At 37.1% G+C, this 57,671-nt stretch carries 63 protein-coding genes and 2 tRNA genes (2 of these 65 only partly in view); 57 read left to right on the top strand and 8 right to left on the bottom strand.

What is annotated here, in order from left to right:
- A protein-coding gene (locus tag OXPF_RS11575; protein ID WP_054875364.1) for a helix-turn-helix transcriptional regulator crosses the window boundary here: on the top strand, positions 1–79 show its final stretch. The gene continues 1,211 nt to the left of window position 1, outside the view; only the last 79 of its 1,290 coding nucleotides appear in the window; its start codon lies beyond the left edge, outside the window; it ends in the stop codon at positions 77–79.
- A gap of 71 nt (positions 80–150) precedes the next feature.
- Here the strand turns inward: OXPF_RS11575 and OXPF_RS11570 are convergent, their stop codons facing one another.
- Complete coding sequence (locus OXPF_RS11570) at positions 151–795, bottom strand: DUF7986 domain-containing protein (RefSeq protein ID WP_054875363.1); 645 nt, start codon at positions 793–795, stop codon at positions 151–153.
- A gap of 328 nt (positions 796–1,123) precedes the next feature.
- Here OXPF_RS11570 and OXPF_RS11565 point away from each other — a divergent pair, with 328 nt between their 5' ends.
- The 15 genes from OXPF_RS11565 to OXPF_RS11495 all read left to right on the top strand — a co-directional run bounded on the left by OXPF_RS11565 (position 1,124) and on the right by OXPF_RS11495 (position 13,861).
- Positions 1,124–1,825 (top strand): M23 family metallopeptidase, encoded by a 702-nt coding sequence (locus OXPF_RS11565; RefSeq protein WP_054875362.1) that lies wholly within the window; start codon positions 1,124–1,126, stop codon positions 1,823–1,825.
- Positions 1,826–2,713 carry a M50 family metallopeptidase gene (locus tag OXPF_RS11560; RefSeq protein ID WP_054875361.1) on the top strand — a complete coding sequence of 296 codons (888 nt, stop codon included), beginning with the start codon at positions 1,826–1,828 and terminating at the stop codon, positions 2,711–2,713. It begins immediately after the preceding gene.
- A 145-nt stretch (positions 2,714–2,858) separates the two neighbouring features.
- On the top strand, positions 2,859–4,715 hold the full coding sequence (locus OXPF_RS11555) for a TIGR03960 family B12-binding radical SAM protein (protein WP_054875360.1): 1,857 nt from the start codon (positions 2,859–2,861) through the stop codon (positions 4,713–4,715).
- Entirely contained in the window at positions 4,696–5,400 is a 705-nt protein-coding gene (locus OXPF_RS11550) for a TIGR03936 family radical SAM-associated protein (RefSeq protein WP_054875359.1), read from the top strand. The genes OXPF_RS11555 and OXPF_RS11550 overlap by 20 nt, the downstream gene beginning before the upstream one ends.
- Complete coding sequence (locus tag OXPF_RS11545) at positions 5,400–7,046, top strand: Rne/Rng family ribonuclease (RefSeq protein WP_083479873.1); 1,647 nt, start codon at positions 5,400–5,402, stop codon at positions 7,044–7,046. The genes OXPF_RS11550 and OXPF_RS11545 overlap by 1 nt, the downstream gene beginning before the upstream one ends.
- Before the next feature lie 116 nt (positions 7,047–7,162).
- Positions 7,163–7,474, top strand: a complete 312-nt coding sequence (gene rplU, locus OXPF_RS11540; RefSeq protein WP_054875358.1) for a 50S ribosomal protein L21 — start codon at positions 7,163–7,165, stop codon at positions 7,472–7,474.
- Between the two features lie 52 nt (positions 7,475–7,526).
- On the top strand, positions 7,527–7,796 hold the full coding sequence (gene rpmA, locus OXPF_RS11535) for a 50S ribosomal protein L27 (RefSeq protein WP_054875357.1): 270 nt from the start codon (positions 7,527–7,529) through the stop codon (positions 7,794–7,796).
- Between the two features lie 114 nt (positions 7,797–7,910).
- Entirely contained in the window at positions 7,911–8,513 is a 603-nt protein-coding gene (locus tag OXPF_RS11530) for a Spo0B domain-containing protein (RefSeq protein WP_054875356.1), read from the top strand.
- A gap of 147 nt (positions 8,514–8,660) precedes the next feature.
- A complete protein-coding gene (gene obgE, locus OXPF_RS11525; protein WP_054875355.1) occupies positions 8,661–9,938 on the top strand; it encodes a GTPase ObgE in 1,278 nt (425 codons plus the stop codon).
- A gap of 12 nt (positions 9,939–9,950) precedes the next feature.
- Positions 9,951–10,238 carry a ribosome assembly RNA-binding protein YhbY gene (gene yhbY / locus OXPF_RS11520; protein ID WP_054875354.1) on the top strand — a complete coding sequence of 96 codons (288 nt, stop codon included), beginning with the start codon at positions 9,951–9,953 and terminating at the stop codon, positions 10,236–10,238.
- A gap of 297 nt (positions 10,239–10,535) precedes the next feature.
- Complete coding sequence (gene nadD / locus OXPF_RS11515) at positions 10,536–11,201, top strand: nicotinate-nucleotide adenylyltransferase (RefSeq protein WP_054875353.1); 666 nt, start codon at positions 10,536–10,538, stop codon at positions 11,199–11,201.
- Entirely contained in the window at positions 11,191–11,757 is a 567-nt protein-coding gene (yqeK, locus tag OXPF_RS11510; RefSeq protein ID WP_054875352.1) for a bis(5'-nucleosyl)-tetraphosphatase (symmetrical) YqeK, read from the top strand. Before nadD ends, yqeK begins: the two co-directional genes overlap by 11 nt.
- 112 nt (positions 11,758–11,869) lie before the next feature.
- Positions 11,870–13,096, top strand: coding sequence for an LCP family protein (locus OXPF_RS11505; protein WP_054875351.1), 1,227 nt, complete (start codon positions 11,870–11,872; stop codon positions 13,094–13,096).
- A gap of 22 nt (positions 13,097–13,118) precedes the next feature.
- On the top strand, positions 13,119–13,463 hold the full coding sequence (rsfS, locus tag OXPF_RS11500) for a ribosome silencing factor (protein ID WP_054875350.1): 345 nt from the start codon (positions 13,119–13,121) through the stop codon (positions 13,461–13,463).
- Positions 13,464–13,480: 17 nt separating this feature from the next.
- Complete coding sequence (locus tag OXPF_RS11495; protein WP_054875349.1) at positions 13,481–13,861, top strand: RidA family protein; 381 nt, start codon at positions 13,481–13,483, stop codon at positions 13,859–13,861.
- 115 nt (positions 13,862–13,976) lie between these two features.
- Here OXPF_RS11495 and OXPF_RS22490 read toward each other — a convergent pair whose 3' ends face one another.
- Together OXPF_RS22490 and OXPF_RS11490 are read right to left on the bottom strand one after the other, a co-directional pair.
- Positions 13,977–14,126, bottom strand: a complete 150-nt coding sequence (locus OXPF_RS22490; protein WP_160317206.1) for a hypothetical protein — start codon at positions 14,124–14,126, stop codon at positions 13,977–13,979.
- A 190-nt stretch (positions 14,127–14,316) separates the two neighbouring features.
- Positions 14,317–15,213 carry a hypothetical protein gene (locus tag OXPF_RS11490; RefSeq protein ID WP_201779715.1) on the bottom strand — a complete coding sequence of 299 codons (897 nt, stop codon included), beginning with the start codon at positions 15,211–15,213 and terminating at the stop codon, positions 14,317–14,319.
- A gap of 366 nt (positions 15,214–15,579) precedes the next feature.
- Between OXPF_RS11490 and OXPF_RS11485 the strand changes: the two genes are divergently transcribed.
- The 4 genes from OXPF_RS11485 (at position 15,580) to OXPF_RS11470 (ending at position 18,378) form a co-directional block, all read left to right on the top strand.
- Entirely contained in the window at positions 15,580–16,125 is a 546-nt protein-coding gene (locus OXPF_RS11485) for a CDP-alcohol phosphatidyltransferase family protein (protein WP_341442363.1), read from the top strand.
- A 41-nt stretch (positions 16,126–16,166) separates the two neighbouring features.
- The gene (locus OXPF_RS11480) at positions 16,167–17,258 is read left to right on the top strand and encodes a PstS family phosphate ABC transporter substrate-binding protein (RefSeq protein WP_152967744.1); all 1,092 of its coding nucleotides are present in this window, start codon (positions 16,167–16,169) and stop codon (positions 17,256–17,258) included.
- A 23-nt stretch (positions 17,259–17,281) separates the two neighbouring features.
- Positions 17,282–17,524: a PF20097 family protein gene (locus OXPF_RS11475; RefSeq protein WP_054875347.1), complete on the top strand. Its 243-nt coding sequence runs from the start codon at positions 17,282–17,284 to the stop codon at positions 17,522–17,524.
- A 143-nt stretch (positions 17,525–17,667) separates the two neighbouring features.
- Positions 17,668–18,378, top strand: coding sequence for a BclA C-terminal domain-containing protein (locus tag OXPF_RS11470; protein ID WP_054875346.1), 711 nt, complete (start codon positions 17,668–17,670; stop codon positions 18,376–18,378).
- A gap of 50 nt (positions 18,379–18,428) precedes the next feature.
- On the opposite strand, the gene OXPF_RS11465 is transcribed toward OXPF_RS11470, so the two are convergent.
- Both OXPF_RS11465 and OXPF_RS11460 read right to left on the bottom strand, forming a co-directional pair.
- Positions 18,429–18,998, bottom strand: a complete 570-nt coding sequence (locus OXPF_RS11465; RefSeq protein ID WP_054875345.1) for a methyltransferase family protein — start codon at positions 18,996–18,998, stop codon at positions 18,429–18,431.
- 22 nt (positions 18,999–19,020) lie between these two features.
- On the bottom strand, positions 19,021–20,235 hold the full coding sequence (locus OXPF_RS11460) for a D-alanyl-D-alanine carboxypeptidase family protein (protein WP_054875344.1): 1,215 nt from the start codon (positions 20,233–20,235) through the stop codon (positions 19,021–19,023).
- Between the two features lie 141 nt (positions 20,236–20,376).
- On the opposite strand from OXPF_RS11460, the gene OXPF_RS11455 reads away from it, so the two are divergent.
- The 9 genes from OXPF_RS11455 (at position 20,377) to OXPF_RS22485 (ending at position 28,206) form a co-directional block, all read left to right on the top strand.
- Complete coding sequence (locus OXPF_RS11455) at positions 20,377–20,979, top strand: helix-hairpin-helix domain-containing protein (protein ID WP_054875343.1); 603 nt, start codon at positions 20,377–20,379, stop codon at positions 20,977–20,979.
- Between the two features lie 115 nt (positions 20,980–21,094).
- Positions 21,095–22,129 (top strand): selenide, water dikinase SelD, encoded by a 1,035-nt coding sequence (selD, locus tag OXPF_RS11450; RefSeq protein WP_083479869.1) that lies wholly within the window; start codon positions 21,095–21,097, stop codon positions 22,127–22,129.
- Positions 22,130–22,153: 24 nt separating this feature from the next.
- On the top strand, positions 22,154–23,557 hold the full coding sequence (gene selA, locus OXPF_RS11445) for an L-seryl-tRNA(Sec) selenium transferase (protein ID WP_054875341.1): 1,404 nt from the start codon (positions 22,154–22,156) through the stop codon (positions 23,555–23,557).
- Between the two features lie 10 nt (positions 23,558–23,567).
- Positions 23,568–25,478 (top strand): selenocysteine-specific translation elongation factor, encoded by a 1,911-nt coding sequence (selB, locus tag OXPF_RS11440; RefSeq protein WP_054875340.1) that lies wholly within the window; start codon positions 23,568–23,570, stop codon positions 25,476–25,478.
- 175 nt (positions 25,479–25,653) lie between these two features.
- Positions 25,654–25,750 (top strand) — tRNA-Sec (locus tag OXPF_RS11435).
- A 128-nt stretch (positions 25,751–25,878) separates the two neighbouring features.
- A complete protein-coding gene (locus tag OXPF_RS11430) occupies positions 25,879–26,250 on the top strand; it encodes a phage integrase SAM-like domain-containing protein (RefSeq protein WP_054875339.1) in 372 nt (123 codons plus the stop codon).
- Between the two features lie 561 nt (positions 26,251–26,811).
- Entirely contained in the window at positions 26,812–27,513 is a 702-nt protein-coding gene (locus tag OXPF_RS11425) for a uracil-DNA glycosylase family protein (protein WP_054875338.1), read from the top strand.
- A gap of 192 nt (positions 27,514–27,705) precedes the next feature.
- Positions 27,706–27,936: a hypothetical protein gene (locus OXPF_RS11420; protein WP_054875337.1), complete on the top strand. Its 231-nt coding sequence runs from the start codon at positions 27,706–27,708 to the stop codon at positions 27,934–27,936.
- A gap of 102 nt (positions 27,937–28,038) precedes the next feature.
- The gene (locus OXPF_RS22485) at positions 28,039–28,206 is read left to right on the top strand and encodes a hypothetical protein (RefSeq protein ID WP_160317205.1); all 168 of its coding nucleotides are present in this window, start codon (positions 28,039–28,041) and stop codon (positions 28,204–28,206) included.
- A 144-nt stretch (positions 28,207–28,350) separates the two neighbouring features.
- On the opposite strand, the gene OXPF_RS21820 is transcribed toward OXPF_RS22485, so the two are convergent.
- Complete coding sequence (locus OXPF_RS21820) at positions 28,351–28,485, bottom strand: DUF3006 domain-containing protein (RefSeq protein ID WP_083479868.1); 135 nt, start codon at positions 28,483–28,485, stop codon at positions 28,351–28,353.
- Between the two features lie 134 nt (positions 28,486–28,619).
- On the opposite strand from OXPF_RS21820, the gene OXPF_RS22135 reads away from it, so the two are divergent.
- A tRNA-OTHER gene (locus tag OXPF_RS22135) sits at positions 28,620–28,708 on the top strand.
- Positions 28,709–28,766: 58 nt separating this feature from the next.
- Here OXPF_RS22135 and OXPF_RS11415 read toward each other — a convergent pair.
- Complete coding sequence (locus OXPF_RS11415; protein ID WP_054875336.1) at positions 28,767–29,021, bottom strand: hypothetical protein; 255 nt, start codon at positions 29,019–29,021, stop codon at positions 28,767–28,769.
- A gap of 212 nt (positions 29,022–29,233) precedes the next feature.
- Here OXPF_RS11415 and OXPF_RS11410 point away from each other — a divergent pair, with 212 nt between their 5' ends.
- The 6 genes from OXPF_RS11410 to holA all read left to right on the top strand — a co-directional run bounded on the left by OXPF_RS11410 (position 29,234) and on the right by holA (position 35,835).
- Positions 29,234–29,623 carry a cell division protein SepF gene (locus OXPF_RS11410; protein WP_054875335.1) on the top strand — a complete coding sequence of 130 codons (390 nt, stop codon included), beginning with the start codon at positions 29,234–29,236 and terminating at the stop codon, positions 29,621–29,623.
- A 46-nt stretch (positions 29,624–29,669) separates the two neighbouring features.
- Positions 29,670–31,256: a cell wall-binding repeat-containing protein gene (locus tag OXPF_RS11405; protein ID WP_054875334.1), complete on the top strand. Its 1,587-nt coding sequence runs from the start codon at positions 29,670–29,672 to the stop codon at positions 31,254–31,256.
- Positions 31,257–31,424: 168 nt separating this feature from the next.
- Positions 31,425–31,805, top strand: coding sequence for a hypothetical protein (locus tag OXPF_RS11400; RefSeq protein WP_054875333.1), 381 nt, complete (start codon positions 31,425–31,427; stop codon positions 31,803–31,805).
- 297 nt (positions 31,806–32,102) lie between these two features.
- On the top strand, positions 32,103–32,396 hold the full coding sequence (locus tag OXPF_RS11395) for a hypothetical protein (protein WP_054875332.1): 294 nt from the start codon (positions 32,103–32,105) through the stop codon (positions 32,394–32,396).
- A 2-nt stretch (positions 32,397–32,398) separates the two neighbouring features.
- Positions 32,399–34,726 carry a DNA internalization-related competence protein ComEC/Rec2 gene (locus OXPF_RS11390; protein ID WP_054875331.1) on the top strand — a complete coding sequence of 776 codons (2,328 nt, stop codon included), beginning with the start codon at positions 32,399–32,401 and terminating at the stop codon, positions 34,724–34,726.
- 71 nt (positions 34,727–34,797) lie between these two features.
- Positions 34,798–35,835, top strand: coding sequence for a DNA polymerase III subunit delta (gene holA, locus OXPF_RS11385; protein WP_054875330.1), 1,038 nt, complete (start codon positions 34,798–34,800; stop codon positions 35,833–35,835).
- A 60-nt stretch (positions 35,836–35,895) separates the two neighbouring features.
- Here the strand turns inward: holA and rpsT are convergent, their stop codons facing one another.
- Entirely contained in the window at positions 35,896–36,165 is a 270-nt protein-coding gene (rpsT, locus tag OXPF_RS11380; RefSeq protein WP_054875329.1) for a 30S ribosomal protein S20, read from the bottom strand.
- Between the two features lie 254 nt (positions 36,166–36,419).
- Here rpsT and gpr point away from each other — a divergent pair, with 254 nt between their 5' ends.
- The 21 genes from gpr to OXPF_RS11275 all read left to right on the top strand — a co-directional run.
- A complete protein-coding gene (gpr, locus tag OXPF_RS11375) occupies positions 36,420–37,394 on the top strand; it encodes a GPR endopeptidase (protein WP_054875328.1) in 975 nt (324 codons plus the stop codon).
- Between the two features lie 88 nt (positions 37,395–37,482).
- Complete coding sequence (gene spoIIP / locus OXPF_RS11370) at positions 37,483–38,586, top strand: stage II sporulation protein P (protein ID WP_054875327.1); 1,104 nt, start codon at positions 37,483–37,485, stop codon at positions 38,584–38,586.
- A 195-nt stretch (positions 38,587–38,781) separates the two neighbouring features.
- Positions 38,782–40,587, top strand: coding sequence for a translation elongation factor 4 (gene lepA, locus OXPF_RS11365; protein ID WP_054875326.1), 1,806 nt, complete (start codon positions 38,782–38,784; stop codon positions 40,585–40,587).
- Between the two features lie 12 nt (positions 40,588–40,599).
- Entirely contained in the window at positions 40,600–41,727 is a 1,128-nt protein-coding gene (gene hemW / locus OXPF_RS11360; RefSeq protein WP_083479864.1) for a radical SAM family heme chaperone HemW, read from the top strand.
- 91 nt (positions 41,728–41,818) lie between these two features.
- Positions 41,819–42,856 (top strand): heat-inducible transcriptional repressor HrcA, encoded by a 1,038-nt coding sequence (gene hrcA / locus OXPF_RS11355; protein ID WP_054875324.1) that lies wholly within the window; start codon positions 41,819–41,821, stop codon positions 42,854–42,856.
- A gap of 29 nt (positions 42,857–42,885) precedes the next feature.
- Positions 42,886–43,452 carry a nucleotide exchange factor GrpE gene (grpE, locus tag OXPF_RS11350; RefSeq protein ID WP_054875323.1) on the top strand — a complete coding sequence of 189 codons (567 nt, stop codon included), beginning with the start codon at positions 42,886–42,888 and terminating at the stop codon, positions 43,450–43,452.
- 62 nt (positions 43,453–43,514) lie between these two features.
- On the top strand, positions 43,515–45,356 hold the full coding sequence (gene dnaK / locus OXPF_RS11345; RefSeq protein ID WP_054875322.1) for a molecular chaperone DnaK: 1,842 nt from the start codon (positions 43,515–43,517) through the stop codon (positions 45,354–45,356).
- Positions 45,357–45,426: 70 nt separating this feature from the next.
- The gene (gene dnaJ / locus OXPF_RS11340; RefSeq protein WP_054875321.1) at positions 45,427–46,554 is read left to right on the top strand and encodes a molecular chaperone DnaJ; all 1,128 of its coding nucleotides are present in this window, start codon (positions 45,427–45,429) and stop codon (positions 46,552–46,554) included.
- Positions 46,555–46,645: 91 nt separating this feature from the next.
- Positions 46,646–47,599, top strand: a complete 954-nt coding sequence (gene prmA / locus OXPF_RS11335) for a 50S ribosomal protein L11 methyltransferase (protein WP_054875320.1) — start codon at positions 46,646–46,648, stop codon at positions 47,597–47,599.
- 1 nt (position 47,600) lies between these two features.
- Positions 47,601–48,347: a 16S rRNA (uracil(1498)-N(3))-methyltransferase gene (locus tag OXPF_RS11330; RefSeq protein ID WP_054875319.1), complete on the top strand. Its 747-nt coding sequence runs from the start codon at positions 47,601–47,603 to the stop codon at positions 48,345–48,347.
- Positions 48,347–49,651, top strand: coding sequence for a tRNA (N(6)-L-threonylcarbamoyladenosine(37)-C(2))-methylthiotransferase MtaB (mtaB, locus tag OXPF_RS11325; protein ID WP_054875318.1), 1,305 nt, complete (start codon positions 48,347–48,349; stop codon positions 49,649–49,651). The genes OXPF_RS11330 and mtaB overlap by 1 nt, the downstream gene beginning before the upstream one ends.
- A gap of 74 nt (positions 49,652–49,725) precedes the next feature.
- Positions 49,726–50,070, top strand: coding sequence for a histidine triad nucleotide-binding protein (locus OXPF_RS11320; RefSeq protein ID WP_054875317.1), 345 nt, complete (start codon positions 49,726–49,728; stop codon positions 50,068–50,070).
- 128 nt (positions 50,071–50,198) lie between these two features.
- A complete protein-coding gene (rpsU, locus tag OXPF_RS11315; protein ID WP_054875316.1) occupies positions 50,199–50,375 on the top strand; it encodes a 30S ribosomal protein S21 in 177 nt (58 codons plus the stop codon).
- A 17-nt stretch (positions 50,376–50,392) separates the two neighbouring features.
- Positions 50,393–50,836, top strand: a complete 444-nt coding sequence (locus tag OXPF_RS11310) for a GatB/YqeY domain-containing protein (RefSeq protein WP_054875315.1) — start codon at positions 50,393–50,395, stop codon at positions 50,834–50,836.
- A gap of 136 nt (positions 50,837–50,972) precedes the next feature.
- Positions 50,973–52,280: an NfeD family protein gene (locus OXPF_RS11305; RefSeq protein WP_054875314.1), complete on the top strand. Its 1,308-nt coding sequence runs from the start codon at positions 50,973–50,975 to the stop codon at positions 52,278–52,280.
- Positions 52,281–52,340: 60 nt separating this feature from the next.
- Positions 52,341–53,345 carry a flotillin-like protein FloA gene (gene floA, locus OXPF_RS11300; RefSeq protein ID WP_054875313.1) on the top strand — a complete coding sequence of 335 codons (1,005 nt, stop codon included), beginning with the start codon at positions 52,341–52,343 and terminating at the stop codon, positions 53,343–53,345.
- Positions 53,346–53,366: 21 nt separating this feature from the next.
- Positions 53,367–53,927, top strand: coding sequence for a hypothetical protein (locus OXPF_RS11295; protein ID WP_054875312.1), 561 nt, complete (start codon positions 53,367–53,369; stop codon positions 53,925–53,927).
- 250 nt (positions 53,928–54,177) lie between these two features.
- The gene (gene yqfC / locus OXPF_RS11290; RefSeq protein WP_054875311.1) at positions 54,178–54,456 is read left to right on the top strand and encodes a sporulation protein YqfC; all 279 of its coding nucleotides are present in this window, start codon (positions 54,178–54,180) and stop codon (positions 54,454–54,456) included.
- Positions 54,457–54,467: 11 nt separating this feature from the next.
- Positions 54,468–55,643 (top strand): sporulation protein YqfD, encoded by a 1,176-nt coding sequence (yqfD, locus tag OXPF_RS11285; protein WP_054875310.1) that lies wholly within the window; start codon positions 54,468–54,470, stop codon positions 55,641–55,643.
- A 70-nt stretch (positions 55,644–55,713) separates the two neighbouring features.
- A complete protein-coding gene (locus OXPF_RS11280; protein WP_054875571.1) occupies positions 55,714–56,643 on the top strand; it encodes a PhoH family protein in 930 nt (309 codons plus the stop codon).
- An 11-nt stretch (positions 56,644–56,654) separates the two neighbouring features.
- On the top strand, positions 56,655–57,671 hold the 5' end (the start) of the coding sequence (locus OXPF_RS11275; RefSeq protein WP_054875309.1) for an HD family phosphohydrolase. It continues 1,119 nt past the right edge of the window; the window shows 1,017 of its 2,136 coding nt (coding positions 1–1,017); its start codon is at positions 56,655–56,657; the stop codon falls past the right edge of the window.

Genomic DNA, 57,671 nt, shown 5'->3' with positions numbered 1-57,671 from the left:
CTCAGAAGCTCTGCACTATTTTAAAATGTGTGCAAAGCTGTATAATAAAGATAATGGACTTATCAGCAATATTTCCTGAAGAAAAACACAATAAAAAAGAGCGTATCTGAATTTCTATTTAAGAGTACATGATACGCTCTCTTTTAGCATTTATATGTGAAAATTAAGAAAGTATCGGTGTATAACAAGGCTGTTGCTGTCAATAAACTTCTGAATGGGTACGTTTTTATGGAACTTATTATACATTCGATATCTTTCTTTAATATATTTTTCCGTTTCTTTAAGGAGGTTATTAGACATTATAGAGTAGCCGGGCAATAAAATGCTTTTATTGTTCATGGTGACAATTCTTGTGAATATGCCTGAATATCTTTTTACATATCGATTTAGTCTGTTATCCCGTATACATATCTTTTCTTCGGAGAATACATCCTTTACAAGAAGTCCGTTTTCCTCGGTGCCATGTACCTGATACAAGCCTTCATATGTATTTCTAAGATTCATCAAGGTATCTTTTTCAAAATTATTCAAGGCCATATTATTGTTTATACATTCTAATAAAGAATTTCCGTTGTGAAGCTTGTAGGAAAAAATAAGCCATTGTATGAAGGGTTTATAATTCAAATTCACTTTTGACCTGTTTACACTGTCAAAATATTTTCCAAAATATATGCGCTGCGCCATTTCTATTTCCCAAGTAAGGTCCATATCTTTTATATAGTTCACTATTTCATTGCCAATCCTGTCGTAGGACCTCAAAAGGCGTTCCTCATCAAAATTAATAATATCACCCAAAATTTCACTTCCTTTTCAAGTTTATGTACATAAAGGGTATTTTAAATTTCATTTTGCTTCGTATATAGTATTTCATTGCCTTTTATTTTTATTTAACTTTTTATATTAATTTATTTATATTTTATGAATGGTTGAGGCTTCAAAATACTACACATATATGCTGTAATAAAAACTTTCACCAATAAATATAAATGTATTGAATAAGTACTTCATAAAAGCCTTTAACAGAACTTTGAATTAAAAATATTAAGGACGGTGTAAAAAAATGGAGAGGAACTTTGGATTTAACAAAAATAACAGCTATGTAAACAGGGTAAGGAGTTCGAAAATGAGAACCATTAAAAAACCTGACATAAAAACCTTGGAAAATATGGCAAACCAGCTTATTGTGAGCGCTGTAATAATCCTTTTAGTAATAGTTTTATCTTCCATACAAAATCCCATGATTGCAAGAGTCATAACTGGTGTCAAATGGGTGGTAGGGACAGATTACGATTTTAAGACTGCGGCACTAAGCTTCAGGAATAATTTGTTCGCCGGTGCCGACAAAGAATCCCAGGCTGCCGGAAATATGGGAGAATTATCGGGGAGGACCGAGGCAATAGATGCACAGGCGGCATATATATCATCCCTTATGATAATTCCTGTTGAAGGGAAAATAACTTCCCCCTTTGGTTTAAGGATAAACCCCATAAATAAAAAGCAGGAGCAGCATACAGGGATAGATATTGCAGCAGAAAATGGCGCCCCCATTAAAGCTGCACTTGACGGAGTGGTAATAAAGACAGAAAACAACGACCAGATTGGCAAGGCAGTGACCATTAAACATGAAGGAGGTGTAGAAACCCTTTATGGGCATTGCTCGGAGATTTTGGTAAGCGTTAATGATGTTGTCAAAAAAGGAGATCATATTGCCAATGTAGGCGATACAGGCCAGGCTACGTCTTATCATCTTCATTTCGAAATAAGAAAGGACGGAAACGCCATAGATCCGATAAATGTTATTCCGGATATGAAGGAGCTTGAATAGGTGGGGTATTTTAAAAAGCTGATTTCAAAGATAAAACTTAATAAATATTTCGGTGCCTTAATTATTTTATGTGCTTTTACAGGATTTCTTAAAGAAATGGCACTGCTTTTTTTCTTTGTGACCTTTCATGAGCTGCTTCATTGCATTACCGCCATAGCTTTCGGATTAAGGGTAGAATCAATAGAGTTGTTCCCCTTCGGTGGAGTAGCAAAGATAGATAATCTTGAAGGGGCAAGGGCATATAAGGAGATAATAACGGCCTGTGCCGGTCCCGCAGGAAATGCTGCAATTGCAATGATATTTTTGATACTCGATAAATACGGCGTGAAAATACCGGACTACAACTATATCATGGACATAAATATTTCCCTTGCTCTCTTTAATTTGCTTCCCGGCCTGCCTTTAGACGGAGGGAGAATGTTAAGAGCGTCCATGAAATATTTTATAGGTTTTAGGAAAGCTACAAGGACAGCGGTAATGGCAGGCAAGATTATTGCCGTATTGCTGTTTTTAACAGGGTTCATATCCTATTTTTTCACTGATTTGAATTTAAGCCTGATTTTGGTTCCTTTCTTCGTTTACTTTTCAGCAGAAAATGAGGAGAAAAGCATAATGTACACCATAATGAAGGATGTGGTTTCAAAAAACCTTCATATAACGGACAGCGGCATCATGGAAGCTTATGTATTGTGTGTCTATGAGGACACCAGGGTAAGGGAAATATTAAAACATTTCGACCTTCATAAATATCACATCATATTTTTAATAAACAGGGATTATGAGATACAGGCCCTTTTAACAGAGGCTCAGATAATGGAAGGGTTACAGAGCCATGAAGGGGATATCACAATAAAACAGTTGTATATAGAAGGTGCATTTAAGGATTAGCTTGAATGTACCTTCTGTATATGCAAAATTATTTAATATGTGAAAATATATGTCTGTGGAAGGAAATGATAAAATATAGTATGATAATGTAAGAAAATTATAAAAATAATATGTAATGAGCTAAATGTCAGTCAGGAGGATAAAAATGGTGGTAAACTTGCCCGATGAAGTTTTATATAAAGTGGAAAAACCGGCAAGGTATATAGGAAATGAAATGAACAGCGTTCATAAAGAGCCTCAAAGTGTCAAAATAAGGTTTGCGTTTTGTTTTCCGGATGTTTATGAAGTAGGAATGTCCCATCTTGGTATGAAAATACTTTATCACATGTTAAATGAAAGAGAGGACACTTACTGTGAAAGGGTATTTGCTCCATGGACGGATATGGAGGAGCAGATGAGAAAAAGGGATATACCCTTGTTTGCGCTGGAGTCAAAAGAAGCAGTTACGTACTTTGATTTTGTGGGATTTACCCTTCAATATGAAATGAGCTTTACAAATATAATAAATATGCTGGACCTTGCAAAAATACCTATAAAAGCAACTGAACGAAAAGAGGAAAATCCTTTTGTAATATTAGGAGGCCCCTGTGCTTACAATTCCGAGCCATTATGGGAGATAGCGGATATTGTGGTTTTAGGTGAGAGTGAAGAAGCCCTAAATGAATTGATGGATTTGTATATAAAATGGAAAGAAAACAATAAACCCAGAAAGGAATTTTTAAAGGCGGCTTCTTCATTGAAAGGCGTATATATACCTGCCTTTTATGATGTTGAATATAACGATGACGGTACCATAAAGAAGCTTTTTCCAATAGATGAGGCTCCTCAAACAGTTTCAAAAAGATTTATAAAAAGATTGGATGATTCATATTTTCCAAAGGATATAATAGTACCCTATACCGAAATAGTCCATGACAGGATAATGCTGGAGGTGTTCAGAGGCTGCACCAGAGGCTGCAGATTCTGTCAGGCCGGTTTTATATACCGCCCCGTAAGGGAAAAAAGCAGAAAAAAATTGATGTCTGATGCAGCTTCTTTGATTGAAAATACAGGTTATGAAGAGCTGTCCTTGACATCTTTGAGCATTTGCGATTATTCCGATATAAAAGGCCTTGTGAATGACCTTATAGAAAATTATGAAGAAAGCAAGGTCGGTATATCACTGCCATCCCTTCGAATCGATTCTTTTTCCGTTGATTTAATCAATGAAATACAAAAGGTGAGAAAAACTGGCTTAACCTTTGCACCGGAAGCCGGAAGCCAGAGGATGAGAGATGTAATAAACAAGGGTGTAACGGAGGAAGACCTTATGAAATCCACTTCCGATGCATTCAAATTGGGGTGGAGCAATATAAAACTCTATTTTATGATAGGCCTGCCTGGCGAAACCTTTGAAGATATTGAGGGTATTGCTGCCTTAGCATACAAGGTGATGGATGAATATTATAAAGTTCCAAAAGAACAGAGGAAAAAGGGGTTGAACATCACCGTAAGCACCTCCTCATTTGTACCCAAAGCCTTTACTCCTTTTCAATGGGAGCCTCAAAATACAATGGAGGAGCTTAAAGAAAAACAGTATTTCCTGAAGAATAAAATAAAATCCAAGCAGATAACATATAACTGGCATGCATCGCCGGTTAGTTTCCTTGAGGGAATATTTGCAAGAGGGGACAGGAAACTTTCAAAGGTATTAATTAATGCCTGGGAAAAGGGCTGTAAATTCGACGGCTGGGATGAGCATTTCAAATTCGATTTATGGATGGAAGCCTTTGAAGAATGCGGTATTGATCCTGCATTTTATGCCAATCGCAGAAGGGAATATGATGAAATCCTGCCCTGGGACCATTTAAATATAGGTATACCAAAAGAATATCTTATAAATGAGCATAAAAAATCCATGGAAGAAAACTTAACGACCGATTGCAGGGAAGGCTGCCACAGCTGCGGCATTCTTGAGTTTGAAAAAAGCGGGGTGTGTTTTGATGGCGCGTTATCTTCTTAAGTTCTCTAAAGGATACGGTATAAAATTCATATCCCACTTGGACTTAATGAAATCTTTGCAGAGGGCAATAAGAAGATCGAAAATTCCAATATCATATTCCAGAGGTTTTAATCCCCATGCTGATTTTTCACTGGCCACTCCTTTGGCTGTCGGAACCTGGAGTAAAGGGGAATACATGGACTTAAAGCTTGACTTATCCTTGGATGCTGATGTATTGGAGGAGGAATTAAGAAAGGCACTTCCTTCTGAAATAAAGATAATCAAAATAAAGAACATTGATGATAAGATGCCTTCTTTGATGTCTCTGGTTAAAGCAGCATCCTATGAGGTTACCTTGGTAAATGTTAATGAAAATATTGATAAGGGATTTGTAAAAGAATTTCTGAATATTGATGAGATTAAGGTCTTAAAGCAAAGCAAAAAAGGGGAAAGGATCATTGATATAAAACCCATGATTCGCGAATTATCATTAATAGACATTGAAGGCGGCATTGGACGAATTTTTGCAATGGTGGATTGCGGGAGCACAAGCAATCTAAACCCCGAATTAATAGTAGATGCACTGAGACTAAATATAAAAGGGCTTGAAAACATTGAAATACGAGACATAAAAAAGCTTGAGACCTATTTTAATATAAATAATAAAATAATGACTCCCTTAGATTTTCCGGAGAGTGATGTTTAATGAATGAAATATATATAGATGCAGGCAGAAGTGAATTTCGCGCCGTGGTTTTAGATGACGGTGAATTAGCGGAAATACATATAGACAGGCAGAATAAGGAAGCAGTTTCCGGCAATATATATAAAGGCAGGGTGGAAAACGTCTTGCCCGGCATGCAAGCGGCATTTATCGATATAGGCCTTCAAAGAAACGCTTTTTTATATGTCAAGGATGCCTTGCCATATAATTTATACGGAAGTCATGGCAAAGATGAAATATCTATAAAAAGCATATTAAACATAGGTGATGAAATAATCGTCCAGGTTTCAAAGGAACCATCAGGCGGGAAGGGGGCACGGGTTACCACCCATATAGCCATTCCCGGAAGATTTATGGTATTAATGCCTGGAATAGATTATATCGGCATTTCCAGAAGAATAGAGGATGAAGAAGAACGTCACAGGCTAAAGGATTTAGCCAATAAATTAAAGCCGCAAAATGCAGGGATAATAGTTAGGACTGAAGCAGAAGGAAAGACTGAAGAGGATTTTACGGAGGATATTAACTTTTTATTGATTCTCAGCAATAAGATTTACAGTGAATTCAATGTAGTAAAAGCTCCCCGGCTTTTACATAAAGATATGGATTTGGTGTATAAAAGCTTAAGGGATCTATTTACCCGGAACACAAAAAAACTGGTAATCAATGATTTAAACTCCTATAAAAGAGCACAGGAATTGATAGGTTTTTTCTCCCCAAGCCAAAAAAAGGATATAGAATATTATGAAGGAAGCGCTAATATCTTTGATGCCTACGGCATAGAGGGGAAAATTGAAAAAGCCCTTTCAAGAAAGGTATGGTTAAAGTCCGGAGGGTATATTGTAATAGATCACACTGAAGCCCTTACATCCATAGATGTAAACACTGGAAAATTCACGGGAAGCATAAGTCTTAAGGATACGGTATTATCAACCAACAAGGAGGCTGCAAAAGAAATAGCAAGGCAGCTACGAATAAGGGATATAGGCGGGATTGTCATAATTGATTTTATAGATATGGAAAACCCGGAACACAGGCAAATGGTCGTTGACATATTAAGAAAAGAGCTTAAAAAAGACAGGACTAAAAGCAGTGTTTTAGGTATCACCCAATTGGGCTTGGTGGAGATGACCAGAAAAAAAGCAGGGAAAAGGCTTAATTCAATACTTCAAAAAAACTGCCCTCTGTGCCAGGGAAGCGGCAGAATTTTAGATGAAGAATGTATGGTACAAAGACTTGAAAATAAGCTGGAGCAGATTGTAAAGGAATCCGATGCTCCCGGCATATTAATTGAGGTTAATGATGCAGTAGAACATTATTTGAAAAATTCCTATATAGATTATGCTAAAAGTCTGGAAGACACATACAAAAGAAGAATAATTCTTAAGGGCTTTAGTAATATCGATTATTCAGTAGTCAATATAAAGCTTTTAGATCAAAATGAAATCAATACCGAACATAAAAACCCTGTAAATGAGGGAGATAAAATAGAAATAAGAGCACTTAAATCTAAATATATCAATGCATCTAAAAGGCAGAAGATTATGGATGGAATTGTAAGTGAAGTTTTGTATAATCAAAATGGTGAAGTAGATAAAATAATGGTAGATATAAGTAATAAAGGTTAATTTATTGACACAAAATATCAATTATGATACAATACTTTGGTAAGCCGCACGTGCAGGGTTTTAAAGCGCGCAAGCGTACCCGATAACGGCGAGTCTCTTGTAGAGGAGGTGTTTTGATGTACGCTATTATTGCAACTGGTGGAAAACAATACAGGGTGTCAGAAGGCGACATTATTTACGTTGAAAAGCTTGCAGCAGAAGCAGATTCAACTGTTGAATTTAATGAAGTTGTAGCAGTTTCAGCTGAGGGTAAGCTTTCAGTAGGAAAGCCTAACGTTGAAGGTGCAAGTGTTGTTGGTAAGGTATTAGCCCAGGGAAAAGAAAAGAAAATTATCGTTTTCAAATACAAGGCTAAAAAGGATTACCGTAGAAAGCAGGGTCACCGTCAGCCTTATACAAAGGTCCAGATAGAAAAAATCAATGCATAGAAATTAATCTTAAAGTATTAATATAATACTATTTATCGGGAGGTGAGCAATAATGGCTCATAAGAAAGGGGTCGGAAGTTCCAGAAACGGAAGGGACAGTGAGTCTAAACGCCTTGGGGTTAAAAGAGCCGACGGCCAGTTTGTACTTGCAGGTAACATATTAGTAAGACAAAGAGGAACTAAAATCCATCCGGGGCAAAATGTGGGTATAGGAAGCGATGACACATTATTTGCCAAAATTGATGGAGTAGTAAAGTTCGAGAGAAAAGGCAAAGACAAAAAACAGGTAAGCATTTATCAGACCCAGGAAGCTGCACAATAAGAAAGTACCTGATTATTTAAGGACTTCAGGGCATTATCATTAAGATGATATGCCGAAGTCCTTTTTTAAACCATTATGAAGGAATAATTATCCTTAAAATTGAGGGGTGATTGGATGAAAGCATGTGATGAAATACAATTAAATACCGACACAGAGATAGTCAAATATTTAAGAGAGCAAAGACATGATTTTATGAATCATATTCAGGTTATCTGGGGATACCTGCAATTGAATAAGGCAGAAGCTGCGGCAAAATATATTGCCGAACTCAATAAAAAGTTTGCCGTTTCAGGGATGCTCTTTAAAACCAATAACCCGGTATTGTCTTTATTTTTATATAATTATATAAGAAAGATACAAAAATTCGGCATGGATGTTGATTTAGATATAGATGTGGAGAGCATCGGAGATGTTTTTTTCTTTGATATTATAAAATTGACACAGTTTTTGGAAAAGATTTTTGATGAGGTTATAGAACATACACATAAGCTTAAGGAAAAAATAATTTACATAGATATTTATGAAGAAGACAGGCTTTATTTAACGGTTTCAAATTATAATAATGCTGATGATAATTTTGAATTGCAGGAAGGTCAGAACAATGAAGAATTGATGGATTATTTAAACTATTTGAAAGAAATTGATGCAAAGGTTCAATACAAAACTATGGGAGACTTTATTTTAATAAGCATAGGTTTTTTGAACAGGGAGGCATAGACCTCCTTAAATCATGCTATTCATACAGAGGCTTGATTTAGGAAAAGTGGTGTAATACTTTTTATAAATGCTAATAATACTTGTATATAAATACTTGGTTTATATTTGAACGAAAATTATCATATTCCATAGTTTGAGGGTGAAAAAATGTTTATTGATACAGCTAAAATATATATAAAATCCGGCGATGGAGGAAACGGCTCCGTATCCTTCAGAAGAGAAAAATACATTCCCAGAGGAGGCCCTGACGGCGGTGATGCCGGAAGAGGCGGGGACATAATATTCCAGGTGAATACCGGTCTTAGAACCCTATTAGATTTTCGATATAAAAAGAAGCATATTGCAGAAAACGGTGAAAACGGAAGCGCTGCCAACTGTCACGGAAAAGATGGCAAGGACCTTATAATTAATGTGCCTCCGGGCACATTGATAAAGGATGCTGAAACGGGAGGAAAGATAGCCGATCTTACAATGGAAAATCAAAGGGTTGTTGTCTTAAAAGGCGGCAAGGGGGGCAAGGGTAATGCCAGGTTTGCCACTGCAACAAGACAGGCTCCTAATTTTGCCGAACCCGGTCAGTTGGGGGAAGAAAGATGGGTGGTTCTTGAATTAAAGCTTCTTGCAGACTGCGGGCTTATCGGCTTCCCCAATGTAGGAAAGTCGACAATTCTATCCATGGTAACTGCAGCAAAGCCTAAGATAGCAAATTACCACTTCACTACAATTACGCCTAACTTAGGAGTGGTGGAGGTTCCCGGGGGAAACAGCTTTGTCTTAGCCGATATACCCGGGCTTATTGAAGGCGCCCATGAAGGAGTAGGCTTAGGCCATGAATTCCTTCGACATGTGGAGAGGACAAAAATACTTATTCACGTGGTAGACATATCGGGCATTGAGGGAAGGAACCCTATCGAGGATTTTGATAAAATAAATTCGGAGTTGAAATTATACAGCGACAAACTGGCGCAAAAACCTCAGGTTGTAGCAGCCAATAAAAGCGATATTCTACAGTCCGATGAGCTATATAATGAATTCTTAAATGAGATGGAAAAAAGAGGTCACAAGGTATTTAAAATATCCGCAGCCACCAATAAAGGGTTAAAAGAGCTCATGCTTTATGTATCTGATATGCTTAAAGATACTCCGGAACCCATTGAGGAAGAGGAAATGGAAGATTATATCAACCTTGATGAAGAAAAGGATGGAAAGGATTTTAAAATATATAAGGACGACGATGTTTACGTGGTGGAAGGTCCTTTTGTTGACAGGATTTTCAGGAAGGTCAACATATATGATAATGAGTCCTTAAAATATTTTCAGAAGGTATTGAGGAGAAACGGCATAATAGATGAGCTTAAAAGCATGGGAATAAAAGACGGAGAAACGGTAAGAATGAATGAATTAGAATTTGATTTTATTGACTAGGGGGTTAACGCAATGAACAGTAAACAGAGAGCTTATTTAAGGTCTCTTGCAAATACATTGAATCCAGTGCTTATTTTAGGCAAGGGAGGCATAGATGAAGATGTTGTAAAACAGGCGGATGGCGTATTGGAGACAAAAGAGCTTATAAAGATCAGCGTCCTTCAAAACAGTTCAATAACCTCCCGGGAAGCATGTGAAATGTTGTGTGAGGCAACGGGAGCAGAGCCGGTACAGGTAATAGGCAATAAATTTGTTATATACAGAAAATCCATGGAAAAGCCTTATATTGAATTGCCGTGAATATAAGGCAGAGGCTGTTCAATTTTGAACAACGTAATGAGCATTGTGAGGGTTCTTTAAAAGTTCTTGGCGACGCAGCCAAAGAAAACGCTTAGAATTTTTGATTGTTTGAGTAAGAGCGAGTTATCAAAAATTCTTGTATTTTCAAGGCAGGGAACCTTAGAACTTGCAGAACTTGAACATAGCGAATGGTCTTCAAAATTGAGCAGCCTCTTTTATACTTCAAAAAAAAATTAAAATAGTGTAAAATATTCTTTAGTTGCATACCCATAAATTTATAAGGTGGGAGCATGAAAAATGGATAACCTGCTAAAAAGGTTAAAGGAACAAAAGGTTCAAAGAGTGGCTGTCATGGGAGGCACCTTTGATCCCATACATCACGGTCACTTGGTTACAGCAGAAATAGTAAGGGTGAAGTACGATTTTGACAAAGTTGTTTTTATTCCTTCGGGTATACCTCCTCACAAGGAAGACTCGAGCGTCACATTAAGTGAACACAGGCTTAATATGGTTAAGCTGGCCATAGATACAAATCCCTATTTCGAAGTATCCCGCATGGAAATAGACAGGGGAGGGTATACATATACAATTGATACAATAATAGAATTTATAAATTATCTTGGAAATAATCTTTCTATTCATTTTATTACTGGTGCCGATGTAATGTTTCAGATACTGTCCTGGAAAGATGCAAAAGAGCTTTTAAGCCTGTGCAAATTCATTGCAGTCACTCGCCCTGGATATGACAAAAGTGCATTGAATATAAAGGTTGAAGAATTGATTGATAAATATAAAAGCGATATAACAATATTGGAGGTGCCGGCAATTGCCATATCTTCCACAGAAATAAGACGTCGGGTAAATTCAAATTTATCCATAAAATATCTTCTTCCCGAGAAGGTGGAAGAATACATAAAGAAAAACCGGCTGTATATTAATCGGGAGAAGGACTATGATAAATGATATAACAGAAAAATTAAAAGCCATGCTAAGCCCTAAAAGGTATATGCATTCTTTAGGTGTTCGTGATACTGCCGTAAAACTAGCCAAATTATATGGAACTGATGAAGATAAAGCGGCAATAGCAGGACTTATCCATGACTGTGCCAAGGGACTCTCCGATGAGTTGCTTTTAAAAATTGCAAGGGAAATAGGTATTGAAACACAGGGAATTTATGAAAAGCAGCCGGAGCTTTTACATGGACCGGCAGGTACATATATGGCAAAAAAGGATTTTAAAATAGAGGATGAGGAAATACTTCATTCCATCATGTGCCATACCACCGGATGTGAGAACATGTCGCTGTTGGATAAAATAATATATATTGCAGACTATATTGAGCCCAACAGAAGTTTTCCCGGGTTGGAAGAATTAAGGAAAGCAGCTTTTAGGGATATTGACGAGGCTATGCTTTTAGCCTTAGATAATACCATAAAGCATGTTATAAATAAAAAGCAAATGATTGATATACAAACCATAAAAGCGAGGAATTATATATTATATAATTATTTTAAATGACGTAGCCATTTGAAATAATTGCGCCATAATGAATCCTTGCGGGATTCATTGACATGAATTTTACACAGTAAAATTCATAATATAATAGCCGCAAATAAAGGGAGCAAAATAAATGAAAAGAGCTGTCTCTGTACTTATTATCATTTTTATGACCGCAGCTTTAGTTACTACGGGAATGCTTTATGTATATTTAAACGGTTTCTCCCCAAAAGAAGGCGAGACTAACAAAACCACAATTAAACCAAAGGAAGTTAAAGCCGGGCAGCCTTTGAACATACTGTTATTAGGAGTAGATATCGGTGTGGCCGGCTCGAAAAACAGCCCTAAAAGGTCGGATACTATGATGGTTATCCATTATGACCCCAAAACCTCCGACGTAACCGTAGTATCCATACCCAGAGATACAAAAGTAACAATAAACGGAAACACAGAGAAGATAAATGCCGCCCATGCCATAGGGGGCCCCGAAAAATCTGTGGAAGCCGTACAAAAACTCCTGGGAATAAATATAAATTATTATGTGGAAGTAAATTATGAAGGCTTCAGGCAATTTATAGATGCCATAGGAGGTATCGATACAGTGATACCTTATAATATGGACTATGATGATGATGCACAAAATTTGCATATACATTTTAAAAAAGGCCAGAAAGTCCATCTTGACGGCAAAAAAGCCGAGCAGTTTGTAAGATGGAGAAAGAATAACGACGGAAGCGGATATGCCGACGGTGATTTGGGGAGGATAAGGACTCAGCAGGAATTTATGCTCAAAGTCATAGAAAAGCTTAAATCCCCTGCAATAATATTAAAGATACCTACATTAGTAAAACTTCTTCCCGAATATATCTCTACCAATATGGATGCCGCAACCATACTGAATTTTTCAATGGACGTACCTAAAATAAACGGTGAATCCATTCAAAAATATACCTTAAACGGCAGTTCAAAGATTATAGACGGTCTTTGGTATTTTGTATATGAACCGGACAAAAACAAGGATATGGTTGCTGCTTTAGGAGCAGAAAACGTAAGCGGCATTAAAAAGACAGATAACAAGGATATAAAAATTCAGGTTTTAAACGGTTCCGGCGAAAAGGATGCCGAACTTAGAGTTAAGCAATATTTAGAGGAAAAAGGATATAATGTAGCTAATACGGGAAATATTTCAGGTGTCAGGTTTACCGCATCACATATAATTGATAAATCCTTAAAAAGCGGAAATGCCAAACAGGTGGCGGATGACCTTGACATAAGCAACATTGAAAAGGATGAGGACAATATATCAAATGTTGACATAGTAGTTATTGTTGGTGCAGATACAAATAAATTATTTAATTGATTTAACTTGGGAGGTTGAATTTTTGTTAGACGATTCAAAAGCGCTTATACTTCACGCATGTAATGCAGGTGAGAATAAAAAAGCCAAGGATATCAAGGTTTTGGATATTAGCAGTATATCACCCATAACCGACTATTTTGTTTTATTCAGCGGTTCATCAACAGTTCAGGTTAGAGCCATTGCCGATGAGGTTGAAGAAAAGTTGACCGAAAAAGGTTATGCATTGCTTCATAAAGAAGGGTATAATGCCTCCAGATGGATACTTCTTGATTTCGGGGATGTTATAGTTCACGTTTTTCATGAAGAAGACAGGGAGTTTTATAATCTAGAGAGGTTATGGGCAGACGCTGATGTAATAAATTTTTAAATCATAGGAGGATTCGTATGAAGAAGATTATAAAAACAGACAAAGCTCCGGCAGCCATAGGTCCATATTCCCAGGCTGTGGAAGTTGGGAATTTAATTTACACCTCAGGTCAGATTCCCATTAGCCCCAAGACCGGGGATCTTGTATCAGGAGATATCAAAAAAGCTACGGCTCAATGCATAGAAAACTTAAAAGCCATAGCTGAAGCAGCCGGCTGTACTTTAAATGACGTAGTTAAAACCACAGTGTTTTTAAAGGACATGAATCAATTCACAGAAATGAATGAAGTTTACGGTTCATATTTTGTAACTGACCAGCCTGCCAGATCCTGCGTACAGGCAGCAAAACTGCCAAGGGACGTGGATGTGGAAATAGAGGCTATTATATTAAAAAAGTAAAATAAGATAAAAGGGGCTGTTACACTTTGAATGGTGTGCACCCCGTCAGTAGACAGGGGAAATAATTAAAGGTTTAAGATAACCGTCATCTCATATAGTAGAAATGACGGTTATCTTATGCAGATAATAGTACCTCATGAGCCTCCATCGGCATCAGGGTCACCAGCTTCCGCTGATATCTGCGGTTGCTGTGGTAATCAAGATAATCCTCTATAGCCTTCACCAAAAGGGTTTGAATATCAACTTTCATATATAATAAAAGCATTATTAAACTATTTGATAATGCTTTTATTATTTAGTATTTGCATAAATAATTTTGTATAATGTTCATATAAAATATCAAAGCGGAGATGTTTATGAAATTACAATATAAAATAGCATTATTTACGACAATCATATTAATAATGGTTATAGGAATTATTGGGGGACTTTCATACAAACAGATGAATTAAAATTTAAAATATTCCGGGTATTTTTATTGAAATAAAAATACCAGCACCGAAAGAGGCTGCATTGGCAACAAAAGCATATAGCGAAGTAATCCGTTTTTTCATTTTCTCTGAGTCTGCATATTTATGAAGATGTTTTGAATATATGAAAGCCTCTATAAAAAATATCAGAAGCTCCATCCAGATGTAATTAAACACAAACAACATACTGCCGTAGCTATAATTTGTTAAATTGAGCAAAATGTTTAAAATAGACTGGGTAATTATATTGACTGTTCCTATAATAAACAGCTGCTTTTTTGCCCTGAAGCCGAATAAAAATGCCAGAAATATTTCTATAGCTATGGTTGCAATAATTCTGATAAACATAGAAACCAATTCCCATGTATAATCGTAATTTTTCACTGCCTCAATACCTTTTATAGTTGAAAGCGGCGGTATAAATAAATTTTTTACATCTACTTTGAAATAGCTGTCAAAGGCATAGCGCTCATAGGCTTCATCACTTACAGCAAAGCTGTCCTCGACGGGAAAATAGAGCAAAATTTTGAATTTGGGAGGAGGATAATATCCCCAGATAAATTGTGAAGTTTCGTTGCAATCATTAAAATACTGCAAAAAATAAAATCCGTCTTCATCCTTGTAGGAATTAAATTTCTGCCATATTTCATAATCTGCATCGCCTTCACTAAATCGTTGATTTCCAGGATGTTCACCCAGGGCGCTGTGAGGACCTGTTGATGGTATTTCGGATAACAGGGTTACAAAGTAATTTTTGCCCTCCAAGCCTTCAAAATTTATGACTACAGAGGGTTTTGGCCCCATATCTGCATGGGCATATATGGGGTTTATTATAAGCATTGACCAAAGTAATAATATAAGAAAAAATAATTTATTTTTCATAAACTGCACCTGCCAGATATTATTATTTAATTTGATTTAAGTATATCATTAAGATAGTAAAAGATAAAAGAACTTAAGCAATGGGGGGCTCAGGTTCTCTCAGCAACATAATAATACCATCAATATCAAATCCCAATTTGAGATAACCCTTAAATCCTCGAAACTTTTTTATAAGCACTTTAAAACCATTATTAAGCTTAGTTTTATCATTCCAAGAGGCACCTTCTTAGATAATGTATTTATCAATAAAGGCGTCGACAATATGGTTGGTTCTTTAAAACTTATATGATAAGATGAAAATGTAGTTAATTATTATACTTAATTTGCAGCATCAATATATTTCAGGAGGGGAGCAAGATTAAATATTTGCCAAATGCCATTTCTGTAATGCGGATAGTTTGTTCAGTGATTTTATTGTTTTTAAAACCCATGTCTTCCTTATTTTTTATCCTTTATATATTGTGTGGCATAAGCGACTTTCTGGATGGATATATAGCGAGAAAAACAAACCAAACAAGTAAATTTGGAGCGGTTATTGACAGTACCGCCGATCTTATTTTCTATGCAGTATTGCTTATGATATTCATTCCTATTATTAAAATGCCATTGTGGGTACTCATCTGGATTGGGGCAATAACTATCATCCGTATAGGCTCACTTATAATAGGATTTATAAGATACCAGGCAATTGCTTTTTTACATACTTATGCCAATAAAGCCTCCGGATTTGCCCTGTTTTGTTTTCCGTTTCTCTATAACTTTTTAGGATTGATTATAACTGCAGGTATTTTGTGTTCCATGGCGAGTATTTCGGCGTTAGAAGAACTTATGATAAATATAACTTCAAAACACCTTTCAAGAGATGTTAAAAGCATATTCGAAAAAACAAAGAATGAGAAATCAAGATATTAATATGTTTAACAGTAAAATAATCTTGGAAAGGAAGAGTCGATATGGGTATTAGAAAATCAATAAAATATTTTTTGCCGATAATCCTTATGGCAATTTTGTTGATATCATGTAAAGAAAGTAAAGGTGAGGCAGATAAGACCGGATCCTGGAGCCAAATTAATCAAACCATAGAAAGAGATGAAAAGTGGCAGAAGATAGTATCAGGCAGCCCTTTTAAGCTGGGGGAAAGATATGTAAAAGGAAGCTGGTATACAGGAAAGGATGATGAAAAAGAGGATTATTACGGTATTGAGTATGGTACATATCCATCTTTAGACGGATCTACCGTTGCTGTACCTATGGCTATGGAGTTTGCAAGACAACATCTTGATTTGTCCGATGATGATGCAAAGGATTTTGTATTTTTCAATACCACACATCAATCTTATGAAAACCTTATATATTCACGGCCAAACAGCGGTGGAATGATTCGTTCAACAACCACCTTTTTAGATGAAAACCAACCGGTAGATTTGATTATTGCAACAGAACCGTCACAAGAAGAGCTAACTCTTGCAAAGGATAATAATGTAGAACTTTTAACGGAGCCTGTATGTTACGATGCATTTGTATTTATAACTCATAAGGAAAATCCGGTAGACAGCCTTTCGGTTGAAGAAATTCAAAAGATTTATTCCGGGGAAATCACAAATTGGAAAGAAGTGGGAGGAGACAATGCCAAAATAATTTCTTACCAAAGAGAAGAAAACTCCGGCAGCCAGACAGCTATGAAAAATCTGGTTATGAAAGGCATCCCCATGCTTCCGCCTGAAACCACAAAAGTATCAATCGGGATGGGAGCTTTAATCGATGCTGTGGCTGAATACAAAAACTCCAGAAACAGCATAGGATACACTTATAAATATTATATAGATACTCTATATAAAAATGAAAACATAAAGATTTTGAACATTGAAGGCATATCCCCTTCTCCTGATAATATGAGAAATTCAACTTATCCTTTTTCAACCTGTTATTATGGAGTTATCCGTAAAAGTGATAAAGATAACACAGGCGGCCGCTTTCTTCAATGGATGATTTCGGAGGAAGGTCAAAAGTGCATCGCCCAGGCAGGTTATATAACATTAAAATGACAATGTGAGGGAGGAGCATACTTATGAATTGTCCCTACTGCGGTATGGATATGGAGGCCGGTGTTATACAAAGCCCACATGAGATTAACTGGCTACCCAAAAAACATTTTTTTGGGAGAGCGGAATTTCATAAAGGGTCCATAATTTTATCCGAGTTTTCATATTTGAGAGGATCGGCAGCCAAAGCATATCTTTGCAGGAACTGCGAGAAGATTGTCATAGATTATAAGGACGGAAGCTGCGATCTAAACAAAAAAAATGAATAATTCGATTTTTAAAAGGTATCTGCATTTATGCACATGCCTTTTTTTATTATGACTAAGCACGTAGCAATAAATTATGTTATACATATAATGTCTATGAGTGAAGTCACTTAATCTAAAGCTAAAAATAAGGAGGTGTTTTGAAAATGAAAAGCAGACAGCATACAAATAGTTCGGAACAGGATAAGGCTACTCGGTGCATGACATGCGCATATTATGAAAAGTGCTCCCGAAAATGCATATTAGGACCTACAGGGCCTGCAGGACCTGCAGGAGATATAGGACCCACCGGGTGTACAGGGGATATGGGGCCAAAGGGAGAAACGGGACCAACCGGGCCATCAGGTGCCACGGGTGCGACAGGAGCTACAGGTGAAATGGGCCCGCCGGGCGGCAGGGGACCAAAAGGAGAAAGAGGAGAAAGAGGCCCAACAGGTGCTCCGGGTTCCAAAATTCTAGCATATGGTTATATATATAATTTAACACCAATAACCCATGCAGCCATAGAGGGGAATGGCGATATACCATTAAATGGCAACGGCCCGTTAATGGGGGTGTCTCACATTGAGGGCGACACAATTGTAAACATACACAGCTCTGGATCCTATCAAATACATTATTGCGTGAATGCAGACGTGGGTTTTGGCACATCTCTGGCTTTAACCGTGAACGGAACTGTTGTTCCGTCAACCAGAATACCCATGGGATTTACCTGTGCATGGGGGATAGCCATTTTAAATCTCATGGCAGGAGATGCTATAACCTTAAGGAATGATTCATCATCTTCAATGGTGTTGGCTTCCGAACCTAATGTAAGCGCACAGCTTAATTTAATCCAGATAGCAGAGTTAAGTTAATATTATTATATATAAGTTATTTTAACTGTAAGTGGGTTTCGTTGCTATATTTATAGATATCTTCTGACTTTTTTAAAATACTCTTCATATTCCTTGCCATAGTGTATTTTAAGAAAAGCTTCTTCACGCAGTATCTGCCTATGAATGGCAATTGAAAGCAGTATAAGAACACAAATGATTACTAAATTTGGGTATAGCAAAAACATACCCGTGAAGAATATAAGAAAAGAAATATATATAGGATTACGACTTATTGCAAACATCCCGGATGTCACAAGCTTATCGGGATGTTTTTCATCTATGCCTACTCGAAAGGAATCACCAAAGGATATAAGGGTGGATGAAAACCCCAAGATTCCTGCTACACATAGTAATATTCCTGATAAATCAGATACTTTGCTTATCCAAAAGGATTTAATGAGAATTGGCGGGATAGGTAAATTAAAAGTACAGGCAAAAACAGTGTAAATAAAAAGAATAAATAAAGGCACAAGAAAAAAATCATTCCTGTCTGTTTCTCCAAATACAATGGCTGTTATGCCTTTTCTTTTAAGTGTCATGGACCTTAAGGCTATGAGTATAAAAAACAGAATGAGAATTATAACACTGAAATATTTCAACTAGGAACACTCCTTCATTATTTTATCGGCGCCTTCTTTTTATGAGCTCCGCGCCTGCAAAAAATCCGGCAATAACAAATGCCGCTCCCGTTAACAAATAAGAATTGTATTGATTTTTGATACCGTTATTATAGCTCTTATAATTGTAGAGGGAAGTTATAGGAAGATCATGGGCAGCTGTTACATCAACGCTGCCTAAGTTTTTGCCATTATAGCTGTACTCTATATAGCCTATGGTCTGCCCCTTTAAAATATATCCTTTGAAGCCGTTTATTATTTGAAGGCTGGATATTATATCGCAATCTCCCTTGACTTCTTTGGTAAAATATAAATCCTTTGAGGCCTTTAAAGGCAATTCAAGGTTGGTGTTTGCTATTTTAAGGCTGGTGATTAAATTTCCGGCAGCTACTCCCATCACAGTTTCAAAATTTTCAAAACCATAGTTCATTAAAGCATAAGCATCCTCCCACAGCCCCGGCTTTTTGTCACAAAGAAGCACAACCATAAGGTCGGTATACTCTCTGTAAGCTGTTGCTACCAGGCTGTGGCCAGACTCTGTTGTATATCCCGTTTTAGCGCCGTTTGCACCTTCCACATGAAAGCGGTTGTTATACATAAGCCTGTTGTTGGAATGAAAATACCTTCTCTCGGGCTGCTTGTTTGTTGGCTCTAAGGTATAGGAGCGTGTAGTTACTATTTTTCTGTAAGTCTCGTATTTCATAGCTTCTTTTGTAATGAGATATAAATCATAGGCTGATGTATAATGATCAGGGTTGTATAAACCATGGGGATTTGTAAAATTAGTGTTTTTGCATCCCAATTCCTTGGCCTTTTTATTCATAAGCTTAGCGAATTCTTCATCGGAGCCGGCTATATGCTCTGCAAAAGCTGAAGCCACGTCGTTTGCCGATTCGATTAAAAGGGCATATAAAAGCTGATCTACTGTGAACTCTTCGCCTTCGAATATGTATATTTTACTGCCCTTTACATAAGGCGGATTTTCCCCCACAATAACCTTATCATCCAGTTGACAATGCTCAAGTACCAATAAGGCTGTCATTATTTTCGTAGTACTGGCAGGATAAAATTTTACATCTTTGTTTTTTTCAAATAAAATCCTGCCGGTATTGGATTCAATGAGTAAAGCCCCCTCTGCGGCAACAGAAGGAGTTGAAGCAAATGCCGCTGTAGCGGTACAAAATATTGTAATTATGATAAGAAAAAGCAGTCTTTTCACGACATCACCCAAAAAAAATAGTCAATATTAAGTATATCAAAAATATAAATATTTATCGATATATACAAGATGTAAAATAATGTAATAAAATTTGCTGTTTTTAGGAAGAATTTAGATATCTTTTTAAAAGGTGGTGTTAAATTGCTTAAACTTAAAAAATACGAGGAAAAAATAATAATGATTGCAATAGTGATATTATTGATTATTATTGCTGTCATGAGAATAGTTGTATTTAAATCCGACAGCGTCAGGGTCATAAAAACAGACTCTGACAGTGAGCAAAGTATTGAAGATGGCGATGAAAAAAGCTCCGGCAAATTATATGTTCATATAACGGGCGAAGTTAACAAGCCCGGCTTATATGAACTAAATACCGGTGACAGGGTAAAGGATGCGGTTAATAAAGCTTCAGGCTTTACAGATGATGCCGATACTTCTTCAATAAACCTGGCGGGAAAACTTAAGGACGAGCAATTTATCTATGTTCCAAAGAAAAGTGCCCAAGGAGAATCCTTAAATCAGGAGAGTAACACCATGATAAACGGCAAAATAAACGTCAATGCGGCCACGGCCAGAGAATTGGATGAATTTCTGCCCGGTATTGGAGAAACCTATGCCAACAATATTGTAAATTACAGAACTAAAAACGGAAGGTTTAATTCTGTCGATGAGCTTAAAAAGGTGGAGGGCATAGGCAGCGGGAAGCGCTTTGAAAATATAAAAGATTTGGTAACGGTAAATTGAGAACATTTACCTCGGAGGTTTTGGTTATATATTACATAATTGGCATTAAAGCATTTTGTCAGTTATAATAGAATTAAGCAATAAGTTTGCTAAATTATGAAAAGGAGGTGTCTTCATGGAAAAGATTAAATTAACCCACATGACGGGAAGCTCCGGCTGAGCCGCTAAAATAGGGCCTGAAACCCTGGCACAGGTTCTGTGTCATATACCTAAAGTACATAATCCCAATCTTTTGGTGGGAATAGATACTTCTGACGATGCGGCAGTATATAAAATCAATGAAGATACCGCTATAATAGAGACCTTGGATTTTTTTACTCCAATCGTGGATGACCCTTATATGTTCGGTCAGATTGCTGCTGCCAATTCCTTGAGTGATGTTTACGCTATGGGCGGCACACCTTTATTTGCTCTTAATATTGTATGCTTTCCAACCTGCCTTTCAATGGATATTTTAGGTGAGATTATAAAAGGCGGAGCAGACAAGGTCAAAGAAGCAGGAGCCATAATTGTAGGAGGGCATTCCATAGATGATAAAGAGCCGAAATACGGCCTCGCCGTTACGGGAATCGTCCACCCTAAAAAAGTATGGGCAAATATAGGGGCAAATGCCGGTGATACATTGATACTCACAAAGCCCTTGGGAACAGGAATAATAAACACGTCAATAAAGGGAGAGTTAGCCACGGAAAAAAATATAGAAAATGCCGTTAAAACCATGGCTTATTTAAATAAATACGCTTTTGATATTGCAAATAAATACAGCATAAGCGCATGTACGGATATTACCGGCTTTGGTTTTTTGGGACATCTAAATGAGATGGTTTCAGGCAGCGGAGCCTCTGCCGTAATTCATTATGATGATATAAAAATGCTCTCCGGTGCAGAAGATTTTGCCAAGATGGGAATTGTCCCCGAGGGAGCCTACAGGAATCGAAAGTATCTTAATGGAAAAATTGAATTTACTGCTAAAATCCAGGAATTTAAGAGGGATATATTGTTTGACCCCCAGACCTCAGGCGGCTTACTTCTTGCAGTTAAAAAAGAAGATGCAAATGAACTTATAAATGAGCTTCAGAATATAGAGACTCCGGCAAGCATTGTGGGAGAGATTATCGAAAAGAAGGCATTTTCTATATATGTCGATTAATATATCTCTTAAACGGAGGATGCAATGGATAAAAAAGAGTTGCTTCGTATAATACCAAAGGTTGATGAGTTATTAAACAATAAAAAAATAGATGAATTGAAGGAATTATTTCCCAGGACATTAATTGTGGAAGGCATAAGGGAAGCTTTAGATAAAATAAGGGAAAGGATATTAAACACCCCTGAAAATGAGATTCTTGAGCTTTATATCAACCCTGATTCAATAGCAGATGATGTTGCAAATAGGGTTTCAAAGCTTAATAAAAGGCATCTGAGGAGAGTTATTAACGCCGCAGGAGTTATCATACACACTAACTTGGGAAGAAGTATTTTATGTGATGAAGCCTTAGATGCAGTTTTAGATGCAGCGGGAAATTACTGCAATCTGGAATATGATACGGCTAAGGGAATAAGGGGCTCCAGGTATAGTCATCTTGATGAAATAATAAAAAGAATAACCGGTGCAGAATCCTCAATAGCAGTCAATAACAATGCCGCTGCCGTTCTTTTGGTATTGAGCACATTATGCAAAGACAAGGAAGTAATAGTGTCCCGCGGAGAACTTGTTGAAATAGGAGGATCTTTTAGGATACCTGAAGTTATGGAGCAAAGCGGTACAAGGCTCATTGAAGTAGGATCAACAAACAAGACTCATTTATATGATTACAAAAATGCAATAAATGAAAACACCGGAGCAATATTAAAGGTTCATACCAGCAACTATAGAATACTCGGATTTACTGAGGAAGTAAGCACAAAGGAACTATCTCACCTGGCAAAAGCAAATAACTTACCACTGATTAATGATATTGGAAGCGGGAGCTTCATTGACTTCTCAAAATACGGAATGGAGTATGAGCCTACGGTTAAGGATGCTATAAACAATGGCGCTGATGTAGTAACCTTCAGCGGGGATAAGATGCTGGGCGGGCCCCAGGCGGGTATTATAACGGGTAGCAAAAAATACATAGATTTAATGAAAAAAAATCCCCTGACCAGGGCATTAAGACCGGACAAAATGACGATTGCAGCTTTAGAAGCCACTTTGAGGATATATATTGAAGAGGATAAAGCCATTGAAAACATACCTACATTAAGGATGATTACTGAAGATAAGGAAAAAGTCAAGCTTAAGGCTCAAAGGCTTTCAAGAATGATAAAAAGTATTTTAAGCGACAGAGCAAAGATCAGTATAATTGAAGAAAATTCACAGATCGGGGGAGGCTCCATGCCCCTTCAGCTTTTGCCTACCTATGCGCTGGCGATTAATTCCTTGAATATATCGCCTGAAGTTTTGGAAGAAAGGCTTAGAAATGCTGACATACCCATTATTGCCAGGCTAAAGAACGATAGTATTCTTATGGATTTGAGGACAGTCAGAGATGAAGAGCTTACAATAATTAAAGATACAATCAATAAAGTATTATAGGGAGAAGATTATGAAACACATAATTATAGGCACGGCAGGACATATAGACCATGGCAAAACCACCCTCATAAAAGCCTTGACAGGCAGGGATACGGATACATTAAGAGAGGAAAAGGAGAGAGGAATCTCCATAAATTTAGGTTTCACGTATTTTGACCTGCCCTCGGGAAAGAGGGCAGGTATTGTCGATGTTCCCGGTCATGAAAAATTTATTAAGAATATGCTTGCAGGGGTAAGCGGTATAGATATGGTTCTCCTTGTAATTGCAGCGGATGAGGGAATAATGCCGCAGACAAGAGAGCACTTAAATATATTGTCTCTCTTGGATGTAAAAAAAGGCATTGTGGTAATTACCAAAAAGGATATGGTGGATGATGAATGGCTGGAAGTCATAACCGACGATATAAGTGAATATCTTAAAGGCAGTTTTTTGGAGAATGCCGATATGGTGTTTGTGTCCTCGGTAAATGGTGATGGCATCGGAGAACTCATTGAAAAGATAGATAAGCTTTCCGAGGAAGTTACGGAAAAAACCAGCGATGATTCCTTCCGTCTGCCCATTGACAGAGTATTTACCATCAGCGGCTTTGGTACGGTCATAACGGGAACCCTTGTTAACGGCTCTGTTTCCGAAGGGGATAAAATTGAAGTATACCCCAATAATATCATAACAAAGGTGAGGAGTATTCACGTCCATGACCAGCCGGTAAAAGAGGCTTACGCGGGGCAGCGTGTGGCAATAAATATATCTAATGTAAAGGTTGAGGATATTAAAAGAGGAGATGTAGCAGCAGAAGCAGGTTCCATGGAATCCTCCATGATGATAGACTGCAGGCTTAACTATTTAAAGGATGCAGAAAAGCCATTGGAAAACAGGGACAGGGTGAGAATATACCATGGTACTAACGAAGTATTTGGAAGGGTGTATCTTTTAGATAAGGAAGTCTTAGAACCCGGGGAAACCTGTCTTGCACAGATTAGGCTGGAGATCCCGCTGCCTTCTCAAAGAGGGGATAAATATGTAATACGTGCCTATTCCCCCATGATTACCATAGGCGGAGGGACAATAATAGACCCATATCCTGCAAAGCATAAAAGGTTTGATAAAAAAGTCATAGCTGAGCTTTCAACAAAGGAAAAGGGAAACCCTAAGGATATAATTGAACAGGTAATATTTAAAAACAGCAGGAATTTTCCCAATATGGGAAGCATCATAAAATTATCGGGCAGCAAGGAAACAGAAGCCGGAGGTATTTTAGCTGAGCTTTTGGAAGAAGGAAAAATTTTAAGCTTTAATGCGGGGGAAGGCATATGCTATGCCCATACAAAATTTATTAATGCATTGTCGGCGGAAATAACAGTACAGCTCAATGAATTTCACAGAACGAATCCCTTAAAATACGGTATGGCAAAAGAGGAAGTTAAAAGCCGTATTTTTGAGAGCAATATCAGACAGAAGCTGTTTGATGATGTTCTAGCATATTTTCAGGATAAGAAGCTCATAAAGGCAAATCAAAAATATTTATCTCTTTATAATCATGATATCACCCTGACACCATTACAGCAGGAAATAAAGGCAAAATTAGAAGACATATATAAGAGCGCCGGAATCAATGTTCCAAACTTTCAGGAGGCAACAGACAAGACCGGCAAGGATTCAAATACTGTAAAAAAGGTATTTGAATTGATGATTGATACGGGAGAGCTTATTAAAATAAACGAAGAAATGACCATTGCCTCCGATATTTATTTAAAAGCCATAGATTGTGTCAGGAATATTGTGAAAAATGAAGGCGAAGTGACGCTGGCACAATACAGGGATGCCCTTAATACCAGCAGGAAATATGCTGTTGCACTTCTTGAATACTTTGATCAGCATAAAATAACAAAGCGGATAGGAGATAAAAGGGTATTATATTAATATCTTTAAGGATTAACAGCAAGCTAATGGACATAATAATAGGTGGCATTAGATTTTATGAGCCAGTATAAATATTTTCTATACTGAGATTTGATTGCATAGAAAAAAGCTATATGCTATAATGATTGCTGTGCAATCATTGCGACATGAAATTTGCCATGCAAATTTCATATCTGGGGGTAGATAGGTGCTGGTGTGCCTGCCGGTCTTCAAAACCGAGTTGTCGCGCTAATACCGTGACGGGTGGGTTCGATTCCCACATACTCCCGCCAAAGTATTGATTATCAAGGTTCTAACGGATTTTAAAAAATTTGCTGGAACCTTGTCTGTTTTTTGAAAAATATTCAAACCGATATGCTGATTGCTTCTAAACCAAAAAATAAGAAAGGTAGTGTTTTCAATGGGTAAGAAGCAATTGCAAGTAACAAAGTATAACGGTCATAGACCGCTTATGCTGGATGTACGGAAAAATATGGGGTGTATTACAATTGAGGACTTTTTCAAGTTACATGATATATTTATAGAGTTCAAAACATTGGAGAGACTTGCTCCAAGGACTATAGATGATCATAAAATCCACATGAAACATATGAAAAATGATATTGATGAGGAAGAACGGCCTATAGTAAACCGTTTAGTTGATATAGATTTATTAAGAGGGTATTTATACTACATGATGCATCAAAAGCAATATGAGCCTGCTACCATTAATATCAGGCTAAGGACGCTAAAATGCTACTTGAAATGGCTATTTGATGAGGAGAATATTTAGACGTAAATTATTCAATAAAACTTAAATTGCTGAAAGTCCCACAGGACACAATAAAACCGTTATCAGATGGTGATGTGAAGAAAATGCTTTATGCACCGGATAAAAGTACATATGCAGGTTACAGGGACTTTGTTTTAATGGTTCTCATGCTTGATTGTGGGATAAGGATAAATGAAGCGTATATCTAGGATTCAGACATCTCGTGAAAGTTCAGGGAAAACATATGCTTAGTAAGAATGTATCAGTTGTATTTTCCGGAATAGCAAGCATAGTACAAATTATTATATGGTATTTAAGATATGGAAAATAGTAATATTCTTGTTATCCAAGCATTATAAAGTAATTATCTTCATTTTGTCAGGATAAAAATTACGAAATCTAATGTTTAAAATCTCATGAGCTTGTATATAATTTTAATGCTTGTTAATACTCAATGTTCATTTTTTCATAATTTAAGTCTCCTTTGAAAAATAGTCCTGCAAATAGGGCTATTTTTGTTTTATATTTAGATTATAATATAATTGATTCTCAAGAAAATTATTTTATTAGGGAGTTATAGAGATGTTTAGAAATGATTTACCAAGTTTACTTTTTGAAAAAATATATAAAGTTGAGCCATATCCGGATTCTGTAGAACCAGTACCTAGAATGATTGAAGAAACAGCATTTTTTCCAGGTGGTAAAGGACTATGGATGGAAAATACAACAAATATCCTACCATCAATACTTGTATTAGGACAAGATTTTTCAGCTTTAAAAGAATACCTTAAAATAGTGAATTCTAAATCAAAGGACTTAGAGTGTCCAACCTGGAGAAACATCATTAAGCTATTTAAAGAAGCGGATATATCTCTGAGCGAGTGTTTTTTTTCAAATGTTTTTATGGGATTAAGAAAAACAGAATCAATGGTTGGCAAATTTCCTGGGTTTAAGGATAAGGAATTTACTCAAAGGAATTTAGAATTTCTGGCATTTCAAATTGAAATTATAAAACCTAAACTTATTATTACCTTAGGTAGATATGCAATTAATATGCTGGCAAATTTATCATCACAGACTTTAAAAAGTTGGAAAAAAGCAAAATCTTTCAATGATATAGATGAGGCCATTAAATTTGATGTTGAATTTAGAAATCACCGATGCAATTGTGTTTCTTTGGTTCATCCTTGTATGAGGCACTCAAATATTAAACGAAGGCGATACAATAACTATATGGGCAATCATGCAGAGTTAAATATGCTTAGGGATGCTTTAAATCAGTAAATGCAATTTGTTATGGTTGCAATCAAGCCAAATTTTTTAGGGTCAGTAATATTTCCTATCTATGACTATACCAACATGGATTTTAAAATCAGACAGCCAATTTATGCATAATAAGTTGTATAATGCAATGGGACATAATTGTAGGAAAATGCGAAGTAAAGATTGTTTATATTTGGCGGAGGTGTAGTGATTATGAATATATTAAAATCAACCGGTTGGCTATTGATAATATTTTTTGCAGCAGCGAGTATATTTGGTCTAACAAGCGGTTTGCAGCTTTTGCTATTTTGCTTTGGACTAAAAGAGTTCTTAAGTGCAAAAGAATACTATGATAATCAGCAAAAGAAGCTGGCAATTGCGTCTGTAATCGTTGGCATTTGTGTGTGTGTTTGTGCATTTCTTTCTATAACCAATATAATTTAACACCACATATTATGGGCATAATTTTTATCTATGATTAATTCGTATAATTCTACTAAAGCGTCGGAAAAATTATGTTTAGAAAAGATTTTAGGAGGTTAATTGATGATAGAAGTATTTGCAAAACCAGCTGTGGGAGCAATTATTGAAAAAGAATGTGATGGTAAAAAATATATCCTTATTCAACAGCGTAACAAAGAAAGCCATGGAATCGAAACCAAAATGACTGAAATACCTGCTGAAAAAATATGTGAATACGAGAGCATTTTTTGATGTGCTTCGTCGTGAAGTACTGGAAGAAACAGGATTAATAATAACACAAATAAAAGGTGAAGAAAATTTGATTATTTCAGAAAATAGCAGATATGAAACGATTAGTTTCTTACCGTTTTGTTCCACTCAAAATTTAAGCGGCGGTTATTCCTCAACTTTAAGAACATCGCCTTCTTTTGCATCTCTAGGAATCCTTGATTTTTCTATATTAATCATTTTTTTCTCATCGGTTTCACATATTGCAAATTTACCTTCAAAACAGTCAATAATCACTTTCATATCATCCTTCGCATCCTTCCTAACGTACACGTCTATCACATATATTATATGTAGTAATAAAATATGAAATTAAGAAGCAACCGTTAGGCATCGGATTATTAAAGTACTGTAAGATAAGTAAAATCAATAGTTTAGGGGTAGGTTACACTTCTATAGGTCTTCAAAACCGAGTTGTCGCGCTAATACCGTGACGGATGGGTTTGATTCCCACATACTACCGCCAAAAAAAGTATGATTTAGCCTAATGAAATTAATAAAATAATTGCCATTAGGCTTTTTATTTAAAGCATACTATATAATATCCACTTCATTTCAGCTACGTAATAGTGGAGATTGCATTTTTTCTCCGAGCCGTTCATATCCGCAGTACAGTGAAAATTAAGCAAAGTTTTAGTCTTATCTACGGATATAGGCTTTATTGCATAAACTAACGTATTTTTGTTGTCATCTTCCATCCTCATTTTAAAGGGCGTAATACTGCCTTCCTTACTGAATATACATATTATTTCTACCGGTTTGTTCAAAAGCTTCATCATGAATACACCTCTTTTGAGTACTAGCAGTATATATTTTATCAGAGTTAAGTTATATTTCACAATATGCCTTTTGCAAAATATATAAAAAATTTAAATAAATGGAGGAAAAATAAAGGAAAATTGATATTATGTAGCGAAATAAAGGAATGTAATTTTTGGATATTATTAAATTTGACTGTTTATGACGTATTTTTTAGAAAGGAGGGATATCGTTGGGAAATGCAATAGTCTCAAAAGTACTCGATTTTATCGGTATAGGAGATGACAGTGAAAGTTATGGGGACTCAAAAATGCAAAAAGACTTGCAAGATGACTTGTATAATGCCGGTAGTGAGAAAGTTTTAAGGGTGCATTCTGCTGCAAATACCAAGGTTATTTTATCTAATCCTTTAAATTTCGATGACATGTTATTAATAAGCGATCACTTGAAGTGTAAAAAAATTGTTATTATGGATTTAAAAAACCTGGATGATGAAGAAGCAAAGAGATGCTTGGATTATATTTGCGGTACCGTATTTGTTCTTGAATGCGGAATACATAAAATTTCATCCCGGATATTCTTGATTACTCCTGCAAATGTGGCGGCGACTCAAGAGTTTTAATTGGACAGAGTATCAATGGAATTAAAAGTTTTTAAGAGGTGACATTATGAATATTAACATCAAAAAGATTTTACTGGTTTTATTTATAATAACTGCAGCGATAATAAAAATTAATGTCCCGTCATCTGCATACGAAGCAACAGAAAGAGTGTACGGAAGCGACAGGTATTCAACTGCCGTTGAGATTTCAAAAAACGGGTGGAAGGATGGGGCTGATAATGTAATACTTGCAACGGGAGAGGATTTCCCCGATGCCCTTTGCGCAGCTCCACTAGCAAAGCAATTGAATGCCCCAATTCTTTTAACGGGTAAGGATAAGCTTGATGTAAAAGTAAATGAAGAAATAAAACGGCTAGGCGCCAAAAACATAATCATCATCGGCGGCACGGGAGTAATATCCCAGTCCGTTGAAACCTCATTGAAAGATAATGGATTGAATGTTAAAAGACTTTTCGGCCTCAACAGATATGAAACATCCCTTGCCGTTGCAGGTTACAGTGATGCCAATTTCATAAATGAAGTTGTGGTGGCAACAGGAGAGGATTTTCCCGATGCATTGTCTATTGCTTCCATAGCCGCGAAATTAGGCATGCCTATAATATTGTCACCAAAAGACGTGCTGATGGATGGTGTAAAAGAATACATAAGGGATAAAGAAATTGAAAAATCCTATGTAATCGGGGGAATCGGCGTGATCGGCGATGAAGTTTTAAAGGCACTAGGCAATGCTGAGAGAATAAGCGGCATGAACAGATATGAAACAAATAAAGCTGTTATACAGAGATTTGCTGCCGATGTAAAAATGGAAATCGTATTTTTAGCTACGGGGGAGGATTTCCCCGATGCATTATCAGGCTCGGCTCTTGCCCCTAATACCTTGTCACCGATTGTCCTGGCCAGCAGGGGCAGCATATCAACTGCCAGAGATATTGTCGCTGGAAATGAAAAAAATATTAAAAAGATAGTGGTTTTAGGCGGAGAAGGTGTAATGCCGGCCTCAGACGTAGATGAGATAGTACCTGAAATAACTAAGGAGCCCCAATTACCTCCAGCACCCGAGGAACCAAAGGACACGGAGCCTCAATTACCTCCGCCTCCGACGGATGTTACAATAGATCAGGAAAACCCCATAATGGGCAAATCCGAGGTGTCGGCAGAAAAAATGGCGGCTTTCCTTATTTATTACAATCCCGAGCCTAAGATTAATACCACAGCACTTGAATTAGCCCAGATGTTTATTGAAGAAGGTGAAAAAGAAGGCGTTCGGGGAGATATTGCATTCTGCCAGTCCATTCATGAAACGGGCTGGTTCAGATACGGAGGATTGGTACTTCCTTTACAGAATAATTATTCAGGATTGGGAGCTACAAATAATTCTCCTGTAGGAAAGGGTGCATGGTTTGACGAACCCAGGATAGGAGTGAGAGCACAAATCCAGCATTTAAAGGGCTATGCAACTAAGGATCCTTTAAATGAGGAATGCGTGGATCCAAGATACTCTATTTTAGTAGCAGAAAGACGATTAGGGGTTGCACCCAACTGGGAAGATTTAAACGGAAAATGGGCTGTACCTGGTACAAATTATGGACAAACCATTATGGACTTATATGAAAGAATGAAAGCCTTTGAATAAATTCCTTGTAAATAATCCAAAAGAGATGGCAAATAAAAAAGTTTGCCGTCTCTTTTTTACATGTATAAAATTTGGACAACCGAGTATAATATTAACATGGTATATAATGGAAGTTTAGTTGGGGACATTTTTCCCACTCATACTGACAGCTGAAAGAAGGTGATATTTATGGATGTTGCAATAAAATTTCCAATCTGCAATATCATAGCATGCGAAGATATAGCAATAAATTCTGAGCAGAAGATGTACATATGTAATCCTTTTACAGGTTCTTCAGGCAAAATCATGAAGAGATTTTTTACTTATACTGTCATTCAAGGTATTCCAAACGGGGAGCAGATTTTTAAAATTCAATTGTTGGATTCCGGTAATAAACTTGTCAAACAAACAGATGAGACAAAAGTCAAGGTAGAGGAAAACCTTATAAGGGCGAAAACACAATGGACAAATATTATGTTTCAACAGTCAGGCGAGCACTCATTAAGAGTATTGCTTAAATGCAATAACTTTTTTGAGGTAATAGGATCATCAAATTTATATATCAAATAAACAATAATACGGTTAATTTCTAATATTAATAAAATTATTGAATAATGGCGATAATAATAGTAATATTAAATAGGTCGCACTAAAACTGACATATTGCTCTTTTAGAGCTTATTATAATTTATGCTGTTTATGACATACTCTTATCTTAAGAGCATAAACGGCAAAAAGGGTTGCATCGCAGTGGTTTTTATCATTGCTTTGCAACCCTTTTTAGTTTGATTTTTATAATCTTATTTTTCTCTATAAAGTATATGTATTTATATTTATTGGTAATAATATGAAGGGAGGGATGTACGTATGTTAAACAGTATCATAGCAGGCAGAGTAAGAGATGGTTCGGTATACAAAATGACCCTGGAGGTACCGGAAAAAGAGTTCTTCGAGATATACAGCGATCTTGACAATGAAGCTGCGGAAGACATCCTGAAGCAATATATGATGTATCATGCCGATGACGGCAGGTATTCCGATATCAGCATATTGCATGATTCCAATGCTCATGTAGTGAGCATTCGGGCAATAATGCACTATGACGGAAACGACCATACGGAGCAGTTTAATATACCGCCATACTTAAGCAATAAAATGTAATTATGAAAAGAGTTTTAGTATATATATCAATGTTTTTTGCCGCTGGGATTATATCAGGATTACATACGGGCAATAAGCTTAATATCAATCCATCCTTTATATTCGGCGGAATACTTATCATTTCAATATATTCAGCAATCAGATATTTAAAAGGCAGAAAGATTTTCTGCCTGCTTTTTTTGATACTGTTTTTAACAGGCCTCATGTTCTCCTATGGAAAGCTGTCACAATTTAATAAATTTCATGATGAATTGAGAGGGGTAAGGGCAACAGTCCGGGGGCAAATATCAGGAGATGTAGAAATAAAAGAAAACATGTTTGTTTATATCTTATATGCCGATTGCATAGAGTTCGACGGCAAAGTAATAGACACTGGATATAAAGTCAGGGTAGTGGATTATGAAAATAAAGGAGATTATTTAATTCCTTATAACAATATAACATTATCGGGTGCATTCAAGGAAAATTACCAGTATAAAAATACCGGTAGCACCGATTATAACCTTCTGATGTATAAAGATAATATTGTAAGTGTATTTACGGCTGATTATTCTCAGAGCATTTATTCTTCAGAGGATAATAGACGGTACATGGAGAAAATTTCCTATGAACTTAAACAAAAGGCAGGAGAGATATTAAACAAATATACAGGGCAAGTATCTCAAGGTTTATTAAGTGCCATAATGTTTGGTGATGTATCGGGTATAGGGGAAGATAATTATCAGGGATTTATAAACAGCGGAGTCATACATGTCTTCGCCGTGTCCGGATATAATATATGGATACTGTATTTTTTGCTGTCAAAAATATTAGCTTTCTTAAATGGACTACATCGGATAAAAATCATTATTATAATCATGGTTCTATACATTTATACTTATATCGCAGGTGCTACGCCCTCCGTTACTCGGGCATTCATAATGGCATCCTTAATACTTACCGGGAGGATTTTAAGAAGGGATAATGACTCCTTAACATCCTTATCCTTGGCAGCAACTGTGATTTTGATTATAAATCCGCTGGAAATCATGGATACAGGATTTATATTGTCCTTTTTATCCGTTGCTTCAATTATATTTTTATATCCTAAAATAAACGCATTCCCAATCAATACCAATGAAGGCATAAGAAGCATTATAGTAACAAGCATGTGTATACAGATAGGCACTATGCCCGTCACTATATATTATTTTAATAATTTATCCACCTTTTCTTTTGCGGCAAATCTTGTTGTTATTCCGCTGGTATCGCTTTTGACAGTTTTTGGATTATTGATTATTGCACTGCATTTTATAATACCTCCAATGGCCTTTGCTATAGGAGTTATAGTTAATTATGCTGTACAGATTATTTTATATTTTACCGGAATAATATCTTCATTGCCTTTATCAAAATTGATTATTACAACTCCTTCAATAACTACCATAATTATTTATTACATGGTCATAGCTTTGATATTCAATTTGATTGCACTAAATGAAAAACAGAAGAAGCTTTTTAAATACCTGGTTTTAGCTATATTGACAGCAGATATTATAATTTTCATGCTTCCTTCCCCCCTGACAATAAAATTTGTGGACGTAGGCCAGGGGGACTGTATATTAATATCCACTCCTGACAAGAAAAACATATTAATTGACGGAGGCGGCATAAACAGCAATTTTAATTCCGGCATTGATATAGGAGAGGATGTAGTGGTGCCTTATTTATTAAGACAGGGGATAAATAAGCTTGATTTAATAATATCAACCCATGCAGACGATGACCACTTGAAGGGTTTAATACCCGTCATGGAATGTTTTAACTATAATGAATTCATAATAGGTGACACAGATAATCTTGAAGGGTATAAAGAGCTTTTAGAAGAAGATTTGATAGATGAGGATGACATATCAAAAGTGGCTTTTGGCGAATGTATTGAGGTTGGGAAAGAAGTGAAACTGTATGTATATAATCCCATAAGGAATGTATTTAATGATGATAATGATTCCTCCGTTGTGGTAAAGCTCATTTATAAAGATTTCTCAGCGCTTTTTACCGGAGACATAAGCTCTCAGGTTGAAAAAGAGATTTTAAAATATGGGATACGGTCAGACGTATTAAAGGTGCCTCATCACGGCAGTGCTTCATCTTTATGTCAGGAGTTTTTAGATGCTGTATCACCAAAAACAGCAGTTATATGTGTAGGCAAAAACAGTTATGGTCATCCGGCTTCTGAAACTTTGGATAAAATAAATGATATGGGAATACCCTTGTACAGGACGGACATAGACGGTGAAGTTATAATAACCACCAAGGGAAGGGATTTTAAAATACAAAGCATTATGTAGCATTTGATATAAAAGCTTCTGCAATATATAATATGTATAGACTGGAAGTTAAATTTATAAGGATGGTTTATATGGCAGACATTTTTACATACGATTCATTGATTGATTCTGTCAATGAAGGCAATATCAAAAAACTGTATTTATTTTACGGCTCCGAGCTTATACTTATCAATGAAGCATTGTCGGCTTTAGAAAGGAAGGCCGTAAAGCCGGATTTTAAAAGCTTAAATTACAGCAAGCTGGATGCTTCGGACATAGCATATGACACATTGGTAAATGCCTGTGAGACAATGCCCTTCATGGATGAAAGAAGAATGGTTGTTATTAATAATTGCAGCCTCTTTAAAAGCAAGAGACAGAGAAAAGAGGATAATTTCGAAGATACAGACATAGATGATTTATGCACTTATATAGCTTCAATACCTGAAACGACGGTGCTTGTGTTTACAGCCGGCAAAGAAATTGACAGGAAAAAGAAAATTTATAATACCGTAAAAAAACACGGATGTATTGCAGAATTTAATTTTCCTCAAGGTAATGAATTATTAAGCTTTGTTGTAAGGGAATTTAAAAGGCTCAATAAAATTATTGGGAAAGCAGAGATTTCATATTTAATAAGCAGGGTTCCCGGGAGCCTTAATGATATATTAAATGAAATTAAAAAGATAAGCTCCTATATAGGGGAGAGGGGAGAAATAAAAAGAGAAGATATAGATGCTGTAGTGGTAAATACGCTGGAAATGAATGTTTTTCAGCTGGTGGATTCGGTTTCTCTTAAAAATCCCTCTAAGGCATTATACATTCTTAATGAGCTTATTATAGAATCCCAGCCTATTCCTGTGATTTTATCCATGATCATAAGGCAGTATCGTATGCTTTTAAATATAAAGCTTATGACTCAAAAGGGATATTCCAATGCTGAAATATCCCAGAAATTGAGCCTGAACATATATGTGGTTTCCGGAATAAAAAAGATACTTCCCAATTATTCCGAAGATCAGATAATAAAAAGATTAAAACGATGCTTAGATGCAGACCTTGCCATAAAAACGGGCAGGATGGACAGCAGGATTACCATAGAGGCATTGATTGTTGAATTGGCCGGATAAAAAATGAAAGACCGTATTACCGGTCTTTTTATGTTTTTGCCCAAAATAAGGCCAACATCATTATTGAGCAACAGCTTTATTAAGCTTTATTGCTAATTTTGATTTCTTTCTTGAAGCTGTATTTTTATGAAGTATACCTTTAGCCGCTGCTTTGTCTATTGCATGGCTGACCCTAGGATACATCTTCTTTGCATCATCAACATTTCCTGTAACTATAGCTTCTTCGAACTTTTTGATGAAAGTCTTTACTGATGACTTTACCATTCTGTTTCTGAGTGTTTTAGCCTCAGTTACTTTTATTCTTTTTATAGCTGATTTAACATTTGCCAATCTCTTCACCCCCTCTGTATTTTTTTCTATTTTAGCAGTTTGGGGAATCTGCAATAGGATTCAAAATATCAACGGATTCAATTATATCATTTATTTTTTTTAACTTCAAGTAAATTATTAAGCTTCAGTAAATTTATGATTATTAAAGTAAAATTAGATATAAAGTTAGATAATCATTTGTAATTATAGTATAACAAACTGGGAAAAATATATGAAAGGTAGCAACATAAAAAGTATTAAGGAGGCTTATAATTATGTACAGTATAAGGACTGATCTTGCTGTAGAAGCCAGGGAGATATATGAAAAGGATAACAGAGGCGATATGCCGGGTGTTGACGTTGAAGTAAAAAGAGGAAAGGACATGACTGTCACCATTGTAAAGGTAGTGGATAAAAAGGGTGAAAAAATAATAGGAAAGCCTATGGGGACATATACCACAATTGAGGTTCCGGAGCTTAAAAATTTTAACCAGGACCTTCAGGATGAGGTAAGTGAGACCATGGCAAAGGAATTAGCCAGCCTTATTGATTTGGATAAGGAAAAAACAGCTTTGGTGGTCGGTTTGGGAAACTGGAATGTAACCCCCGATGCCTTAGGCCCTAAAGTGGTATCAAGGCTCATGGTCACCCGCCATTTAAAGCAAATGATGCCGGATGAAATAGAAGAAGGCATGCGGCCGGTGTGCGCCTTATCCCCGGGGGTATTGGGCCTCACGGGAATTGAGACCAGTGAGATAATCCAGGGAGTAGTTAAAAAGATAAAGCCGGATTTGGTATTGGTGGTGGATGCTTTGGCATCGAGAAAAATGTCCAGGGTCAGCACTACAATACAAATAGGAAATACAGGCATAAACCCGGGCTCGGGAGTGGGAAACAAGCGTATGGGCTTAAATCAGGCATTACTTGGAGTTCCGGTTATAGCAATAGGAGTGCCAACTGTTGTTGATGCCGCAACCATGGCCAACGATACCATTGACCTTGTAATAGACACCCTGCTTCACCAATCGGAGCAGGGAAAAGAATTTTATAACATGTTAAAGGGTATAAACAGGGATGAAAAATACCAGCTCATTCAGGAGGTATTATCTCCTTATATAGGGGATTTGATGGTCACTCCAAAGGATGTGGATGCCATAATTGATAACATATCAAAGATAGTAGCCAACGGTATAAATATATCCCTGCATCCTTCAATACATCTTAAGGATATAAACCGTTATATAAATTGATATAAATTTTAAAATGATTTTTCTTAAACTCATATATGAAGTCCTCACTGAATATATTTTATAGAGTACAAAAGGTGAGGTGTCATATATGATGCACTTTAAAACTGTCAATTATTCCAACATGATAAAAAGCTCACTGCTGCTGATAATTATTATATTTGCTCTTTTTTTAATGAAAAGCAATATATCAGCAAAATATACGGAAGTTATCAAAGTAATAGAAAACAAAACAAGCCTTCAGGAAGGTGTATCCAGATTAATAATCAATAGTGCCGTACCAATACTTAAGATAAGCATGAATAATGAAGTTGATGATGATTTGCATGAAGGAAATGTTCAATCCTTTTTAGGGTATTTCACAGATGTGGATTTAAAAAATCCCCAGACTTACCTGGCATCTCAAATACCCTTATTGAGTTTATCGGATGCGAACGTTTTGCAGGGCAGCGTAGGAGGAAATTTAAGCAGCATAGAAAGCGCCAATGAAGAGAAGATATCTGTTGAAATTACCGACAGAAACCTTGAGCCTAAACTTCTTGAAAACGTAAAGATTGACAGCAGCAAACCAAAGGTGATAATTTATCATACCCATACAACAGAGTCCTATATTTCAACTCCCGCAAATAATTACGAAATGATGGGGGACCACAGGACCACGGACCAGAATTATAATGTATGCAAGGTAGGAGAGGAGATAAAAAAATATATTGAAAGCCATTATGGCGTTGCCGTACACCACGATATGACTCTACATGATTATCCCAGCTACGAAGGCAGCTACAACAGATCGAAGCCTACAATTGAAAATCTGCTTAAACAATTTCCCGATGCCCAATATATAATCGATGTTCACAGGGATGCTTTCGCAGACAGTGAGGCTGCACGAAAGGTTATGGTTATGGATGTAATGGGAGAACAGGCAAGCAAAATCATGTTCGTGGTGGGAAAGAGCAATCCTCACTGGCAGGAAAACTATTATTCGGCCTTAAAGCTTAATCAAAAAATCGAAGAGCTCTCTCCAGGATTATCAAAGGGCATACTTGTTAAAGACAGGTCCATATACAATCAGGATATTTCAAACAAAGCCATATTGATTGAAGTCGGTTCTGACAGCAATACCTTGGAAGAAGCCTTATTATCGGCAAAAATTTTCGCAAGGGCTTTAGGAGAAGTATTAAAGGATAATCCTTAAATATTTAAATTGAATAGAATAATAAAAAATACACATCCTTATAATAAGGAGTGTATTTTTTATTATTCTTATTTTAATATGTAATTAAGCACTGTATTGACACTGATTATTCCAGTTGATTATAATTTAATAAGATTTTGTAAAGAATGATGTGAAAATTTACTAAAACACACTCAAGTTTTGAGGAGGATATTAATGGCTGGTGATAGGCAGAAAAGAATCAGAAATTTTTGTATAGTTGCCCATATAGACCATGGAAAGTCAACATTAGCCGATAGGTTGATAGAAAAGACGGGTACTTTGACAGAAAGAGAAATGGACGAGCAGATTCTTGATAATATGGATTTAGAGAGAGAAAGGGGCATAACTATAAAAGCCCAGGCAGCCAGACTTGTATATAAGCATACCGACGGAGAAGAGTATATATTGAATCTTATAGATACTCCGGGACATGTGGATTTTAATTATGAAGTATCAAGAAGTCTTGCTGCATGTGAAGGGGCGGTGCTTATAATCGATGCCACCCAGGGGATACAGGCACAGACCTTGGCCAACTGCTACCTGGCATTGGACCATGACCTTGAAATCGTTCCTGTAATAAATAAAATCGACCTTCCAAGTGCCGAACCCGATTTAGTTAAAAAAGAAATTGAAGATATAATAGGTTTGGAAGCCGAAAACGCACCTTTGATATCTGCAAAACAAGGTGTGGGGATAGAAGATGTTTTAAGAGATATAGTGGACAAAATACCGCCGCCTGTGGGCGATGTGGATGCTTCCTTAAAAGCATTGGTATTTGACAGCTATTATGATAATTACAAAGGTGTTATTGCCCATGTAAGGGTGAAAGAAGGAATCATTAAAAATGGAATGAAAATAAAAATGATGGCAACTGGCAAGGAATTTGAAGTAGTGGAAGTGGGTATTTTCAGACCTAGTATGGTACCAATTGATGAATTATATGCAGGTGAAGTTGGCTACATTGCTGCCAGTATGAAAAACGTAAGGGATACCAGAGTAGGAGACACAATAACAGGGGCTTTAAACCCTACAAAAGAACCCCTTCCGGGATACAGGCCGGCCATTTCAATGGTATTTTGCGGTATTTACCCTGCCGATGGTGCCAAATACAATGAGCTTAAAGATGCATTAGAAAAACTTCAGTTAAATGATGCTGCCCTGTCCTTTGAGCCCGAAACATCGGTGGCATTGGGATTTGGTTTCAGATGCGGCTTTTTAGGACTTCTCCATATGGAGATTATTCAGGAAAGACTGGAGAGGGAATATAACCTTGATTTGATCACTACAGCTCCAAGTGTTATTTATAAGGTTAATAAAACAGACGGCACTGTTTTTGATATAACAAATCCTACAAACCTGCCGGCAGCTTCTGAGATAGACTATATGGAGGAACCCATTGTAAAGGCAACCATAATAACTCCTTCCGATTATACAGGACCCATAATGGACTTGTGCCAGAACAGAAGGGGTACTTTTAAAGATATGCAGTATATCGAGCAAAAAAGGGTTATGCTTCATTATGAAATGCCCCTTAATGAAATAATATATGATTTTTTTGATGCTTTGAAATCAAGAACCAAGGGGTATGCATCCTTGGATTACGAGCTAATGGGTTATAAAAGGTCGGAGCTTGTAAAGCTTGATATACTTTTAAACGGCGAACAGGTGGATGCACTGTCTATGATTGTACCTAACGAGAGGGCATATGACAGAGGCCGTGGCATTGCAGAAAAATTAAAGGAAGCCATTCCAAGGCAAATGTTTGAAATACCGATACAGGCTGCCGTAGGATCGAAAATAATAGCCAGGGAGACGGTTAAGGCATTAAGAAAAGACGTATTGGCCAAATGCTATGGCGGTGACATAACAAGGAAGAAAAAGCTTTTGGAAAAACAGAAGGAAGGGAAAAAGAGAATGAGACAGGTAGGCTCCGTTGAAGTTCCCCAGGAAGCTTTTATGTCCATTTTAAAAATCGACTAGGAGGGGTTGAATGTGAAGGAACTGGGACTTTATATACACATTCCCTTCTGCAAGTCAAAATGCTATTACTGTGATTTTAATTCTTACAGCGGCAAAGAAAGCATACAAAATGAGTATATAAAATGCCTTATAGAAGAAACAGAAAAAAACCTTCCATTAATAAAGCAGTATGATATAAAATCAATATATATAGGTGGGGGTACGCCCACCTATTTAAATTTGGATTCTTTAAAAATGCTGTTATCATACTTGAAGCAGTTTGTAAGCGCTGATATTGAGTATACCTTAGAAGCTAATCCCGGAACGTTAAGTGAAGATAAGCTTAAGTTAATGAAAAGAAACGGAATAAACAGGCTAAGCATGGGACTTCAATCCTTTGATGATTCTTTGTTGAAAAAAATAGGAAGAATCCATAAGTCAGGAGATTTTATACATAATTACAATCTGGCAAGAGGGCTGGGTTTTGATAATATTAATATGGATTTGATGTTTGCAATTCCCGGCCAGAGCATGGATAGCTTTTTAAATACGTTAAATGAAGCAATAAAATTAAAACCGGAGCATGTATCCTGCTACAGCCTTATTATAGAAGAAGGCACCGCCCTTTATGAAGATTATAAAAAGGGTCACATAAAGGAGACTGATGAGGATAACGACAGGAATATGTACCACCTGGCCATTTCAAAATTAAAGTCTGCAGGATATGAGCAATATGAAATATCAAATTTTTCTCTGCCTGATTTTGAGTCCAGGCATAATATCATATATTGGAAATGCAATGAATATTTAGGTTTAGGTGCCGGAGCCCATTCTTTTATTAATGGAACAAGGTTTAGCAACATATTAAAACCCGAAGAATACATTAAAAAAATAAATGAGGGGCATTCTCCGCGTTTTGAATATAATGAGCTGACTTTGAGAGACAGGGTACAGGAATTCATGTTCATGGGGTTGAGGATGAATGAGGGTGTAAGTTACGATGAATTTCATGAAAGATTTAAGCAGGACATGAAAAAGGTATATGGAGACAAGATAAAAAAACTCATCAATTCAGGGCTTCTCAAAGAGGAAGGCAGGAAAATAAGTCTCACTGAGTTTGGCAGGGATGTATCCAATCAGGTCTTTGTTGAATTTATTTAATAAAGTCTTGACAAAATAAGTGTGTAGTGTTATTTTAAAATCGTAATCTTTAGCACTCAACGCTTTAGAGTGCTAACAAAGAGGTGATTTGATGGATTTAGATGAAAGGAAAAGGCAAGTTCTCAAGGTACTGATAAGTGATTATATAACAACAGCCGAACCTGTTGGTTCCAGGACAATTGCCAAAAGGTACGGCCTGGGTATAAGTTCAGCTACAATAAGAAATGAAATGGCCGACTTAGAGGACATGGGCTACCTTGAACAACCTCATACCTCAGCAGGCAGGATTCCATCAGATAAAGGTTACAGAGTTTATGTGGATCATCTGATGAACGCCCAGAAATTAACCAAAGAGGAGATAGATTTAATCCAGAACAGCATTTATAAGGCTGCCTTAGGTGAAATAGACAAGATTATAAAAGAAACATCAAAGGTTTTATCGATTTTGACCAATTATACTACCCTTGTAACATCTCCACAGGCTAAGAAAAGCTCTGTCAAGCACATACAGCTCATAGCCGTTGACAGCATGAATGTAGTGGTTATTGTGGTTACAAATTTCGGTACGGTAAAAAATTCAATGGTGAAGCTTTCACAGCCCATTACATCAGAAAAGCTTGCCACAATAAACAATATTTTAAATGATAAACTTAAGGGATTGACTATCGAAGAAATAAATTTAAATATCATTTCCGATGTTCAAAGGAACGTGGTAGGATATAATGAGATATTCAACGAAATTATACCTATTTTATGCGAGAGCTTAAATATAATAGATGATGGCGACATATACCTTGAAGGAAGTTCAAATATATTTAATTATCCTGAATATAATGCTATAGACAAAGCAAAAGCTTTTTTATCCGTTTTGGATAAAAAGGATTTTCTCTATAAGCTTTTATCCAGCGAAGATGAAAACACGAAAATATTCATCGGCCATGAAAATGAGCATATTGAGATAAAGGATTGCAGTTTGATTACCACCACCTATAAAATAGGTGATAACGTGGTTGGCTCCATCGGTATAATAGGACCCACCAGGATGTATTATTCCAAGGTGCTGGCAATACTGCAATGCTTTAGAAGCTATCTAAACGACGCACTTACCAGCTATTACAACGACAAATAAAAATGCAAATCGATGTTTGAGGTGATTTAATGTTTAATGAAGATAATGAAAATATATCCGGTGAAGATATAAAAGAACAAACAAATAATGATGACAGTATAATGAATGAGGACATCACAAATGCATTGGATGAAATAAAAGTATTGAAAGAGGAACTTGCAAAAAAGGAAAAGGAAGTTAAGGAATATATGGAGCTTGCTCAAAGAGCCAGGGCAGAATTTGAAAATTACAGAAAAAGGGCATCTAAAGAGCGGGAACAATTATACGCGGATATAACAGGTGATTTGATAGTAAAAATTCTGCCGGTTATCGATAATTTAGAGAGGGCTATGCAGTCATCTTCCGAAGGAATTGATGCCAAAAGCCTTTTAGAGGGCATAACCATGATAATGAATCAGTTTAAGGATATATTGAGCAAGGAAGGTTTAGAAGAGGTTGAAGCACTGAATCAGCAATTTGATCCTAACATCCATAACGCTGTAATGCATGTGGAGGATGAAAATTTCGGTGATAACACAGTCGTTGAAGTATTCCAGAAGGGGTATAAAATAAAAGACAAAGTTTTAAGACATAGCATGGTAAAAGTAGCGAACTAAAAAAATTAAACATATGAAATAAAAGATGTATAATAATGGTTAGCATTTAAGGAGGAATAAAAATGGGAAAAGTAATAGGTATCGATTTAGGTACGACAAATTCATGTGTTGCCGTTATGGAAGGCGGAGAGCCGGTAGTAATTCCTAACGCTGAAGGAGGAAGGACTACTCCCTCGGTTGTAGCTTTTTCTAAAACCGGAGAAAGAATGGTAGGTCAGGTTGCCAAACGTCAGGCTATAACCAATCCTGACAGGACGGTTATATCAATTAAGAGACAGATGGGAACAAACTATAAGGTAAATATAGATGGCAAGGATTATACTCCCCAGGAAATTTCTGCAATGATTCTTCAAAAGCTGAAAGCCGACGCAGAAGCTTACTTAGGCGAAACTGTAACTCAGGCCGTTATAACGGTACCTGCTTATTTTAATGACAGCCAGAGGCAGGCTACAAAGGATGCAGGAAAAATAGCCGGCCTTGAGGTTTTAAGGATAATAAACGAACCTACGGCAGCATCATTGGCCTATGGTCTTGATAAAACTGAGAACAGCCATAAAATATTCGTATATGATTTAGGCGGCGGTACTTTTGACGTTTCCATACTGGAACTTGGCGACGGTGTTTTTGAAGTAAAATCCACCAACGGTAATACAAAATTAGGCGGAGATGACTTCGACCAGAGGGTAATGGATTATCTTGCAGATACATTTAAAAAAGAAAACGGAATTGATTTAAGAAACGATAAAATGGCTTTGCAGCGTCTTAAGGAAGCAGCAGAAAAAGCAAAGATAGAATTATCAGGAGTAATGAGCACCAACATAAATCTGCCCTTCATAACAGCAGATGCTACAGGTCCAAAGCATTTAGACATAACATTAACCAGGGCAAAATTCGATGAATTGACAGCAGATTTGGTTGAAGCGACAATAGGTCCTATGAAAAGAGCTCTTGAGGATGCAGGTTTAACAATAGATAAAATAGATAAAGTTGTTCTCGTAGGAGGTTCCACCAGAATACCAGCAGTACAGGAAGCTGTCAAAAAGTTTACCGGAAAGGAACCGACAAAGGGAGTAAATCCTGATGAATGCGTGGCTGTAGGCGCCGGTATTCAAGCGGGGGTATTAACTGGAGAAGTAAAGGATATTTTATTGCTGGACGTTACTCCATTGTCTTTAGGTATCGAAACCTTAGGCGGCGTATCAACAAAATTGATAGAAAGAAATACAACTATTCCTACAAAGAAGAGCCAGGTGTTCTCGACTGCTGCAGACGGTCAAACAAGCGTTGAAATACATGTGCTTCAGGGCGAAAGGCAGATGGCAAGGGATAACAAGACTTTAGGAAGGTTTACTCTGACAGGTATTCCGCCTGCACCAAGGGGAGTACCTCAAATTGAAGTAACCTTTGATATTGATGCAAATGGTATAGTACATGTATCGGCAAAGGATTTAGGAACAGGAAATGAGCAAAAAGTAGTTATCACTGCTTCCACAAACCTTTCAGATTCGGAAATTGAAAATGCCGTTAAAGAAGCAGAAAAACATGCCGAAGAGGATAAGAAAAGAAAAGAAGAGATTGAAGTAAGAAACAACGGTGATTCTATTGTATATCAGACTGAGAAGACCTTGAAAGAATTAGGAGATAAAATATCCGATTCAGACAAGGCAGCCATTGAAGAAAAGATGCAAAAAGTCAAGGATGCGCTATCCGGCACCGATATCGAAAGAATCAAAACAGCAACGGAGGAACTCACTCAATCTTTCTATGATATTTCTTCAAAGCTCTATCAGCAACAAGGAGGGAATCCCGGTCAGGGTTTTAACCCGGGAGCCGGCCCCGAAGGCTTCAACGGCGGTGGAGACGACATCCATGCTGACTACAAAGTAGACGATAGTGATAAATAAAAAGCTTAAACCAAAGTCGGTGTTAACCGGCTTTGGTTTTTACTAAAATAATTGCGAGGAAGGTGGTGGAATAGTGGCAAAGGACTACTATGCTGTACTGGGGCTTGATAAAAATGCAAGCGAAGACGATATAAAAAAGGCATTCAGAAAATTGGCACTCCAGTATCATCCGGATAAAAATCCCGGAGATAAGGCTGCTGAGGAAAAATTCAAGGAAATCAACGAGGCTTACCAGGTTCTTTCAGATGCTGACAGAAAGGCACAATACGACCAGTTCGGCACTACGGATTTTAATGGTCAGGGAGGCTTTGGAGGTTTTGATTTCGGAGGCGGCGGATTTGGAGGCTTTGAAGATATATTTGAAACTTTTTTCGGAGGAGGTTTTTCAAACGGGAGACCTAACGGACCCCAAAGAGGTGCCGACCTTCAGTACACCTTGAATCTCACCTTCGAAGAGGCCGCTTTTGGAGTAACAAAGGATATTGAAATTGTAAGAAACGAAGAATGTAAAAAATGCAGCGGGTCAGGTGCAAAGCCGGGTACTAACCCCCAAAAATGTGATAAATGTAACGGCACCGGGCAGGTTAAGGTGCAAAAGCGGACTGCCTTCGGAAGCTTCGTAACCGTTTCTACATGCGATAAATGCGGCGGAAAAGGAACTATTATAAAAGAAGCATGTCCTGATTGTCATGGAAGCGGAAAGGTAAGGAGAAACAGAAAGATTACTATAAAAGTTCCAGCAGGAGTGGATACAGGAAACACAATGCCCTTAAGGGGAGAAGGCGAACCGGGCTCAAAAGGCGGCGGCAACGGAGATCTTTATGTCAATATAAATATACTGCCACATAAAATATTCAGAAGAGATGGTTATGATGTAATCTGTGAGATACCTATTTCTTTCCCACAGGCAACTTTAGGTGCAGAAATTGATGTACCCACCATCGACGGACTTATAAAATATACAATACCTGAGGGGACCCAAAGCGGTACCATATTCAGAATAAAAAGCAAAGGCATACCTAAGATAAGAGGGTATGGAAGAGGCGACGAGATAATTAAAGTAATCGTCGAAGTTCCTAAAAAGCTCAACGAAAAGCAAAAAGAACTTTTAAGGCAATTTGCAGAGTCTTGCGGTGAGGATGTAAATGAGCAGAGAAAGTCCTTCTTTGATAAAGTTAAAGACGCATTCGGAATGTAAAATATGCAGGATGGACCTGCATATTTTCATGACTAAAAATATCAAACTAAAGAAGAGATTAGTAATGTACTGAATAAATGGAGGAATGGCAATGCTTAAAGATGATAAGTGGGCTGAGATAACGGTTGTAACGTCCTATGAATCCATAGAAGCCGTATCTGCAATTTTTTATGAAGAAGGCGCAGCCGGCGTGTCAATTGAAGATCCAAGAGACGTGATTTTAAGCAATACGGCACCTAGAGATTGGGATTATATAGATGAAAAGCTGCTGCCTAAAGATAACGGAGAGGCAAAGGTAAAGGGCTATTTCCCTTATAAGGATACAATAGAAGATACATTAAAAGCCATTGGTAATTCTGTTGATAAATTGGAAGAGTACGGGCTTGACAAAGGAAAAGGTGAAATAACAGTAAGAGAAGTCAGGGAGCAGGACTGGGCAAATGCCTGGAAGGAGTATTACAAGCCCTTCAAAATAGGAGAGCATATAATAATAAAGCCCAGCTGGGAAAACTATGATAAAAAGGAAGGCGACATCATCGTTGAATTGGATCCAGGCATGGCATTTGGTACCGGCACCCATGAAACTACAAAGCTCTGTATTGAACTTCTGGAGAAATACATAAAAACAAATGACAGGGTTTTTGACATAGGCTGTGGTTCAGGGATATTGTCAATTGTTTCATCAAAGTTGGGAGCAACTGATATAACAGGCGTGGATATAGATGAGGTGGCTGTAAGGTCATCCATGGAAAATGTTAAGTTAAGCGGCCGTGAAAACGTTAAAATAATACATGGAAATCTTTTTGATGTAGTAAAAGGCAAAGCTAATATCATAGTAGCCAATATTATTGCAGACGTTATAATCGGTATATGCGGCAAAATCCCGGATTTTTTAGAAGATTGTGGTGTGTTTATATCATCGGGTATAATAAAAGACAGGGCGGAAGATGTGAGATTGGCCTTTGAAGAAAATAATTTTGAAATAATTGAAAAAAGAGAACAAGGTGAGTGGGTTGCCTACGGGGTAACCGTCAGGAGAAAATAATATGCACAGGTTTTTTACCTCCGAAAAAAATATCAGTAAAAATAAAATAACCTTATATGGAGAGGATGTGGACCATATAAGGAAGGTGCTGCGCTGTCGGGCCGGAGATGCCGTAGTTATAAGCGATGGCAGAGACTACGAATATAACTGCACCATATCTTCAATTGATAAAAAGGAAGTAATATGTGAAATCAATGAGAAAAGGCCTAATGTTACCGAAGCGGAAATTAAAATTCATCTATATCAAGGCATTCCAAAGGCTGCAAAAATGGATTTGATAATTCAAAAATGCACCGAGCTTGGAGTCCATTCTATAACACCTGTGAACATGGATAGAGCTGTTGTTAAATTCGATAATAAGGAAAATGACAACAAACTTACAAGATGGAGGAGAATTGCCGAAGAGGCAGCAAAGCAAAGCTGCCGGGGCCGCATTCCTCATATATTTGAACCCATGGACTTTGACGATGTATTGAATGATATCAAGGATTACGATATGGCTATAATGCCCTATGAAAGGGAAGATAAATTGGGCTTAAAGCATATTTTAAATGATGAAAAAGCATGTAAGGATATTGCTGTAATTATCGGACCTGAGGGGGGATTTTCCGATAAGGAAGTTATAAAGGCCAATGAAGCAGGTATTGTAACCGTGACTTTAGGACCCAGGATATTGAGGACAGAGACTGCCGGTTTTACATGTCTTGCGATATTGATGTATGAATTGGGTGATATGGGAGGAGAATAATGGAAAAAGTAGCTTTTGAAACCTTGGGCTGCAAGGTAAATCAATATGAAACCCAAGCCATGGCTGATATTTTCAAAAAAGCCGGATATGATATAGTTGATTTTGAAAGCTATGCTGACATATATGTCATAAATACCTGCACTGTCACCAGTTTTGGGGATAAAAAGTCCAGGCAGATGATAAGAAAGGCAAAAAAGCTCAATGATAAAGCCATAATCGCTGTAGCCGGCTGTTATTCCCAGGTATCTCCCGATGAGGTTTTAAAGATACCCGGTGTCAATATCGTATTGGGTACAAATGATAGAAATAAGATTGCTGAACTCATAGATGAATACAAAATAAGAAGGTCTCCCATTAAGCATGTAGTTAATATAATGAATGTTAGAGAGTTCGAGGAATTGGAGATAGATGAATACAGGGATAAAACCAGGGCATTTTTAAAAATTCAGGATGGCTGCAACAGGTTTTGTTCATACTGTCTTATTCCCTATGCCAGAGGCCCTATAAGAAGCAGAGAACCTCAAAAAGTAATAGAGCAGGTGAACAGGCTGTCAAAGTCTGGTTTTAAGGAAATAATACTGTCGGGAATACATGTTGCATCATATGGAAAAGATTTAAAGGATATAAACTTAACTGATTTAATTGAAAAAATTCAGCATATAGATGGAATTGAGAGGATAAGAATTGGTTCTGTTGAGCCTACTTTTTTTACAGGTGAAGTAATTAAAAGATTCAATGATATGGATAAACTTTGCAGGCATTTTCATTTATCCTTGCAGAGCGGCTGTGATGAAACATTAAAAAGAATGAACCGCCATTACACAACGGATGAGTATAAAAAAATCGTGTATGATTTACGGGAAGCATTTTCGGATGTATCCATAACGACGGATGTTATTGTGGGCTTTCCTGGCGAGAGTCAAGAGGAATTTGAAAAGACCTTTAATTTCTTGAAGGATATAGAACTTTCTAAAATGCACATATTCAAATATTCGCCAAGGGAAGGTACTCCTGCAGCAAAATTTAAAGAGCAGATAAGCCCGGAAATTAAAGAAAAAAGAAGCGATATACTCCTAAAGCTCAACAGCATCAATGAGCGTAAATTCATAGATAAATTCATTGGGCGAAAGCTAGAGGTTCTATTTGAACAAAATGTAAAAAATATGGAGGGATATCTGGAAGGATATACACATAATTATATAAATGTCAAAGCAAATGGAAATAATAGTATAATAGGTGATATAAAGCAAGCCAGGCTTATTAAAAATGAAGGTCAATATGCAGCTGGTGAAATATTATTATAATTTGCTCAAGAAGGATTTTTTCATTAAGTGTTGAATAAAGAAAACAGATGATTCTTTTAAGGAGGTGAAAAATTATGCCTGATTGCATATTTTGCCTTATAAGTCAGAAAAAAATACCAAGTGAAATCTTATATGAAGACGAAGATTGTATGGCTTTTAAGGATATTAATCCCGAAGCACCGGTACATATCCTTATAATTCCAAAGAAGCATATTGAATCAGTAATGGAATTGACGGAAGAAGATTCCGGCATAATTTCAAAGATATTTAATGTTGCAAAATTATTATCCTCAGAACTTAAAATAGCAAATAGTGGGTTTAGGATAGTATCAAATTGCGGAAAAGACGGCGGTCAAACGGTGGGACACCTGCATTTTCATCTTCTGGGAGGACGACAATTACAATGGCCGCCGGGCTAATGCAAGTATTGACTTTATTTGGTTATCTAAGGTATAATTAAGAATATGCTATTTATATCCCGCTAAATTGCAGCATAATATATTTTTATATTAAGCACAATTGTTGGTAGCGGAGGGAGGGAGAAATAATGTCAGAAATCAGGGTTGGGGAAAACGAGACACTTGAAAGTGCTCTGAGAAGATTTAAGAGAAAATGCGCAAGAGCCGGAGTATTGGCTGAAGTTAGAAAAAGAGAGCATTACGATAAACCTAGCGTAAAGAGAAAGAAAAAGGCTGAAGCGGCAAGAAAAAGAAAATTCAAGTAGTAAAGGGGGGGTAGAGAATGTCCCTCAAAGAAAGACTACAGCAAGACTGGAAACTTGCCATGAAAGAAAAAGACAGCTTTAAGTCCGGAGTTATATCAATGGCCAGAGCTGCCATATTACAGTCTGAAAAAACTGATGGTAAAGTATTAGATGACGACCAGGTGATTGCTGTACTGTCAAAGGAAGTCAAACAAAGAAGAGAAGCTATCAGTGAGTTTGAAAAAGGAAATAGACCTGACCTTGTAGATCAAGCTAATAAGGAAATAGATATATTGCTTGAATACCTTCCTCAGCAGTTAACAGAACAAGAGATACAGGATATAGTCAGGGCAGCGGTGATAGAAGTGGGTGCAAATAGCATTAAAGAAATGGGAAAAGTTATGGCAGTTGTTCAGCCTAAAGTAAAGGGCAGAGCTGACGGAAAAATTGTAAGCCAGATGGTAAAAGAACAACTAATGTAAATATAAAAGGTCTGTATAAGTATTTATGCAGGCCTTTTTTAATTTATTGATACATAGTTAATAATCTGTTAATTGAATTGCTTTTTTAATAAATGTTAATATATATTCAAGGATAGCACCGTCAGGAGGTGAAAATATGAAACAATTAAGTAAATTAATAAGTATTTCTGCCCTGATTTCTGTAGTAGCTTCGCTCTTATTTTCTGCCAATTCCTTTGCAGCAGGTACAAATTCCGTGTTTATAATACCGGTAAAGGGTGAGGTAGGTCCGGCGCTTTCGGAATTTGTAACAAGCAATCTTGCCAAGGCTAATGAAAGCGGGGCCAAAACCGTAATACTTGAAATTGATACTTTAGGCGGAAGGATTGATAATACTTTAGAAATTAAGGACGCCATTAATGATACAATAAACAAAGGCATAGAGGTTATTTCCTTCGTTAATGACGAAGCCCAATCGGCAGGGGTAATGCTTACAATGCTGGGGCAAAAGGTAGCAATGGTTCCGGGAAGCAGTATGGGCTCGGCGGAAGTAAGGCCCTTTGACGAAAAAATAAATTCGGCATGGACAGGAGAATTAAAGGCTGTGGCCGAAGCAAGGGGAAGAGACGGAAATCTTGTTGCTGCAATGGCTGATAAGGATATAATGATAAATAATATCAAAGAAAAAGGAAAACTTTTGAATGTATCTGCAAAACAGGCCAAAGAATTGGGTTTATGTGATACAATAGTAAATAACAAGCAGGAATTGCTTGAATTTTACGGTCTTAAGGATATGACAATAGTAGAAATCCAGCAGGATTTCAAAACAAAAATTGCTTCTGCATTATCAGGACGTTATCTCGGTCCCATACTTTTAATCTTAGGTATAATAGCTATTATACTAGAAGTCTTTACACCTTCATTCGGCATATTGGGAACGGTGGGGGTTTTATCTTTAAGCACCTATTTTGCCGGTTCTATTTTAGCCGGGCGCTCAGGATGGGGAGCAGCTATACTCTTCATAGCCGGGATTTTATTGATAGGAATCGAAGCTTATATACCGGGTTTTGGTGCAGCCGGAATAGGGGGATTAGCAGCACTTTCTGCAGGGATAGTCTTTTCTGCAGGAGATATAGTAAGCGGCTTATGGCTTTTATTACTAGTGTTGGTTATACTAATTGTAACACTGTGGCTGCTTTTAAAATATATGCCTAAAACCGGGATATTTGAAAAGATCGTTCTATCCACCCAGATGAAATCTGAACTGGGTTATGTAAGTTCTGCCGTTGAAAATGAGCTTGTTGGCCGGGAAGGAATTGCAGCAACGGTTCTAAGGCCGGCAGGAAAAGCAGAGATTGCAGGAAGGAGAATAGATGTAACCACCGAAGGGGATTTTATTTCTAAAGGGACTGCAATAAAGGTTGTCAAAGTGGAAGGAAGCAAAGTAACAGTTAAAGTATTATAATTATTTATTCTTTTGAGACAGGTGTGCAAAAAATATAAATGATTTTTAGGAGGTTTAAAAATGCCACAAATAGTAGGTTTATTATTTATTATTTTCATTATCCTCATAGGATTCATATTCCTTTTGAGCTTTGTACCCGTTGGGTTGTGGATTTCAGCTGCAGCAGCAGGCGTCAGGGTAGGATTGGGTACTCTTATAGGCATGAGGCTCAGGAGGGTTCCCCCTGTTAAAATAGTAAATCCCCAGATAAAAGCCGTAAAGGCAGGTGTGCCTACCAGCATTGATAACCTGGAGGCTCATTATCTTGCCGGGGGAAATGTCGATAGGGTTGTCAATGCTTTAATTGCAGCTCAAAGGGCTGATATACCTTTGGAATTTGAAAGAGCAGCCGCCATTGACCTGGCAGGGAGAGATGTGCTCCAGGCAGTTCAGATGAGCGTTAATCCCAAGGTTATAGAAACGCCAAAGGTTGCAGCTGTTGCCAAAGACGGCATAGAGGTTATTGCAAAGGCCAGAGTTACTGTAAGAGCTAATATCGATAGGCTGGTCGGCGGCGCCGGTGAAGAAACCATTATTGCAAGAGTCGGTGAAGGTATTGTTACGACAGTAGGTTCATCTGAGACCCACAAGCTGGTGTTGGAAAATCCGGATTTGATTTCCCAGACGGTGCTTGAAAAAGGATTGGACTCAGGAACAGCCTTTGAAATATTATCCATTGATATAGCCGACGTGGACATCGGAAGAAATATAGGGGCACAATTGCAGACAGACCAAGCTGAAGCAGATAAGAGGATTGCCCAGGCGAAGGCTGAGGAAAGGCGCGTAATGGGTATTGCAAGGGAGCAGGAAATGAAAGCGGCAGTACAGGAAATGAGGGCTAAAGTTGTTGAATCCGAGGCAGAAGTCCCGAAAGCTTTGGCAGAAGCCATGAGGACAGGAAAAATAGGAGTAATGGATTATTACAATCTTAAAAACCTGGTGGCAGATACTGATATGCGTGAATCCATTTCAAAAATGGGCAAACCTGAGAATCAGGCTGATTTTGGAGATGATAAGAAAAAGTAACTCCCTATAAGGAGGCATAATATGGATTTTGGTGTCATAATATTATTTATCATATTCTCTATTGTAGGCAGTATGATAAAGGAATCAAAAAAGCAGGCAAATGAAAATAGGAATAAGGAAGCACCGGATAATATCTTCAAGACGGAAATAAATCCTGAGGTACCAAAAAAGACCGTCATATATGGAAACAACAGAGATAATTTCAATACCGGCACCGGCAGCAATAAAATGAAAAGGAAATATGAGCTTAAGGATTTGATCGAAGACAGCATGACAGAATTTAAAAGCCTTCTTGAAGAAGGAAAGGCCATAAGAAATACCGTCAATAAAAATACCAAATATGTAAAGAAAGAAGCCCTGCCAAAAGCTGAAGAAGTTTTTAGTGTAAAGGAAGAAAATCAAAGGATTTATGTGCCATTACAAAGTCAAACGGAAAATAAACATGCAGCTTCAGCGCTTACATTCAATAGTGAAATACCTAAAGTTTATGAAAGCTATGATGAATTGATACTTGACGAAGAACGGCTTTTAAACGGTATAATTTTAGCAGAGGTTTTAGGACCTCCAAGGTGCAGAAGATAGGCCAATAGGCCTATCTTTTTTGTATAATCAGGAAAGAGAGCTTTCCTGATTATACAAAAAACGAGGATTGCAAAGGACGGGACGTCCTTGCCGTCAAGGGGGGTGCTCAGTAAAAATGCCTTAGCATTTTTACACCGAAGGGGGACATAGGTCCCCCTAGCGGAAAGTGTCGGAGACACTTTTTTTTGTATTTATAAATAATTGTGAGCATAGAAATAGTATATAGAACATTAATTAAGGGGTGGAGAACTTGGCAAAAAAAACTCAGGAAGTTAAGCAGCAAATCGCCGGAATCCTGGGGTTTCCTAAAGATGTGGTGATGAATACTCCAAAAGCAACCATGACGGGGAATATCCAGGTAAATATAGAGAATCATCTGGGTTTAATCCAATATGAGGATAAGATTGTAAGGATAAATACCAGCATAGGCGTTTATACCATTACAGGTTTGAACCTTGTAATAAAAGATATCACCACTGATGAAATTTCAATTGCAGGATTGATTGAGAATTTGGATATTTCAGGTTAGGAGTGGTTAAAATGTCCAGGATATTAAAATATTTAAGGGGATATCTGACTATAAAAGTTGAAGGGCTTAATTTGGAAAAGTTCCTGAATATGTCTGTCAGCAGCAGCATCAGTTTTTGGGATGTAAAAAAAATAGGCATAACCGAAATAGAATTCAAGACTACAGTCAGAGGATACAAAAGAATGAAAAACATAATTAAGGCAACGGGAAGCAAGGCTTACATAACGGGTAAGGACGGAGTCCCCTTTCTATCCTTGAAGCTTAAAAGGAGAAAGATGATGGCGATAGGCTTTGTTGTTTTTATTCTTATGGTTTTTATGTTATCATCTTTTATATGGAGTGTCGAAATAATAGGTGCTAAAACCGTGAGTACGAAGGAAATAACGGATTGTCTAAAGGAACTGGGTTTGAAGGCCGGAGCTTTCAAGCTTAATCTTGCTGTAACTGATATAGAAAACGATATGCTTATTAAAATGGACGGCATATCCTGGATAAAGGTAAATATAAAGGGGACAAGGGCTGAGGTTGAAATTAAGGAGAGGATAGCGCCTCCTGATATTATTCCCGACAGCAAGCCCTGTAATATAATTGCAAGAAGAGATGGCATCATAATGAAAATAATTGCCGAAAAAGGCGATATACTGGTTCCACAAGGCGAGCCGGTAAAGAAAGGCCAGGTTTTAATAACAGGAATGATTGACAGGCCAAATATCGAGAGAAGATATGTACACGCTGCCGGAGAGGTAAGTGCAAGAACTTGGTATGAAGGCAAGGAAGTTATACCTCTTGAAACTGTCGAGAAAGAGAGAAGCGGTAAAAAAATATCCAACTTATTTCTCATATTGGGACAAAATAAACTTCAAATAAAAAATTCACACATTACTTTTAATACTTATGATAAAATAGTAAAAAGTACAAAATTAATTGAAACAGAGAAATTTCAGCTTCCTTTAGAAATAGTTATCGAGGAATATCATGAGACCGTAGATAAACAAAAAACAAAATCCGTGGACGAGGCGAAGAAGTTGGCATATGATCTTGTCGAAAAATCTATTATCAACAGCCTGCCACCGGATGCTAAAATAATTAATAAGAATATTAACGTTACTGTTAAAGAAAATGTTGTTATTGCTTCTGCGCTTATCGAAACCATAGAGGATATCGGTCTGCAGGAGGAAATTAAGTAAATAAGGAGGCCTAGTATTGGCAGAAAATTTAAAAGAGGCAACATTAAAAATACAGAATATAAATAATGCAATGGCATTATTCGGAAATTTTGATGAAAATATAAAGCTTATCGAAAAAGAGTTTAATGTAAGCGTGCTTAACAGGAGCGACGAAGTTAAGGTGGCAGGAAATAATGAAGCCGTTGATAAGGCTTTTAAAGTTATATCAAAGCTTTTAGAGATGTTGGGCAGAGGCGAAGATATAAATATTCAGACGGTTACCTATATGATTGAATCCGTCAAGGAAGGCAAGGACGAGGAAATAAGCGAAATTATCGGTGATTCCATATGTGTTACCGCCAAAGGTAAGCATATAAAAAGCAAAACCGCAGGGCAGAGGAAATACGTGGAATCCATGAAGAAAAACGACGTTGTCTTTGGTATCGGGCCTGCAGGTACTGGAAAGACCTATCTTGCAATTGCAATGGCAGTTGCGCATTTAAGAAGTAAAAAGGTCAGCCGCATAGTCCTCACAAGGCCGGCTGTAGAGGCAGGAGAGAAGCTGGGATTTTTACCCGGTGATCTTCAGGAAAAAATTAATCCTTACCTTAAGCCGCTGTATGATGCACTGTATGACATATTGGGTGCTGAAACCTTTCAGAAATATATGGAGAACGGTTCCATTGAGGTTGCTCCCCTTGCCTATATGAGGGGAAGAACACTGGATGATTCCTTCATAATACTGGATGAGGCACAAAATACCACCCCGGAGCAGATGAAGATGCTCTTAACCCGCTTCGGCTTTGGTTCCAGAGTAGTAGTAACCGGAGATATAACTCAAATTGACTTGGGAAGGGACAAAGTTTCAGGACTTAAACTGGTAACGGGAATTTTAAAAGGCATAGAAGGAATAGATTTTGTCTATTTAAGTGATAAGGATATTGTAAGGCACAGACTTGTTATGGAGATAATAAGAGCTTATCAGAAATATGATGATGCACATAAAGATAAAGAGGAGTAGGAGGACGCAGTATGGATTTGCAAAAGAGCATTGAAAAGCCTAAGCATACCGGCAGCAAACTGAAAATGTCATTGACTGCGTCCTTAACCCAGAGGATTGCAATCGGTGTAGCATTGTTCTTTATAATATACAGCCTTGTTGTCACAAGCATAGTTCCAAGGCAATATAATCTGTCTGAGGGTGACATAGCCACCGACGATATAAAATCTCCTATGTCGGCTATCAATGAGGCTGAGACAAACAAGCTTCGGGATGAAGCTGTGAAAAAAGTAAAGGAAGCCTATGTTATTGATACGACCGTCAGAGATTTGGCGCTTCAAAATGTCAGAGATTTTTTCAACAAGGTTTTTGATATAAAATCACTGCAGACTATAGAAGACAGCCCCGACAAAATTGAACGATTAAAGTCCGAATCCATAATAACACTGGCGGATGATGATTACGAGGCGGCTATTAAAGCAAATTTAAATGACTTAAAATCCTTGTCGAATTATATGATTGAAAACCTCAATAAGATTTTGAGTGAAGAAATAAGCGATAATGAAGAAGAACTAAAGGCAAAGCAGGATGAATTTGCTTCAAACGCCAAGAGGAATTTAAAGCTGAGCAATGAGCTGAGAAATCTTGCCGTTGATATCGGTTATGCGCTGATTAAGCCAAATATGATATTTGACAACAAAAAGACAGAGGAAGCTGTAAAAGAAGCACAGGATTCAGTGACTCCCGTCAGAATACAAAAAGACCAGATAATTGTAAGGCGGGGAGAAGTAGTAACAGAAGAACATCTTCAGATTTTAAGCAGTCTTGGCATGCTGGAAGAGCAAAATAAGGTGTATGTCCTCTTATATATAGGTATAGGCATATTGATCGCCCTGTTGGAGGGTATAGTTATCATATACCTCTTCAGGTTTTCCCCAGATATTTTAAAGGACAAGGGTAAACTTGTATTATTGAGTATAATAACTGTTTTATTGCTCCTTATTACAAAATTTTTATCCGTTTATCAGGTATCGGGATTCATTGTGCCT

Origin of the sequence: Oxobacter pfennigii (genome assembly GCF_001317355.1) — a bacterium.
GTDB lineage: Bacteria > Bacillota > Clostridia > Clostridiales > Oxobacteraceae > Oxobacter > Oxobacter pfennigii.
Note: the sequence above shows the minus strand (reverse complement) of the source record. Positions and strands in the feature narration are given on the sequence as shown.

What these genes read in the sequence shown, in the direction of transcription:
- OXPF_RS11400 (WP_054875333.1), top strand. Translation starts at nt 31,425, where the DNA reads ATGGATGTTGCAATAAAATTTCCAATCTGCAATATCATAGCATGCGAA.
- rpmA (WP_054875357.1), top strand. Translation starts at nt 7,527, where the DNA reads ATGGCTCATAAGAAAGGGGTCGGAAGTTCCAGAAACGGAAGGGACAGT.
- selA (WP_054875341.1), top strand. Translation starts at nt 22,154, where the DNA reads ATGGATAAAAAAGAGTTGCTTCGTATAATACCAAAGGTTGATGAGTTA.
- OXPF_RS11415 (WP_054875336.1), bottom strand. Translation starts at nt 29,021, where the DNA reads ATGATGAAGCTTTTGAACAAACCGGTAGAAATAATATGTATATTCAGT.
- gpr (WP_054875328.1), top strand. Translation starts at nt 36,420, where the DNA reads ATGTACAGTATAAGGACTGATCTTGCTGTAGAAGCCAGGGAGATATAT.
- hrcA (WP_054875324.1), top strand. Translation starts at nt 41,819, where the DNA reads ATGGATTTAGATGAAAGGAAAAGGCAAGTTCTCAAGGTACTGATAAGT.
- OXPF_RS11565 (WP_054875362.1), top strand. Translation starts at nt 1,124, where the DNA reads ATGAGAACCATTAAAAAACCTGACATAAAAACCTTGGAAAATATGGCA.
- obgE (WP_054875355.1), top strand. Translation starts at nt 8,661, where the DNA reads ATGTTTATTGATACAGCTAAAATATATATAAAATCCGGCGATGGAGGA.
- floA (WP_054875313.1), top strand. Translation starts at nt 52,341, where the DNA reads ATGCCACAAATAGTAGGTTTATTATTTATTATTTTCATTATCCTCATA.
- OXPF_RS11550 (WP_054875359.1), top strand. Translation starts at nt 4,696, where the DNA reads ATGGCGCGTTATCTTCTTAAGTTCTCTAAAGGATACGGTATAAAATTC.
- OXPF_RS11395 (WP_054875332.1), top strand. Translation starts at nt 32,103, where the DNA reads ATGTTAAACAGTATCATAGCAGGCAGAGTAAGAGATGGTTCGGTATAC.
- lepA (WP_054875326.1), top strand. Translation starts at nt 38,782, where the DNA reads ATGGCTGGTGATAGGCAGAAAAGAATCAGAAATTTTTGTATAGTTGCC.
- selB (WP_054875340.1), top strand. Translation starts at nt 23,568, where the DNA reads ATGAAACACATAATTATAGGCACGGCAGGACATATAGACCATGGCAAA.
- OXPF_RS22490 (WP_160317206.1), bottom strand. Translation starts at nt 14,126, where the DNA reads ATGCTTTTATTATATATGAAAGTTGATATTCAAACCCTTTTGGTGAAG.
- holA (WP_054875330.1), top strand. Translation starts at nt 34,798, where the DNA reads ATGGCAGACATTTTTACATACGATTCATTGATTGATTCTGTCAATGAA.
- OXPF_RS11470 (WP_054875346.1), top strand. Translation starts at nt 17,668, where the DNA reads ATGAAAAGCAGACAGCATACAAATAGTTCGGAACAGGATAAGGCTACT.
- OXPF_RS22485 (WP_160317205.1), top strand. Translation starts at nt 28,039, where the DNA reads ATGATAGAAGTATTTGCAAAACCAGCTGTGGGAGCAATTATTGAAAAA.
- yqfD (WP_054875310.1), top strand. Translation starts at nt 54,468, where the DNA reads ATGTCCAGGATATTAAAATATTTAAGGGGATATCTGACTATAAAAGTT.
- OXPF_RS11530 (WP_054875356.1), top strand. Translation starts at nt 7,911, where the DNA reads ATGAAAGCATGTGATGAAATACAATTAAATACCGACACAGAGATAGTC.
- OXPF_RS11505 (WP_054875351.1), top strand. Translation starts at nt 11,870, where the DNA reads ATGAAAAGAGCTGTCTCTGTACTTATTATCATTTTTATGACCGCAGCT.
- spoIIP (WP_054875327.1), top strand. Translation starts at nt 37,483, where the DNA reads ATGATGCACTTTAAAACTGTCAATTATTCCAACATGATAAAAAGCTCA.
- OXPF_RS11425 (WP_054875338.1), top strand. Translation starts at nt 26,812, where the DNA reads ATGTTTAGAAATGATTTACCAAGTTTACTTTTTGAAAAAATATATAAA.
- OXPF_RS11390 (WP_054875331.1), top strand. Translation starts at nt 32,399, where the DNA reads ATGAAAAGAGTTTTAGTATATATATCAATGTTTTTTGCCGCTGGGATT.
- OXPF_RS11330 (WP_054875319.1), top strand. Translation starts at nt 47,601, where the DNA reads ATGCACAGGTTTTTTACCTCCGAAAAAAATATCAGTAAAAATAAAATA.
- nadD (WP_054875353.1), top strand. Translation starts at nt 10,536, where the DNA reads ATGGATAACCTGCTAAAAAGGTTAAAGGAACAAAAGGTTCAAAGAGTG.
- rplU (WP_054875358.1), top strand. Translation starts at nt 7,163, where the DNA reads ATGTACGCTATTATTGCAACTGGTGGAAAACAATACAGGGTGTCAGAA.
- dnaK (WP_054875322.1), top strand. Translation starts at nt 43,515, where the DNA reads ATGGGAAAAGTAATAGGTATCGATTTAGGTACGACAAATTCATGTGTT.
- OXPF_RS11420 (WP_054875337.1), top strand. Translation starts at nt 27,706, where the DNA reads ATGAATATATTAAAATCAACCGGTTGGCTATTGATAATATTTTTTGCA.
- OXPF_RS11305 (WP_054875314.1), top strand. Translation starts at nt 50,973, where the DNA reads ATGAAACAATTAAGTAAATTAATAAGTATTTCTGCCCTGATTTCTGTA.
- yhbY (WP_054875354.1), top strand. Translation starts at nt 9,951, where the DNA reads ATGAACAGTAAACAGAGAGCTTATTTAAGGTCTCTTGCAAATACATTG.
- grpE (WP_054875323.1), top strand. Translation starts at nt 42,886, where the DNA reads ATGTTTAATGAAGATAATGAAAATATATCCGGTGAAGATATAAAAGAA.
- OXPF_RS11280 (WP_054875571.1), top strand. Translation starts at nt 55,714, where the DNA reads ATGGCATTATTCGGAAATTTTGATGAAAATATAAAGCTTATCGAAAAA.
- OXPF_RS11310 (WP_054875315.1), top strand. Translation starts at nt 50,393, where the DNA reads ATGTCCCTCAAAGAAAGACTACAGCAAGACTGGAAACTTGCCATGAAA.
- OXPF_RS11495 (WP_054875349.1), top strand. Translation starts at nt 13,481, where the DNA reads ATGAAGAAGATTATAAAAACAGACAAAGCTCCGGCAGCCATAGGTCCA.
- mtaB (WP_054875318.1), top strand. Translation starts at nt 48,347, where the DNA reads ATGGAAAAAGTAGCTTTTGAAACCTTGGGCTGCAAGGTAAATCAATAT.
- OXPF_RS11320 (WP_054875317.1), top strand. Translation starts at nt 49,726, where the DNA reads ATGCCTGATTGCATATTTTGCCTTATAAGTCAGAAAAAAATACCAAGT.
- OXPF_RS11490 (WP_201779715.1), bottom strand. Translation starts at nt 15,213, where the DNA reads ATGAAAAATAAATTATTTTTTCTTATATTATTACTTTGGTCAATGCTT.
- OXPF_RS11405 (WP_054875334.1), top strand. Translation starts at nt 29,670, where the DNA reads ATGAATATTAACATCAAAAAGATTTTACTGGTTTTATTTATAATAACT.
- OXPF_RS11480 (WP_152967744.1), top strand. Translation starts at nt 16,167, where the DNA reads ATGGGTATTAGAAAATCAATAAAATATTTTTTGCCGATAATCCTTATG.
- OXPF_RS11430 (WP_054875339.1), top strand. Translation starts at nt 25,879, where the DNA reads ATGGGTAAGAAGCAATTGCAAGTAACAAAGTATAACGGTCATAGACCG.
- yqeK (WP_054875352.1), top strand. Translation starts at nt 11,191, where the DNA reads ATGATAAATGATATAACAGAAAAATTAAAAGCCATGCTAAGCCCTAAA.
- OXPF_RS11295 (WP_054875312.1), top strand. Translation starts at nt 53,367, where the DNA reads ATGGATTTTGGTGTCATAATATTATTTATCATATTCTCTATTGTAGGC.
- prmA (WP_054875320.1), top strand. Translation starts at nt 46,646, where the DNA reads ATGCTTAAAGATGATAAGTGGGCTGAGATAACGGTTGTAACGTCCTAT.
- OXPF_RS11475 (WP_054875347.1), top strand. Translation starts at nt 17,282, where the DNA reads ATGAATTGTCCCTACTGCGGTATGGATATGGAGGCCGGTGTTATACAA.
- OXPF_RS11545 (WP_083479873.1), top strand. Translation starts at nt 5,400, where the DNA reads ATGAATGAAATATATATAGATGCAGGCAGAAGTGAATTTCGCGCCGTG.
- OXPF_RS11555 (WP_054875360.1), top strand. Translation starts at nt 2,859, where the DNA reads ATGGTGGTAAACTTGCCCGATGAAGTTTTATATAAAGTGGAAAAACCG.
- rpsU (WP_054875316.1), top strand. Translation starts at nt 50,199, where the DNA reads ATGTCAGAAATCAGGGTTGGGGAAAACGAGACACTTGAAAGTGCTCTG.
- OXPF_RS21820 (WP_083479868.1), bottom strand. Translation starts at nt 28,485, where the DNA reads ATGAAAGTGATTATTGACTGTTTTGAAGGTAAATTTGCAATATGTGAA.